The organism is Pseudonocardia lutea, assembly GCF_042658055.1.
Taxonomy (GTDB): Bacteria; Actinomycetota; Actinomycetes; order Mycobacteriales; family Pseudonocardiaceae; genus Pseudonocardia; species Pseudonocardia lutea.
Genome location: NZ_JBHSQK010000019.1, coordinates 186 through 56708 on the forward strand (window position 1 = coordinate 186; position 56523 = coordinate 56708).

52 protein-coding genes and 1 pseudogene (1 of these 53 cut by a window edge) are annotated in these 56523 nt (G+C 73.8%); 29 read left to right on the plus strand and 24 right to left on the minus strand.

What is annotated here, in order from left to right; genetic code table 11:
* Together ACFQH9_RS09905 and ACFQH9_RS09910 are read right to left on the minus strand one after the other, a co-directional pair.
* A pseudogene (locus tag ACFQH9_RS09905) lies at window positions 1-314 on the minus strand (hypothetical protein); the annotation flags it as partial.
* Window positions 315-613: 299 nt separating this feature from the next.
* Window positions 614-1576 carry an acyl-CoA desaturase gene (locus ACFQH9_RS09910; protein ID WP_379565649.1) on the minus strand — a complete coding sequence of 321 codons (963 nt, stop codon included), beginning with the start codon at window positions 1574-1576 and terminating at the stop codon, window positions 614-616.
* A 366-nt stretch (window positions 1577-1942) separates the two neighbouring features.
* Here ACFQH9_RS09910 and ACFQH9_RS09915 point away from each other — a divergent pair, with 366 nt between their 5' ends.
* Window positions 1943-2146, plus strand: coding sequence for a cold-shock protein (locus ACFQH9_RS09915; RefSeq protein ID WP_037051431.1), 204 nt, complete (start codon window positions 1943-1945; stop codon window positions 2144-2146).
* 61 nt (window positions 2147-2207) lie between these two features.
* Here ACFQH9_RS09915 and ACFQH9_RS09920 read toward each other — a convergent pair whose 3' ends face one another.
* Window positions 2208-3119: an NAD-dependent epimerase/dehydratase family protein gene (locus ACFQH9_RS09920; protein WP_379565650.1), complete on the minus strand. Its 912-nt coding sequence runs from the start codon at window positions 3117-3119 to the stop codon at window positions 2208-2210.
* Between the two features lie 294 nt (window positions 3120-3413).
* Between ACFQH9_RS09920 and ACFQH9_RS09925 the strand changes: the two genes are divergently transcribed.
* Window positions 3414-3917, plus strand: a complete 504-nt coding sequence (locus ACFQH9_RS09925; protein ID WP_379565651.1) for a hypothetical protein — start codon at window positions 3414-3416, stop codon at window positions 3915-3917.
* Window positions 3918-4178: 261 nt separating this feature from the next.
* The gene (locus ACFQH9_RS09930; protein ID WP_379565800.1) at window positions 4179-5384 is read left to right on the plus strand and encodes a DUF445 domain-containing protein; all 1206 of its coding nucleotides are present in this window, start codon (window positions 4179-4181) and stop codon (window positions 5382-5384) included.
* Between the two features lie 27 nt (window positions 5385-5411).
* Here the strand turns inward: ACFQH9_RS09930 and crcB (ACFQH9_RS09935) are convergent, their stop codons facing one another.
* Both crcB (ACFQH9_RS09935) and crcB (ACFQH9_RS09940) read right to left on the minus strand, forming a co-directional pair.
* On the minus strand, window positions 5412-5768 hold the full coding sequence (crcB, locus tag ACFQH9_RS09935) for a fluoride efflux transporter CrcB (protein ID WP_379565652.1): 357 nt from the start codon (window positions 5766-5768) through the stop codon (window positions 5412-5414).
* The gene (crcB, locus tag ACFQH9_RS09940; protein WP_379565653.1) at window positions 5765-6223 is read right to left on the minus strand and encodes a fluoride efflux transporter CrcB; all 459 of its coding nucleotides are present in this window, start codon (window positions 6221-6223) and stop codon (window positions 5765-5767) included. Before crcB (ACFQH9_RS09940) ends, crcB (ACFQH9_RS09935) begins: the two co-directional genes overlap by 4 nt.
* A 124-nt stretch (window positions 6224-6347) precedes the next feature.
* Here crcB (ACFQH9_RS09940) and ACFQH9_RS09945 point away from each other — a divergent pair, with 124 nt between their 5' ends.
* The 7 genes from ACFQH9_RS09945 to ACFQH9_RS09975 all read left to right on the plus strand — a co-directional run bounded on the left by ACFQH9_RS09945 (window position 6348) and on the right by ACFQH9_RS09975 (window position 14108).
* Window positions 6348-6776: a helix-turn-helix domain-containing protein gene (locus ACFQH9_RS09945; RefSeq protein WP_379565654.1), complete on the plus strand. Its 429-nt coding sequence runs from the start codon at window positions 6348-6350 to the stop codon at window positions 6774-6776.
* Between the two features lie 11 nt (window positions 6777-6787).
* Complete coding sequence (locus ACFQH9_RS09950; protein WP_379565655.1) at window positions 6788-7618, plus strand: hypothetical protein; 831 nt, start codon at window positions 6788-6790, stop codon at window positions 7616-7618.
* Window positions 7619-7736: 118 nt separating this feature from the next.
* Entirely contained in the window at window positions 7737-8099 is a 363-nt protein-coding gene (locus ACFQH9_RS09955) for a DUF2516 family protein (protein WP_379565656.1), read from the plus strand.
* 2 nt (window positions 8100-8101) lie between these two features.
* The gene (locus ACFQH9_RS09960; protein ID WP_379565801.1) at window positions 8102-8650 is read left to right on the plus strand and encodes a YbaK/EbsC family protein; all 549 of its coding nucleotides are present in this window, start codon (window positions 8102-8104) and stop codon (window positions 8648-8650) included.
* Window positions 8651-8739: 89 nt separating this feature from the next.
* Window positions 8740-11073, plus strand: a complete 2334-nt coding sequence (gene lon / locus ACFQH9_RS09965) for an endopeptidase La (protein ID WP_379565657.1) — start codon at window positions 8740-8742, stop codon at window positions 11071-11073.
* Between the two features lie 121 nt (window positions 11074-11194).
* A complete protein-coding gene (locus tag ACFQH9_RS09970) occupies window positions 11195-12583 on the plus strand; it encodes an FAD-binding oxidoreductase (RefSeq protein WP_379565658.1) in 1389 nt (462 codons plus the stop codon).
* A 127-nt stretch (window positions 12584-12710) separates the two neighbouring features.
* Complete coding sequence (locus ACFQH9_RS09975) at window positions 12711-14108, plus strand: FAD-binding oxidoreductase (protein ID WP_379565659.1); 1398 nt, start codon at window positions 12711-12713, stop codon at window positions 14106-14108.
* Window positions 14109-14162: 54 nt separating this feature from the next.
* Here the strand turns inward: ACFQH9_RS09975 and purU are convergent, their stop codons facing one another.
* From purU to ACFQH9_RS10000, 5 genes are all read right to left on the minus strand, one after another.
* Window positions 14163-15056, minus strand: a complete 894-nt coding sequence (gene purU, locus ACFQH9_RS09980) for a formyltetrahydrofolate deformylase (protein ID WP_379565660.1) — start codon at window positions 15054-15056, stop codon at window positions 14163-14165.
* A 99-nt stretch (window positions 15057-15155) separates the two neighbouring features.
* A complete protein-coding gene (locus ACFQH9_RS09985) occupies window positions 15156-15989 on the minus strand; it encodes an alpha/beta fold hydrolase (RefSeq protein WP_379565661.1) in 834 nt (277 codons plus the stop codon).
* 68 nt (window positions 15990-16057) lie between these two features.
* Window positions 16058-16801 (minus strand): GNAT family N-acetyltransferase, encoded by a 744-nt coding sequence (locus ACFQH9_RS09990; protein ID WP_379565662.1) that lies wholly within the window; start codon window positions 16799-16801, stop codon window positions 16058-16060.
* Entirely contained in the window at window positions 16798-17703 is a 906-nt protein-coding gene (locus ACFQH9_RS09995; RefSeq protein ID WP_379565663.1) for a GNAT family N-acetyltransferase, read from the minus strand. The genes ACFQH9_RS09990 and ACFQH9_RS09995 overlap by 4 nt, the downstream gene beginning before the upstream one ends.
* A 52-nt stretch (window positions 17704-17755) precedes the next feature.
* Window positions 17756-18247, minus strand: coding sequence for a DUF2505 domain-containing protein (locus ACFQH9_RS10000; protein ID WP_379565664.1), 492 nt, complete (start codon window positions 18245-18247; stop codon window positions 17756-17758).
* Window positions 18248-18283: 36 nt separating this feature from the next.
* On the opposite strand from ACFQH9_RS10000, the gene ACFQH9_RS10005 reads away from it, so the two are divergent.
* The 3 genes from ACFQH9_RS10005 to ACFQH9_RS10015 all read left to right on the plus strand — a co-directional run bounded on the left by ACFQH9_RS10005 (window position 18284) and on the right by ACFQH9_RS10015 (window position 20972).
* Window positions 18284-19330 (plus strand): UDP-N-acetylmuramate dehydrogenase, encoded by a 1047-nt coding sequence (locus tag ACFQH9_RS10005; RefSeq protein ID WP_379565665.1) that lies wholly within the window; start codon window positions 18284-18286, stop codon window positions 19328-19330.
* A gap of 167 nt (window positions 19331-19497) precedes the next feature.
* On the plus strand, window positions 19498-20661 hold the full coding sequence (locus ACFQH9_RS10010) for a L,D-transpeptidase (protein ID WP_379565666.1): 1164 nt from the start codon (window positions 19498-19500) through the stop codon (window positions 20659-20661).
* A gap of 80 nt (window positions 20662-20741) precedes the next feature.
* Window positions 20742-20972: a hypothetical protein gene (locus ACFQH9_RS10015; protein ID WP_379565667.1), complete on the plus strand. Its 231-nt coding sequence runs from the start codon at window positions 20742-20744 to the stop codon at window positions 20970-20972.
* Window positions 20973-20987: 15 nt separating this feature from the next.
* On the opposite strand, the gene ACFQH9_RS10020 is transcribed toward ACFQH9_RS10015, so the two are convergent.
* Window positions 20988-21725 (minus strand): SDR family NAD(P)-dependent oxidoreductase, encoded by a 738-nt coding sequence (locus tag ACFQH9_RS10020; RefSeq protein ID WP_379565668.1) that lies wholly within the window; start codon window positions 21723-21725, stop codon window positions 20988-20990.
* Between the two features lie 28 nt (window positions 21726-21753).
* Entirely contained in the window at window positions 21754-22008 is a 255-nt protein-coding gene (locus ACFQH9_RS10025) for a DUF2530 domain-containing protein (RefSeq protein ID WP_379565669.1), read from the minus strand.
* A 171-nt stretch (window positions 22009-22179) separates the two neighbouring features.
* Between ACFQH9_RS10025 and ACFQH9_RS10030 the strand changes: the two genes are divergently transcribed.
* From ACFQH9_RS10030 to ACFQH9_RS10040, 3 genes are all read left to right on the plus strand, one after another.
* A complete protein-coding gene (locus tag ACFQH9_RS10030) occupies window positions 22180-22878 on the plus strand; it encodes an MBL fold metallo-hydrolase (protein ID WP_379565670.1) in 699 nt (232 codons plus the stop codon).
* 198 nt (window positions 22879-23076) lie between these two features.
* Entirely contained in the window at window positions 23077-24453 is a 1377-nt protein-coding gene (locus tag ACFQH9_RS10035; RefSeq protein ID WP_379565802.1) for an NCS2 family permease, read from the plus strand.
* A 99-nt stretch (window positions 24454-24552) separates the two neighbouring features.
* Entirely contained in the window at window positions 24553-25791 is a 1239-nt protein-coding gene (locus ACFQH9_RS10040) for an MFS transporter (RefSeq protein ID WP_379565671.1), read from the plus strand.
* A 218-nt stretch (window positions 25792-26009) separates the two neighbouring features.
* On the opposite strand, the gene ACFQH9_RS10045 is transcribed toward ACFQH9_RS10040, so the two are convergent.
* From ACFQH9_RS10045 to ACFQH9_RS10070, 6 genes are all read right to left on the minus strand, one after another.
* Complete coding sequence (locus ACFQH9_RS10045) at window positions 26010-27041, minus strand: DMT family transporter (protein WP_379565672.1); 1032 nt, start codon at window positions 27039-27041, stop codon at window positions 26010-26012.
* A 189-nt stretch (window positions 27042-27230) separates the two neighbouring features.
* A complete protein-coding gene (locus ACFQH9_RS10050; protein ID WP_379565673.1) occupies window positions 27231-28142 on the minus strand; it encodes a glycoside hydrolase family 16 protein in 912 nt (303 codons plus the stop codon).
* Between the two features lie 18 nt (window positions 28143-28160).
* Entirely contained in the window at window positions 28161-29033 is an 873-nt protein-coding gene (locus tag ACFQH9_RS10055) for a VldE C-terminal domain-containing protein (RefSeq protein ID WP_379565674.1), read from the minus strand.
* Between the two features lie 4 nt (window positions 29034-29037).
* Entirely contained in the window at window positions 29038-29898 is an 861-nt protein-coding gene (locus ACFQH9_RS10060) for a hypothetical protein (RefSeq protein WP_379565675.1), read from the minus strand.
* Window positions 29895-30899 (minus strand): hypothetical protein, encoded by a 1005-nt coding sequence (locus ACFQH9_RS10065; RefSeq protein WP_379565676.1) that lies wholly within the window; start codon window positions 30897-30899, stop codon window positions 29895-29897. Before ACFQH9_RS10065 ends, ACFQH9_RS10060 begins: the two co-directional genes overlap by 4 nt.
* A gap of 298 nt (window positions 30900-31197) precedes the next feature.
* Window positions 31198-32706, minus strand: coding sequence for a glutamate-cysteine ligase family protein (locus ACFQH9_RS10070; RefSeq protein ID WP_379565677.1), 1509 nt, complete (start codon window positions 32704-32706; stop codon window positions 31198-31200).
* Between the two features lie 135 nt (window positions 32707-32841).
* Here ACFQH9_RS10070 and ACFQH9_RS10075 point away from each other — a divergent pair, with 135 nt between their 5' ends.
* Together ACFQH9_RS10075 and ACFQH9_RS10080 are read left to right on the plus strand one after the other, a co-directional pair.
* A complete protein-coding gene (locus tag ACFQH9_RS10075) occupies window positions 32842-33654 on the plus strand; it encodes a TrmH family RNA methyltransferase (protein ID WP_379565678.1) in 813 nt (270 codons plus the stop codon).
* Between the two features lie 4 nt (window positions 33655-33658).
* Complete coding sequence (locus tag ACFQH9_RS10080) at window positions 33659-34219, plus strand: DUF2537 domain-containing protein (protein WP_379565679.1); 561 nt, start codon at window positions 33659-33661, stop codon at window positions 34217-34219.
* A gap of 644 nt (window positions 34220-34863) precedes the next feature.
* Here ACFQH9_RS10080 and sepH read toward each other — a convergent pair.
* Both sepH and serC read right to left on the minus strand, forming a co-directional pair.
* Complete coding sequence (sepH, locus tag ACFQH9_RS10085) at window positions 34864-36678, minus strand: septation protein SepH (RefSeq protein ID WP_379565680.1); 1815 nt, start codon at window positions 36676-36678, stop codon at window positions 34864-34866.
* Between the two features lie 463 nt (window positions 36679-37141).
* Window positions 37142-38275 (minus strand): phosphoserine transaminase, encoded by a 1134-nt coding sequence (serC, locus tag ACFQH9_RS10090; RefSeq protein ID WP_379565681.1) that lies wholly within the window; start codon window positions 38273-38275, stop codon window positions 37142-37144.
* A 211-nt stretch (window positions 38276-38486) separates the two neighbouring features.
* Here serC and ACFQH9_RS10095 point away from each other — a divergent pair, with 211 nt between their 5' ends.
* On the plus strand, window positions 38487-39086 hold the full coding sequence (locus ACFQH9_RS10095; RefSeq protein ID WP_379565682.1) for an LLM class flavin-dependent oxidoreductase: 600 nt from the start codon (window positions 38487-38489) through the stop codon (window positions 39084-39086).
* 2 nt (window positions 39087-39088) lie between these two features.
* On the opposite strand, the gene ACFQH9_RS10100 is transcribed toward ACFQH9_RS10095, so the two are convergent.
* On the minus strand, window positions 39089-40045 hold the full coding sequence (locus ACFQH9_RS10100) for a GlxA family transcriptional regulator (protein ID WP_379565683.1): 957 nt from the start codon (window positions 40043-40045) through the stop codon (window positions 39089-39091).
* A 71-nt stretch (window positions 40046-40116) separates the two neighbouring features.
* On the opposite strand from ACFQH9_RS10100, the gene ACFQH9_RS10105 reads away from it, so the two are divergent.
* Complete coding sequence (locus tag ACFQH9_RS10105) at window positions 40117-41400, plus strand: MFS transporter (RefSeq protein WP_379565684.1); 1284 nt, start codon at window positions 40117-40119, stop codon at window positions 41398-41400.
* Between the two features lie 69 nt (window positions 41401-41469).
* On the opposite strand, the gene ACFQH9_RS10110 is transcribed toward ACFQH9_RS10105, so the two are convergent.
* On the minus strand, window positions 41470-42591 hold the full coding sequence (locus tag ACFQH9_RS10110; RefSeq protein WP_379565685.1) for a citrate synthase 2: 1122 nt from the start codon (window positions 42589-42591) through the stop codon (window positions 41470-41472).
* A gap of 227 nt (window positions 42592-42818) precedes the next feature.
* On the opposite strand from ACFQH9_RS10110, the gene pdxH reads away from it, so the two are divergent.
* The 5 genes from pdxH (at window position 42819) to ACFQH9_RS10135 (ending at window position 49003) form a co-directional block, all read left to right on the plus strand.
* Complete coding sequence (gene pdxH, locus ACFQH9_RS10115; RefSeq protein ID WP_379565686.1) at window positions 42819-43472, plus strand: pyridoxamine 5'-phosphate oxidase; 654 nt, start codon at window positions 42819-42821, stop codon at window positions 43470-43472.
* A gap of 422 nt (window positions 43473-43894) precedes the next feature.
* Entirely contained in the window at window positions 43895-45184 is a 1290-nt protein-coding gene (locus ACFQH9_RS10120; protein ID WP_379565803.1) for an MFS transporter, read from the plus strand.
* Between the two features lie 195 nt (window positions 45185-45379).
* Complete coding sequence (locus tag ACFQH9_RS10125; RefSeq protein ID WP_379565687.1) at window positions 45380-46687, plus strand: citrate synthase; 1308 nt, start codon at window positions 45380-45382, stop codon at window positions 46685-46687.
* A 121-nt stretch (window positions 46688-46808) separates the two neighbouring features.
* Window positions 46809-48197, plus strand: coding sequence for a cryptochrome/photolyase family protein (locus tag ACFQH9_RS10130; RefSeq protein ID WP_379565689.1), 1389 nt, complete (start codon window positions 46809-46811; stop codon window positions 48195-48197).
* An 89-nt stretch (window positions 48198-48286) separates the two neighbouring features.
* On the plus strand, window positions 48287-49003 hold the full coding sequence (locus tag ACFQH9_RS10135; protein ID WP_379565690.1) for a sunset domain-containing protein: 717 nt from the start codon (window positions 48287-48289) through the stop codon (window positions 49001-49003).
* Window positions 49004-49070: 67 nt separating this feature from the next.
* Here ACFQH9_RS10135 and ACFQH9_RS10140 read toward each other — a convergent pair whose 3' ends face one another.
* Complete coding sequence (locus ACFQH9_RS10140) at window positions 49071-50360, minus strand: MFS transporter (RefSeq protein ID WP_379565691.1); 1290 nt, start codon at window positions 50358-50360, stop codon at window positions 49071-49073.
* Between the two features lie 78 nt (window positions 50361-50438).
* On the opposite strand from ACFQH9_RS10140, the gene ACFQH9_RS10145 reads away from it, so the two are divergent.
* Both ACFQH9_RS10145 and ACFQH9_RS10150 read left to right on the plus strand, forming a co-directional pair.
* Complete coding sequence (locus ACFQH9_RS10145; RefSeq protein WP_379565692.1) at window positions 50439-50822, plus strand: winged helix-turn-helix transcriptional regulator; 384 nt, start codon at window positions 50439-50441, stop codon at window positions 50820-50822.
* Window positions 50823-50898: 76 nt separating this feature from the next.
* Entirely contained in the window at window positions 50899-51777 is an 879-nt protein-coding gene (locus ACFQH9_RS10150) for an SCO6745 family protein (RefSeq protein WP_379565693.1), read from the plus strand.
* 117 nt (window positions 51778-51894) lie between these two features.
* On the opposite strand, the gene ACFQH9_RS10155 is transcribed toward ACFQH9_RS10150, so the two are convergent.
* Complete coding sequence (locus tag ACFQH9_RS10155; protein ID WP_379565694.1) at window positions 51895-53781, minus strand: sigma-54-dependent Fis family transcriptional regulator; 1887 nt, start codon at window positions 53779-53781, stop codon at window positions 51895-51897.
* A gap of 339 nt (window positions 53782-54120) precedes the next feature.
* Here ACFQH9_RS10155 and ACFQH9_RS10160 point away from each other — a divergent pair, with 339 nt between their 5' ends.
* Both ACFQH9_RS10160 and ACFQH9_RS10165 read left to right on the plus strand, forming a co-directional pair.
* Window positions 54121-55758 (plus strand): ferritin family protein, encoded by a 1638-nt coding sequence (locus ACFQH9_RS10160; protein WP_379565804.1) that lies wholly within the window; start codon window positions 54121-54123, stop codon window positions 55756-55758.
* Between the two features lie 200 nt (window positions 55759-55958).
* Window positions 55959-56523: the 5' portion of an NADH:ubiquinone reductase (Na(+)-transporting) subunit F gene (locus tag ACFQH9_RS10165; protein ID WP_379565695.1), read on the plus strand. It continues 491 nt past the right edge of the window; 565 of the gene's 1056 nt are visible here — the first part of the coding sequence; its start codon is at window positions 55959-55961; the stop codon falls past the right edge of the window.

A 56523-nucleotide genomic window follows, 5' to 3' on the forward strand; every position in this document is an offset into this window, starting at 1 on the left:
GCCGCCGCCACCGGTGCGGCTGCCGCGGCAGCGCCGGACGGGACCGGCACCGGGACGGGCACGAGGGCTGCGGGATCGGGCGGGACCACCCCGGCGAGGAGGCCGGGGAGCAGCTCCTGCAGACCCTGCAGGACGTGGTTGAGCAGGCCGCCCACCGGCGTCTCCGGTACGGCCGGCACCACGGGCACGGCCGGTATCGCGACGGGGGGTACCTGGTCGGCGACGGGCGCGGCCGCCGCCGTCCCTGCTCCGAGGACGGCGACGCTCCCGCCGGTCGCCACCGCGACGAGCGAGAGCGCGATCTTCTTCCGCACGGCAAGCCTCCTGATGATCACCCGGCGGGACGGGCGAATCATGCGAAGGAGGTGCTCGTGCTGGCCAGAGCCCCGGATCGGCGGGCCGCACCACCTCGAACGCACTCCGTGACGAGACGGGGGCCGGACCACCGGTTCGGGCGACCTCGACCAGGGGGTCCCCTCCGCGGCGCCCCTCTGCCGGGGGACGTCGGCGCCCGTCGGGCACGAGCCGACGTCACCCGGCGGCGTACGACTGCGATCACCCTCACCCGGTCGTGCGCGAGGTCACCGAACGTGGAGCGCCGGCCCAGGTTTCGTTACACGGCGTGCTCGACCTCCGTGCCGCGCGACAGCCGGTCGAGACGCCGGGTGGTCGGCCAGCGCACCGAGTGCGCCCACCCGAGCACCTCGAAGATCCGGATGAGCCGGGCCGAGATGTCGACCTGGCCGGGCTTGGCACCGTGCCGGGCGCAGGTCGGGTCCGCGTGGTGGAGGTTGTGCCACGACTCGCCGAAGGACAGCAGGGCCAGCCACCAGACGTTGGCCGACCGGTCACGCGCGGCGAACCGGCGGTCGCCCCAGATGTGGCACACGGAGTTGATCGACCAGGTGACGTGGTGCAGCAGCGCGACCCGCACGAGGCCGGCCCACAACAGCGCGGTCAGTGCTCCGCCGACCGACCAGGTCAGCAGGCCGCCGACCAGCCCCGGCAGCAGCAGGCTGGTGAGGGCGAACCAGAGGAAGTTGTCGCCGATCCGGCGGAGCGCCGGGTCGGCGAGCAGGTCGGGGGCGAACCGGCGGGCGTTGGTCTTGTCCCGGTCGAGCAGCCAGCCCATGTGCGAGTGCCAGAAACCCTTGGCGAGCGCACGGGGCCCGGTGCCGTAGAGCCACGGCGAGTGCGGGTCGCCCTCCTTGTCCGAGTAGGCGTGGTGCCGGCGGTGGTCCGCGACCCACGACACGACGCTGCCCTGCAGTGCGAGCGACCCCGCGGCGGCGAGCGCGATCCGCAGCCCGCGGCGCGCCTTGAACGAGCCGTGGGTGAAGTGCCGGTGGTAGCCGACGGTCACCCCCAGCCCGCTGACCATGTAGAAGACGACGAAGAGGACGACGTCGACCCAGCCCAGTCCCCACCCCCAGGCGACGGGGACGGCGGCCGCGACGGCCAGCAGCGGGACGATCATGAACGCGATGACCAGCACGTGTTCGAGGGTCGAGCGGCGGCCTTCGGTGGCCGGCTCGACGCCGCGACTCTGCGGGCGGTCGGGGGCGAGGCTGGGCATGCGGGCGCCTTCACACGTCGAGGGGTCGGTCGGGGGAGGACCGGCTCCGGCCCCGGGTTCGCGCCGGCGGCTCGTCGCGACTCGCGGCCGTAAGTCACGGTAGCGCAACGAACCGGACAAGGCTGGATTGCAGTGGTGTCACACGCACGGGCGCGGGATCTGCGTTCGCCGTCACGTCCGGCGTGGTAGCGTTCGACCCGGTTGCAGTCGTGTCTTCCTCGATCGTTGAGACAGCGTGCGTGGAACGTGTGACAGCGAGTTCCGCACGTGTGGTCGGGGACCCCTCCTCCCACCCGGCGGGCTCCGCGCAACCTCCGGCCGTCGCCATGTCGGCCGGATCCGTTCAGTGTGTGGGAGAAAAAAGCTATGCCGCAGGGCACCGTCAAGTGGTTCAACGCCGAGAAGGGCTTCGGCTTCATCGCCACCGACGACAACGGGCCGGACGTCTTCGTCCACTACTCGGCCATCCAGAGCAACGGCTTCCGGACCCTCGAGGAGAACCAGCGCGTCTCCTTCGAGGCCAGCCAGGGTGCCAAGGGCCCGCAGGCCGACTCGGTGACCCCGCTCTGAGCGGCATCTGAGTCTTTCGCTGCCGGCGATCCCCGACGGGGGTCGCCGGCAGCGGCGTTCTCTACAGGGTTCTCAGCCAGGAGCACGTCACTTCGAGGCCCTCGTCGATCCCGCGCGGGGCGAAGCCGAGCGCGCGGGCGCCGGCGTCGTCGACGTGGACCGGGGGGAACCGCCCGTACACCTCGGAACGCCGGGCGAAGGTCGACGCGTCGGGCCCGAGCTCCGCGCCGGGCGGCAGCGTCCGGACCCGGTGGGGCGTGCCGAGCAGCTCGGCGGCCCGGTTCAGCACCCGGCCGAACGGTGCCACCTCCCCGCACAGCACGTAGCGGCGCCCCGGCTCGCCGCGGTCCAGGGCGAGCCGTACGCCCTCGGCGCAGTCCTCCGCCAGTACCCAGCCGATCGGGGCGTCGACGACCTCGGTGATCTCGCCGCGGGTCAGGAACCGCAGCAGCCCGTTGTAGCTCTGCGGGCCGGCCGGGCTGGGCCCGTAGATGCTGACCGGCACCGCGACCGACGCGTCGATCCCCTCCGCGCCGAGCACGAGGGCGTCGGCCTCCGCCTTGGCCCGCGAGTACGGATCGGTGAGGACGGGCGGCCCGGACGGCCGCTCGCCGACCAGTCCGGACGCGTCCATCACCGCCGCGCTGCTGCTCACGTGGACGAGTCGGCGGACCCCGGCCCGGCGCATCGCCTCCAGCACCGCCCGCGTGCCGTCGACGTTCGCGGCACGGATCTCCTCCGGGGCGCCGCCGACCAGCCCGGCGAGGTGCAGGACCGCGTCGACGTCCTTCAGCGCCGCGTCGAGCGAGCCCGGGTCGTCGAGCCTCCCGACGGCGGTCGGGACGCCCTCGGGCAGCAGGGCGGCGGCCCGGGCCGGATCACGCACCAGCGCGCGGACCGGGCGGCCTCGGCCGGCGAGCAGGGCGACGAGCGCACTTCCGAGGAATCCGGTGGCGCCGGTGACGAGCAGCATGGGTCCATCATCGCGGTACGGCCGTTCGCCGCGGGGTCGTGCGCCGATCGGTCGCAACCTCGAACGGAGTAGCCGCCGGTCCCGGGCCGCCGACCGGTCGGCCGCCGCCCACCGGCGGGTGAAGGACCGGTGGTCGGTGACGAGGGCCACTCACCTCTACGTCACGTGCGGTCACCGCGAGCGGCCGGCTAACACGAACCCGGTGCCCGTCGATGGTGTTGCATGTGATGTGAGCGACGCCCGACGGGCGCGCCGGGTCACGGGTGATCGGTACGGAAAGAGGAGTTGAGCCGGATGTCGTGGTGGGACAGCTACCGGGCCGTCTACGGCGCGGAGCTGCGGGCGGCCGCCGTCGAGTACGTCGAGCACGGTTGGCCGCTGGTGCCGGGCCCCGGCTCCGAGGTCCTGCTCGACACGGGCACGGTGCTCGACGTGATCGAGGTCCCCGCGGAGATCGGCCGGCAGGTGTGCGCCACGCTGCGTGACCGGGGGATGGTCGTCCCGGTCGCCGCGACCCCGCACGACACGTGGTGGTTCCCGATGACCCCGAACCACGAGCTGCCCGCGGAGCTGTCGCTGCACACGGACGTCGTGCTCCACACGGACGGCATCGGGGTGCTCGCCCCGCCGACCGAACGGCCCGACGGCTGGGTCCAGTGGCGGGTGCGTCCCTCCTTCACCGGCTACGAGGTGCCCGACGCCGTCGTGATCGTCGAGGCCGTCCAGGCCGCCGTCCGGCAGCGCTCGGCCCCCGTGCGACAGGTGGAGCCGGCCGTGAGGGCCGGCCGCGCCGGCTGACCCGCACCCCATGGACCCGGCCGGGTCCGGCGGACGACCGTCGGGCCCGGCCGTCGCCATTTCCCACGGCGCCGACGGCTCGGGGGGCCGATTCTCAGGTTGGGCCGACGCACGGTTCCGGCGACGGGCACTATGAACTCCGTGAGTTCCGACCGTGCCCTCGCCGCCCCGCCGTCGCGGCCCGCCGGCGGCAGCAACATCCCGGCCGGGCTGGGTCTCGGCCCCGAGGCCGAGGCGCAGAAGCGCCGCGACCTGCGCCGGATGAAGCTCGTCGCGACCGGGTTCCTGCTCGGCGCGACGGTCGTCTTCTTCGTCATGCGGTACCTGGAGCTGCACGGCCAGGCGTGGGCCGGCTACGTCCGCGCCGCCGCCGAGGCGGGCATGGTCGGTGCCCTGGCGGACTGGTTCGCGGTCACGGCGCTGTTCAAGCGGCCGCTGGGGCTGCCGATCCCGCACACCGCGATCATCCCGCGCAAGAAGGACACGATCGGCGACAGCCTCGGTGACTTCGTCGGCGAGAACTTCCTGGCCGAGTCCGTGGTGCGGGACAAGCTCGGCCGGATCGAGGTGACGCACCGCGTCGGCAGCTGGGTCGCCCAGCCGCAGAACGCCGAGCGTGTCACCGCCGAGCTGGCCACCGCGGCCCGCGGCGTGGTCACCGTGCTGCGCGACGACGTCGTCCAGGACCTGATCGAGCAGGTCCTGGTCCGCAAGCTGCTGGACAAGGAGGTCGGGCCGCCGCTCGGCAAGATCCTCGAGGGGATCCTCGACGACGGCGCCCACCGCCACCTCGTCGACCTGGTGTGCGACCGCGCCTACGACTGGGTCACGGACAACCAGGAGATGGTGCTGCGGGTCGTGCACGACCGCGCCCCGATGTGGACGCCGCGGTTCGTCGACGACATGGTGGCCGACAAGCTGTTCAACGAGGTGCAGGGCTACGCCTGGGCGGTGAAGACCGACCCGGAGCACCCGCTGCGGCACGCGATCGACCGCTTCCTCGCCGAGTTCGCGCGGGACCTGCAGGACGACCCGAAGACGATCGCGCGCGCGGAGCAGGTCAAGCAGCAGATCGTCGACCACCCGGACGTGCAGAAGTTCATCGGGCAGGCCTGGGGCGTGGTCAAGGGCATGATCCTCGACGCGGCCGAGGACCCGTCGAGCGAGCTGCGGGCGCGGGTGCGGGACGGGCTGATGTCGCTCGGCGCCCGACTGGCCGACGACGCCGAGCTGCGGGCCCGCATCGACGGCTGGATGACCGACGCCGCGGGCTACGTCGTGCGGCACTACCGCCGCGAGATCACCACCCTGATCACGGACACCGTGGCGCGGTGGGACGCCGAGGAGACCTCGCGCAAGATCGAGCTGCAGGTCGGCCGGGACCTCCAGTTCATCCGGATCAACGGCACGGTCGTCGGCGCGCTCGCCGGCCTGGTGATCTACACCGTCTCCCAGCTCGTCTTCTAGGCCTCGCGGGTGGCGGGCTCTCGCCACTCACAGCACGGTGCCGACGGCCAGGCCGAGCCCGGCCGCGCCGAGCCCGGCCAGGACCGAGCCGACGGCGTTGAAGGTGGCCAGGAGCGGGCTGCCCTGTCTCGCCAGCTGCACCGTCTCGTAGCCGAACGTGGAGTAGGTGGTCAGCGCCCCGCAGAACCCGGTGCCGACCAGCGCGGTCACCGCGGGGGAGGTGGCCGCCCCGGCCACCACGCCGAGGACGAAGGAGCCGACGACGTTCACCGTGTACGTGCCCCACGGGAACCCGCTCGCCTGGCGGGACTGCACGAGCCGGTCCGTCAGGTAGCGCGCGGGCGCCCCGACGGCCGCGCCGACCACGACCAGCAGCGGGATCACCGGGCGAACCTCCGGGTCGCCGCGGCCCCCAGCCAGGTCGCCGCGACGGCTGCGACGAGCGTCCCGGCCAGGTAGGTGAAGGCGAGGCCGAGGTGGCCGCCCAGCAGCAGGTGCTGGGCGTCGACCGAGAAGGTCGAGAAGGTGGTGAAGCCGCCGAGGATCCCGGTCGCGAGGAACGGCCGCAGCAGGGGGTGTGCCTGTCGCAGCTCGGTGATCGCCACCAGCAGCACGCCGATGGCGGCGCAGCCGACGACGTTGACGAGGAAGGTCCCCAGCGGGAACGCGCCGGGCGTGGTCGGGAGACCCAGCCCCACGGCCCACCGGGCGAGCGCACCGACCGCGCCGCCGAGCGCGACCGCCGCCGTCGCCCGGCCCTGCCCGCGGAACGGCTTTGGCGCAGGGCGCCGGGGCACCTCGACGACGTCCTCGCCCGTGGGCGGGAGCTCCTCGGTCACCGCCCCACTCTAGTTCGTGGAGCCATCCACATCGTGACAAAGGTCACGCCACCAGCGCAAGCACTGCGCTTGCAGGAGCTAGCGGACGTCCGTACCGTCGATCGTGTCCGGGGGAGGTGAGCGCATGGCGGACGACAAGCCGCTGATCGACCAGGCCGTCGGCCAGGTGGGTCACGTCGTCGAGAAGACCGTGGACGACATCGGCTCCTACATCCGCTCGCAGCGCGAGGCGGCCCAGGTCTCGCTGCGGCAGCTCGCCCGGACGGCCGGCGTCAGCAACCCGTACCTCAGCCAGATCGAGCGCGGGCTCCGCAAGCCGTCGGCCGAGATCCTGCAGCAGATCGCGAAGGGGCTGCGGATCTCCGCCGAGGCGCTCTACGTCAAGGCGGGGATCCTCGAGGAGCGGCCCGCCAGCGTCGTCGTCGACGCGGTCCTCTCGGACGCCTCCCTCACGGAGCGCCAGAAGCAGGTTCTGCTCGACATCTACCAGTCCTTCCGGCGGGAGAACGACCTACCGGTCGATCCCGGCGTGCCGACCGAACAGAGGAAGTGATCATCATGGCCGTGTCGCTGCCGACCGCCGCGGACGTCCGCAAGGTCCGCGAGCAGGCTGCCAAGTCCGCCGCCGAGCAGGCGGGGACCGTCAAGACCCCGCTGCTGGCCGTGCTGGGTGCCGGCGAGTACGCCTACTCGAGCATCCGCGGCGCCTACGCGAACGCGCGGACGGTCGCCACCGCCCAGGCCGAGGCGGCGCAGAAGCTCGCCTCCGAGCTGCCCGCCGAGATCCAGGGCCTGCGCGGCAGGCTGACCACCGAGGAGCTGCGCAAGGTCGCCGAGGCGTGGCGCGCCCGGGCGGAGAAGGCCTACGCCGACCTCGCCCGCCACGGTGCGGGCACCTGGACCGAGATCCGCGAGCAGCCGCAGGTCAAGCAGGCCTTCGGTCAGGTCGAGGAGCTCACCGGCAAGCTCGACGCCCGGGTCGACGCCTTCGTCGACGACGCGCACGACGTCGCGGAGAAGGCCCTCGCCACGCTGACCCGCCAGACCCGCTCGGCCGGCGAGAAGGTCGCCGTCCGCACCCAGAAGGCCGCCGACGAGGTCGCCGAGACCATCACCGAGGTCTCCGAGGACGCGTCGAAGGTCGTCGCCGAGGCGGGCAAGGAGGCCGCGAAGGCCGTCGACGAGGCCGGGGACGAGGCCGCTGCCACCACGCGCAGCACCAGCCGCCGCGCCGCGAGCCGGACCGCCCCGGTGACCGAGCCGGCCCCGAGGACGGAGACCGCGCCGCGGAGCGAGACCCCGGCGGCGAAGGCCGCGACCCCGGCGAAGACCTCGCCGAAGGCCGCCACCCGCAAGCCGGCCACCCGGCGCACGGGCACCCCGTCCGACAGCTGACGCGTCGCACGTCCCGACGGGCCCGGAGCACCCGCTCCGGGGCCGTCGGTCTCTGCAGGGACACCGCTCACGGTGTGCGGGTATGTCCTGATCCCGCCGCCGCACGTAGTCTGGTCCGGTGAACGTGTTCACCATGCTCGACCGCCTGGTGCTGTGCGTGATCGGCATCGTGGTCGCGGCGTGCTCGGGTTACGCCTTCGTGCACGCCGTCCGCCAGCGTGCCGACGCCTTCCAGGCGGCCAGCAAGCTGACCAAGAACGCCTGGCTGGGCATCACCGGCGCAGCGGCGCTGTTCCTGCTGGTCATCCCGATCTTCGGGGTGATCTCCTCGCCCAGCCTGCTCGGTGTCGTCGCCTCGTTCCAGGGCCTGCGCAGCGAGCTGACGCTGTTCTGGCTGGCCGGCACCGTCGCGATGCTGGTCTACCTGGTCGACGTCAAGCCGGCCGTCGTCGCCGCCTCCCGGGGTGGCAACAACTGGTGAGCGTGCCCTCGAGCGTGCTCGGCACGCTGACCCCGCTCCCCGCCGCCGACCACCCCGAACTGCTCGCCGAACCCGTCGCCAAGGCGCTGTCCCGGCTGCCCGACCCGAGCAGCGTGCTGGTCGCGGAGATCGATCCCGACCTGGCCGACACCGCCGCCTTCTGCGAGGCCTACGCCTCGCCGCCCGAGTCCTCCGCGAACTGCGTGGTGGTCTCGGGCAGGCGCTCCGGCGAGGTCCGCTACGCCGCCTGCCTGGTCCTCGCGACCACCCGGGCGGACGTCAACGGCGTGGTCAAACGGCGGCTCGACGTCCGCAAGGCCTCCTTCGCGCCGATGGCCGAGGCCGTGGAGCTCACGAGCATGGAGTACGGCGGCATCACCCCGCTCGGCCTGCCCGAGGGCTGGCCGCTGCTGATCGCGCCCGAGGTCGCAGCCGCCGAGGCCGTCGTCGTGGGCAGCGGCATCCGGGGCTCCAAGCTCGCCGTCCCCGGTGCCGTGCTCGCCGCCCTGCCCGGGGCCGCGGTCGTGGAGGACCTGGCCCGTCCGGCCTGAGCCGACTGCGCTCAAGGTTCCTGCGTTCACTCACAGCGGACATACTTGAACGCTGGAATGAGGCTTGCGGTGTAAGCGTTGACCCGGGCATGACACAGACGCTGAAGCTGCCGGTGCTTCCGCTGACCGACTCGGTGGTGCTGCCCGGCATGGTGGTGCCCGTCCGGCTCGACGCTCCGGAGGTTCAGGCCGCGGTCGACGCCGCGGAGGGCAGCGCAGATGGCCGCTCCGCTGACGCTGCGCGGCGGCAGGTCCTCGTCGTCCCCCGTCTCGACGGGAAGTACGCCGCGATCGGTGTGGTCGCGGTCCTGGAACAGATCGGCAGGCTCCCGAACGGGGAGCGTGCCGCCGTGGTCCGCGGTGAGTCGCGGGCCCGCATCGGCTCGGGCGTGACCGGCCCGGGCTCGGCCCTGTGGGTCGAGGCCGAGACGGTCGAGGAGGGCCCGGTCACCGGGCGCACCCACGAGCTGGCCAAGGAGTACAAGGCCCTGGTCGTCGGGATCCTGCAGCAGCGCAACGCGTGGCAGGTCATCGACTCCGTCCAGCAGACGACCGACCCCGGGCAGCTGGCCGACCTGGCCGGCTGGGCGAGCTGGCTCGACAACTCCCACAAGCTGGAGCTGCTCGCCGAGACCGACGTGACCCGCCGGCTGGAGAAGCTCCTCGAGTGGACGAAGGAGCACGTCGCCGAGCAGGAGGTCACCGAGAAGATCTCGCAGGACGTCCGGGAGGGCATGGAGAAGCAGCAGCGCGAGTTCCTGCTGCGCCAGCAGCTCGCCGCGATCCGCAAGGAGCTCGGTGAGGGCGACCCCGAGGGCGAGGACGACTACCGCGCCCGCGTGGAGGCGGCCGACCTGCCGGAGCACGTCCGCAAGGCCGCGCTGACCGAGGTCGGCAAGCTGGAGCGGGCGTCGGACCAGAGCCCGGAGTCCGGCTGGATCCGCACTTGGCTCGACACCATCCTCGACATGCCGTGGAACGAGACCACCGTCGACACCGACGACCTGGTCGAGGCCCGGCGGATCCTCGACGCCGACCACGCCGGTCTGGACGACGTCAAGGAGCGGCTGGTCGAGTTCCTCGCCGTCCGCTCGCGGCGCAACCGCAAGGGGCTGGACACCATCGGCGGCCGCGGCTCGGGTGCGGTGCTGGCGCTCGTCGGCCCGCCCGGCGTCGGCAAGACCTCGCTGGGTGAGTCCGTCGCCCGCGGGCTGGGCCGCAAGTTCGTCCGCGTCGCCCTCGGCGGCGTGCGCGACGAGGCCGAGATCCGCGGACACCGGCGCACCTACGTCGGCGCACTGCCCGGCCGCATCGTCCGCGCGATCCGCGAGGCCGGCACGATGAACCCCGTCGTGCTGCTCGACGAGATCGACAAGGTCGGCAGCGACTTCCGCGGCGACCCGTCCGCGGCCCTGCTCGAGGTGCTCGACCCGGCGCAGAACCACACGTTCCGCGACCACTACCTCGAGGTCGACCTGGACCTGTCCAACGTGCTGTTCCTCGCCACCGCGAACGTCGGCGAGGCCATCCCGGGCCCGCTGGCGGACCGGATGGAGGTCGTCACGCTCGACGGCTACACCGAGCAGGAGAAGATCGCGATCGCGCGCGACCACCTGCTGCCGCGGCAGGTCGAGAAGGCCGGCCTGGAGCCGACGGACGTCGAGTTCACCGAGGTCGCGCTGGGCATGATCGCGGCCGAGTACACGCGCGAGGCGGGCGTGCGGCAGCTGGAGCGGGGCCTGGCGAAGGTCCTGCGCAAGGTCGCCGTCGGGCTCGACTCCGGTGAGGAGGCGCCGATCCACGTCGACGCCGACACCCTGGTCAGGTACCTCGGGCGGCCGAAGTTCACTCCGGAGTCCGCGGAACGCACGTCCGTGCCGGGCGTGGCGACCGGCCTGGCGGTGACCGGCGTGGGCGGCGACGTCCTGTTCATCGAGGCGACCTCGATGGAGGGCGACCCGGGCCTGACCCTGACCGGTCAGCTCGGCGACGTCATGAAGGAGTCGGTGTCGATCGCCCTGTCCTACCTGCGCTCGCGCGGGCTGGCCGGTGACCTGGCGTCGAAGAAGCTGCACGTGCACGTCCCGGCGGGTGCGGTCCCGAAGGACGGCCCGTCGGCCGGCGTCACGATGACGACGGCGCTGGCGTCGCTCGCCTCCGGGCGCCCGGTGAAGTCGTCGGTCGGCATGACCGGCGAGGTCACGCTGCAGGGCAAGGTGCTCCCGATCGGCGGGGTCAAGCAGAAGCTGCTGGCCGCGCACCGGGCGGGCCTGACCGACGTGATCATCCCGAAGCGCAACGAGCCCGACCTCGACGACCTGCCGGAGTCGGTCCGCGGTGAGCTCCGGGTGCACCCGGTCGCCGACGTGAGCGAGGTCCTCGAGATCGCGCTCGAGCCGGCGGAGCAGCACGCCGCCGCCTGACCGGAGCACACCCCGGACGGCGCCCCTCCCACGAGGAGGGGCGCCGTTCGGCGTTCTCGGAGTATCAGTGACCGGTGTCACATGCTCTTGTCTCGGTGGGGTGCGAGATCGAGGAGGGCGAATGACGAGCACGGCACGGTACGACGTCGAGGCGCTGCAGACCCGGACGAGCGGGTCGGTTCTCCTGCCGGGGGACGACGGCTACGACGAGGCCCGGTCCACCTATGTCGGCGGGATCGACCGCCGGCCGGCGCTGGTCGTGCGCTGCACCGGGCCGGACGACGTCGCGGCGGCGTTGTCGTACGCGTGCGAGCACGGTCTGGAGGTGACGGTCCGTGGCGGTGCCCACGGGCACTGGGAGCCCGCGATCCCGGGCGAGGAGCTGCTCGTCGATCTCTCACCCCTGGCGCAGGTCCGTGTGGACCCCGCGGCGCGTCTGGCGCGGGTCGGCGGCGGCGCGACCCTGGCCGCGATGGATGCAGCCTGCCAGGAGCACGGCCTCGCGACGGTGGGCGGCACCGTGAGCCACACCGGGGTCGGCGGCCTGACGCTGGGCGGTGGATTCGGCTATCTGACCGCCCGTCACGGGCTGGCGATCGACAATCTGGTCTCGGCCCAGGTCGTCCTGCCGGACGGCCGCACCGTCCGGGCGAGCGACGAGTCCGAACCCGATCTCTTCTGGGCACTGCGTGGGGGCGGCGGCAACTTCGGCGTCGTCACGGAGTTCGAGTTCCGCCTGCACCCGGTCGGCCTCCTGCACCTCGGCATGCTGTTCTACGAGCAGGGGCGGGCCGTGGAGGCGATGCGTGCGGCCCGTGATCTGCTGCCCACCCGGTCCCGGGACGCGGGTGGTGGGATCGTCCTCACGAGCGGGCCGCCCGACGACGCCGTCCCGGAGGAGCTGCGCGGGCAGCCGGTCGTCGCCGTGCTCGTCGTCGGGTACGGCTCCGCGGAGGAGCACGAGGCCGTGCTCGCCCCGCTGCGTGCGGCGCTGACGCCTGCGTTCGAACAGGTCACGCCCATCCCGTACACGGCCCTGCAGCAGATGCTCGACCCGTCGGCACCGTGGGGGATCGCCACGCACACGCGCGGCCTCTACCTCGACGCGCTGCCCGACGACGCGATCGAGGTCCTCGTCGCGTGCCACGCGGAGCGGACGTCCCCGATGAGCCAGACCCTCGTCTTCTCCCTCGGCCCGGGCTTCCGCGAGGTCGCGGAGGACGCGACGGCCTTCGGCGGGCGTCGGTCGACGCGGTGGGTGGTGGCGATCGAGGCGCTCTGTCCCGACCCCATCCCGCTGGCGCCCGAGCGCGAGTGGACCCGCCGGTCGTGGGACCTGCTGCGCCCCTTCGCCACGAGCGGCGCAGGCTACGTCAACCTGGACGTCGGCCAGGACGAGGCGCGGCTCCGCGACACCTACGGCGCGAAGTACGAGCGGCTGGCCCGGATCAAGGCGCAGTACGACCCGGGCAACCTCCTCCACGTCAACGCCAACATCAAACCCGCCTGACCCTGCCGGAACGGCGTCCCCCCGCGAGGAGGGGCGCCGATCGGCGTTCTCGGGGGCCGTAGAAGTACGTACAGCCCTGCGGGTGGCCGGGGTCACACACTCGACCGTCGGTACCGAGGAGGGCGTGATGACGAGTACGGCCAGGTTCGACGTGGATGCCCTGCGAGCGCGGATCGGGGGCGCTGTCCTGGTGCCCGGCGAGGCCGGGTACGACGACGCCCGAACGGTCTGGAACGGGACGATCGACCGGCGGCCGGCGGTGATCGCGCGCTGCCGGACCACGGCAGACGTCGCGGCGGCGGTCGACTTCGGGCGAGAGAAGGGCCTGGAGATCGCGGTCCGCGGTGGGGCGCACGGGATCAGCGGGAACGCCGTCTGCGATGACGGGCTGATGATCGATCTGTCGCCGATGAGGTCGGTGACGGTCGATCCCGAGCGCCGCCGAGCCGTCGTCGAGCCCGGGGTCAAGCTCGGCGAGCTCGACGCCGCGACGCAGGAGCACGGACTGGCCGTTCCCGTCGGCACCGTCAGCGACACCGGGGTGGCGGGGCTGGCGCTCGGCGGCGGCATGGGCTACCTCACCGGTCTGCACGGGCTGACGGCCGACAACCTGGTCCGGGCACAGGTCGTGCTCGCCGACAGCAGCACCGTGGAGGCCTCGGTCGACGAGCACCCCGATCTGTTCTGGGCCCTGCGCGGGGGTGGCGGCAACTTCGGCGTGGTCACCTCGTTCGAGTTCCGGCTGCACCCGGTGGGCCCCGAGGTCCAGTTCGCCCTGCTCTTCTGGCACCACGATGCCGGCATCGCCCCGGTGCGCGCCTGCCGGGACGTCGTCGTACGGCTCCCGGACCAGGCCGGGTGCTTCCTGGTGATCGGGATGAACGCGCCGTCGGCCCCGTTCGTCCCCGAGGAGCACCACTCCGCACCCGGCAACGCGCTGATCCTCGTGAGCTTCGGGACGGCGGAGGAGCACGCGCAGATCCTGGCTCCTCTGCACCGTGACGTCCCGCCGCTGTTCGAGCTCGTGACACCCATGCCCTACACGGGTGTCCAGCAGGCGCTCGACGACGGCTTCCCCCCGGGTGTCCGTGCCTACGAGAAGTCCCTGTACCTCGACGAGCTGAGCGACGACGCGCTCGACGTCCTCGCGGATCGGGGCACGGGCAGGACGTCGCCGATGAGCCTCTCCTTCCTCTTCCCGCTCATCGGGGCGTACACCCGCGTCGGCGAGGGGGACACCGCCTTCGGTGGGCCGCGCAGGGTCCAGTACGTCGCCAACATCGTGGGGATGAGTCACGATCCCGCCGAGCTCGCAACCGAGCGGAGCTGGGTGCGGGACACGTGGGAGGCCCTGCGGCCGCTCGCCGGGATGTCCGGCGCCTACGTGAACTACATGGCCGAGGCCGAGCAGGACCGGATTCGTGCGAGCTACGGGGCGACGAAGTACGAGCGGCTGACCGAGATCAAGGGCCGTTACGACCCGGCCAACCTCTTCCACCGGAACATCAACATCAAGCCCGCCTGACCCGCTCTCGTGAGTGGCGACGGTCGCTGGAGCGACTGTCGCCACTCGAGGAGATCAGCGGAAGACGACGGTCTTGTTGCCGTGCACCAGGACCCGGTCCTCGAGGTGCCAGCGGAAGCCCCGGGCGAGGACCAGGCGCTCGGCGTCCCGGCCCCGGCGGACCATGTCGGCGACCGTGTCGCCGTGGTCGACCCGGATGACGTCCTGCTCGATGATCGGACCGGCGTCGAGGTCGGCCGTGGCGTAGTGGCAGGTGGCGCCGATCAGCTTCACACCCCGGGCGTGCGCCTGGTGGTAAGGGCGCGCGCCGGCGAAGGAGGGCAGGAAGCTGTGGTGGATGTTGATCGCCCGGCCGGCCCACTCCTCGCACAGGTGCGCGGGCAGGATCTGCATGAACCGGGCGAGCACGATCGCGTCGGGCTCGTGGGCGTCGACGAGCTGGCGGACCTTCTCGAACGACTCCACCTTCCCCTGCTCCCGCTTCGGGTCGCGGGGCCCGGGGAAGGGCACGTGGTGGAACGGGATGCCGTGCGCCTTGACCAGCGGCGCGAGCTCCTCGTGGTTGCCGACGACGGCGTCGATCGTCACCGGCAGCTCGCCGGCGGCCACGCGGCCGAGCAGGTCGTGCAGGCAGTGCGGCTCGCGGGTCACGAGCAGCACGGCGTGCTTCGGCACGCCGCTGTCCGTGACCCGCCACGTGGCCTCGGGCCCGAACTCCTCGGCGATCTCCGCGAACCGGGCGCGGAGCTCGTCGACGTCGAAGGGCACGGAGGAGGCCCGCACGGCCTGCCGGGTGAAGAACCAGCCCTCCTCGGCGTCCGCGTGGTAGGCGGCCTCGACGATCCAGGCGCCCGTCTCGGCGAGGAAACCGGCGATCCGCGCGACGATGCCCGTGCGGTCGGGGCAGCTGAAGGTGATGACGTAGCGGCGGTCGGCTTCCGGTTGCACGACCACAAGCGTGCCATCGCCGCTCCCACGATCGTCCCGCGGCACCCCGCGGGTCGACGGGACCTGGCCCGGACGGGTGCGGCGGGCCCGCGCCCCACCTCACGTCGCCGTGCCGGTGACCAGTTCCGCGTCCCGGCGCACCGCGACGGTGTCGACGAACCGGGCGACGACCTCGTGCACGACCTCGCGGTCGTGCTCGTTGAGCACGTCGTGCAGGTCGCCGGGGAAGGTGTGCAGCGTCGCGTCCGGCAGCCGCGCGGCCACCTCGTGCGAGTCCTCCACCGGGACGACGGGATCGGCCTCGCCGTGCACCAGGAGCACCGGGGCGGCGGGCCGGCCGTCGGCGAGGGCCGAGGCGATCTCGGGCCAGGTCGCCGCGAGGGCGAGGAGGGTCTCCCGGCGGAAGCCGCCCTTCCACGTCAGCGGGTCGTGCAGCAGGGCGTGCACGTAGTCCGGGTGCGTGCTGAGGAACTCCGTGGGTTCGCCCTCGGCGGTCTCGGCGGCCCCGGTCGCGAGCTCCCCGTCCACCCACTCCAGCGGGCGCAGCGGCCCGGCCGAGAGCACGAGGGCGTCGGCGGCCCGCGGGTCGCGCAGCCCGAGCAGCATCGTGGTCACCGCCCCGCCGGAGTGGCCGACGACGACCACGGGCGCGCCCGGATGCCGGGCGCGCGCGAGCCCGACGAGGGCGCGCGCGTCGTCGACCCAGTCGTCCCAGGACGGGATGACCGCCCGCTCGCCGTCGCTGCGCCCGTGCCCGACGGCGTCGAGCGCGTGGACCGCGTGCCCGTCGGCGACGAGCCGGCGGGCCAGCGGGTCGTAGAGCCCGAGGTGCTCGCCGTAGCCGTGCAGCAGGACGACGGCACAGCGCGCCTCGCCCTCCGGGAGCCAGCTGTCGTGGAAGATCCGGCCGTTGCGGCCGTCGAGGTGAGCCATGAGGTGAGGGTGCGAGGGGGACCTGTCAGTCGGGTGTCACGTCCCTGGCACGTCCTGGCGGGCGCCCGTCACGCCGGCACGAACTCGAGGATCCGGCCGAGGTCCCGGAAGCCGATCCGCGCGTAGAGGTGCTCGGCCATCGGCGTGGCCTGCAGGCTCGCGGTGCGGCGGCCGCGGTCGCGCGCGTCGTGCAGGAGCAGGGCGGTCACCGCGGATCCCAGACCGCGCCGGCGCGCGTGCGCGCGGGTGCCGACGTTGTAGATCCCGCAGTCCTCGCCGTGGTGGTAGGCCATCGCGGCGGCGGCGTTCCCGGCGTCGAGCCGCGCGACGACGACGTGGAACGCGGCGTGGTCCGCCCCGGCGAGCAGGTCGGTCGGCACCTCGATCACGCGCAGGTACTCGGTCCAGTCCGGGAGGGCGAGGTCGAGCTGCGGACGGGGGACCCGCAGGTCGTCGAGGGACATGCCCATCGCCCGCGTGGTCTCGTCGAGGGCGTACCCGCGGCGCTCGAGGTCGGCCCGCAGCGCCCGGTCGTCCTCGTGCACCCAGGCCGCGAACCGGGTGATCCCGGCGGTCGCGTAGGCCTCCTCCATCGCGTCGAGCGCGGCGGTGCGCTCAGCCGGGAGGAGGTCCCGGCCGAGCACCGCGTTGTTGTAGACCCCGCGCTCGGGCCCGTGCGGGAAGACCGCGGCGGCGACCCCCTCGAACCGGTGCACGGCGGCGCCCGGGGCCCCGCGGGCGTACTCCTCCCAGGTCGCGAGCAGGGTGGCCGTGCCCCGGGCGTACAGGTCGACGTCGGGTGGTGCCGTCACGAGCCCTCCTCGGTGGTGGGGCGGTCCAGCCACACCCGGTCCCGGAGGGGGATCCCGGCGGACCCGGAGCCGGCGGGGTAGCCGGCGGCCGGGGTGAACACGTCGCGTTCGACCGCGCGCAGGCGGAAGCCCTGGCGCTGGTAGAAGGCCAGGTTGTCCACGTCCGCCGCGGCCGTCGCCACCCGGATCGTCGCCGTGCCCTCGGCCGCGAGCGCGGCGATCGCCTCGCGGACCAGGCGGCCGCCGATCCCGCGCCCCCGGCGGTCCTCGCGGACCGCCATGTTCTTCAGCTCGGCCTCCCCGGGCAGCTCCGTCCCCACCAGCTGGAGATGGCCGACGATCTCCCCGTCCGCACGGGCGACGAGGACCCGCCCACGCCCCAGGTACGAGTCCAGCTCGGCGGCCGAGTCCTCGGCCAGCGCGAACAGCGGGCGCAGCGCCTCCCGCTCGCCGGCGTACCAGTCGACGACGACGGGCAGGTCGAGATCGGTGCCGGGGTGCGGCACGAGCACGACCCGCCAGCCGTCGGGATCCGCGACGGTCACGGCCTCGTGCGCGGTCCAGTGCGGGTTCTCGGGCACGACCGGTCGGTGGCCCCGCTCGGCCAGCCCGGCCGCGACCCGGCCCACGGCGGCGCGGTCACCGAGGTAGAGCACGAGCAGGTTGTCCCGGGTCGGCGCCGGGCAGGGGCTGCCCTCGTCGTGCTGGGTGAACTCGAGATGACGCCCCGGGCCGGGCAGCCCCAGCAGCACCCCGCGATAGCCCGCGTGCCCGGCGAACCGCCCGAGCTCCGGCAGCCCGAGCCCGTCCCGGTAGAAGCCCACGACCTCGTCGAGCCGGTCGGTCGGACGGGCGACGCGCACCTGCCGGATCGGCGGCACGAGGGCGGGGGAGCTGGTCACGCGGGCAGCGTCCGCCGCGCCCGTCACCGGCGCAATCGAGTTCCGTGCCGCGTCAGACCCGGGAGAGCGTGTACTCGGTCTCCATCTCCAGCAGGTGGTGGATCTGCTGGGCGACCGACTCCTCGATCTTCCCGCCGATGATCGGCACCTTGACCGTGACGTCGACGTTCACCACGAGCTCGGAGCCCTCGCCGCGCGGGCCGAGCCGCATGGTGCCCTGCGCCCCGGCGGGCATCCCCGGCAGCTCGACGCCGACGGTGCCGTCGTAGCCGTCCCCGGTGCGGGTCCAGGACTCGTCCCGCTCGATGGTGATGCCGCGCGAGCCGACGAAGGACTTGACCACGCCGGGCAGGTCCTTCTCGTCGATGCCGTGCCGGATCCGGTACTTGCAGCCGTTCTCGTCGCCGGTGTACTCGAGGATGGCGGCGCCCGGGCCGCCCATCGTCCTCAGCCGGTCCGTGAGGACCTGGCGGTCGACCATGGTGGCGTACACCCGGTCGACGGGATGCGGGCTGGTGGCGCGGAACTCCGTCGGGCGGGACACGGCCGGAGGCTACCCCGCCCGCTACCGTGGCGCCCTGTGCAGACCACCCCCGTCCGGGCCGGCACGCCGCTCGCCCCCCTCACCACGCTGCGGCTCGGCGGCCCCGCCGCGCGGCTGATCGAGGCGCCCGACGCCGGCACCGCCGTCGACGCCGTCCACGCGGCCGACGGGTCCGGCGAGCCGCTGCTGCTGCTCGGCGGCGGCTCCAACGTCGTCGTCGCCGACGAGGGGTTCGCGGGCACCGTCGTGCGGCTGACCGGCGGTGGCATCGCGTTCGCGCGCCGCCCGGACGGCTCGGTGCTGCTCACCGTGGAGGCGGGGGAGAACTGGGACGCGGTCGTCGCCGCGACGGTCGCCGAGGGCCTCGGCGGGCTGGAGTGCCTGTCCGGCATCCCCGGCCTGACCGGTGCCACCCCGGTGCAGAACGTCGGGGCGTACGGCGTGGAGGTCTCCGCCCTGCTGGTCGACGTCGACCTCTACGACCGGCGCACGGGTGCCGTCCGCACCCACGTCCCGGCCGCCGACCTGGGCCTGGGCTACCGCACCAGCGTCCTCAAGAACACCGGGGCCGCGATCGTGCTGCGGGTGCGGTTCGCGCTGCCCGGCGGCGGGGCCAGCATGCCGATCGCCTACGCCGAGCTCGCCCGCACCCTCGGCGTCGACCCCGGCTCCACGGTGCCGGCCGCGGTCGCGCGCGAGGCGGTCCTCGAGCTGCGCCGCGGCAAGGGCATGGTGCTCGACGCCGCCGACCACGACACCTGGAGCGCCGGCTCGTTCTTCACCAACCCCATCGTCGACGACGCGGCGGTCCCGGACCCGGCGATGCCGCGCTGGCCGGCGGGGGAGGGCCGCAGCAAGCTGCCGGCGGCCTGGCTCATCCAGCACGCCGGGTTCACCCGCGGCCACGAGGGGCCCGGGGGCCGGGTCGCGCTGTCCACCCGGCACGTCCTCGCCCTCACCAACCGCGGCGGGGGCAGCACCGCGGACCTCCTGGCGCTGGCCCGTGAGGTCCGCGCGGGGGTGCGCGACCGGTTCGGGGTCGACCTGCACCCGGAGCCCGTCCTCGTGGGCTGCGCCCTGTGACCCTTCGTGACGTTTGACCGGCGCGGGGCGTGTGGAACCCCGCCCGCATCGGCGGTCGTCGCTGTCGGTGGTGACGCGTAACCTCGTCGACCGGACGCGTGCCACGGGCAACGTCCGCCGCCCCTCCGCGTCCTGATGTGGGGGCGAGTTCCGTACGGGGGAGGACGATGAGGCGGATCCTGCTGGTCCTGGCCGTGATCGTGGTCGGGACGGTCGGCGTGGTCACGGCGGCGACGGCCGCCGGGCGTGGCGGTGACGCCACGCCGGCGCTGCTCGCGCGGGCGGCGACGCTGGCCTACCAGCCGGCCGCGCAGGCCACCGGGGTCCCCGTCACGTCACCCGTCACGGTGAGCGTGACGAACGGCACCCTGGAGCAGGTCGCGCTGACCAACCCCCAGGGGAAGCAGGTCGCGGGCGCGCTGAACGAGGACCGCAGGGTCTGGACGAGCACCGAGCCCCTGGGCTACGACACCGAGTACACCTGGTCCGGCACGGCCAAGGGCGAGGACGGGGTCGGCGTGCCGCTGGCCGGCGGTTTCCACACGATCGTCCCGAAGCAGCAGGTCCGGGGCGTGCTCAACATCGGCGACGGCCGGACCGTCGGCATCGCCGCCCCGATCGAGATCCAGTTCAACGGCCATGTCGAGGACCGTGCGGCCGTCGAGCGGGCGCTGAGCGTGCAGACCTCGGTGCCGGTCGAGGGCGCCTGGGGCTGGCTGCCCGACGAGGCCGGCGGCTCGCGCGTGCACTGGCGGCCCAAGGAGTACTGGCCGGCCGGCACGAAGGTCTCGGTGTCGGCCAAGCTCTACGGCGTCGACTACGGCGGCGGGCAGTTCGGCGCCGCGGACGTGACCAGCGACTTCCAGATCGGCCGCGCCCAGGTCGTCAAGGCGGACGCCCGGTCGCACCGCATGATCGTGGTCCGGGACGGCACGCAGGTCGCGAACTACCCCGCGAGCTACGGCCTGGCCGACGACCCGGACCGCAACACCCGCTCCGGCATCCACGTGGTGACCGAGAAGTTCACCGACAAGCGGATGGTCAGCCAGCAGTACGGCTACGACGTCGTGGAGAAGTGGGCCGTGCGGATGAGCAACAACGGCGAGTTCATCCACGCCAACCCGGCCTCGGCGAACGCCCAGGGCTCCTCGAACGTGACCCACGGCTGCGTCAACCTGTCGCTGGAGAACGCCAAGGCCTACTACGACACGGCGCTCTACGGCGACCCGGTCGAGGTCACGGGCACCCCCGTCCAGCTCTCGGCCCGGGACGGCGACGTCTGGGACTGGACCCTGTCCTGGGACGAGTGGCAGCGGCTCACCGCCCTCTGAACCACCCGCCGGACCGCCCGAGGGACCGCCCGTCGATCGGCCCGCGGTTGGCGCCCGGCCGCCTCGGGTAGGCACGGTCCATGACCGATCCCTCAGTGAACGACACCGGGCACGCCACCGCCGCGGAGCGGGCCGAGACCCGCGCCGAGCCGCTGCCCGAGGAGGCGCGGGTCACCGGGCCGGACGAGGACCGGTACGCCGAGGCCGAGGGCATCCTGCTGGACTCCGAGGAGCGCATCGCCGAGGCCGAGGCGGGGCGCGCCCCCGGCGACGCCGCCTACGAGAACCGGCGCTCGGAGGACACCGTCTGAGCCGGGCCCGGGCCGTCAGCCCTCGCGGTGGGCCCGGCTGGCGCTGGCCTGGGCCCGCGGCATCAGCGTGATCTGGTCCAGGTTCACGTGGCTCGGCCGGGTCGCCGCGAACGCGATCACGTCCGCCACGTCCTCGGCGGTGAGCGGCTGCAGGCCGCGGTAGACGTTGTCCGCCTTCTCACGGTCGCCCTCGAAGCGGACCAGCGAGAACTCGGTCTCCACCATCCCGGGGCAGATCTCGGTCAGCCTGATCGGCTCGCCGAGCAGCTCCCCACGCAGGGTGCGGTGCAGCATCGCCTGCGCGTGCTTGGCGCCGGTGTAGCCCGCGCCGTTGTCGTACGGGGCGAGCGCCGCGATCGAGGTGACCGTGATGATGTGCCCGTCCCCGGAGGCGCGCAGCTTCGGCAGCAGGCCCTGGGTCATCCGCAGGGTGCCGATCACGTTGGCCTCGAACATCCAGCGCCAGTCGTCCTCGTCGGCCTCGGCGACCGGCTCGAGGCCCTTCGCTCCGCCGGCGTTGTTCACCAGCAGCCGGCAGGCCGGGACGGCCTCGACGAAGGCGGCGGCCGACTCCTTGTCCGTGACGTCGAGCCGCAGCGCCGTGCCGTCGATCTCCTTGGCGACGGCCTCCAGCCGGTCGACGCGGCGGGCGCCGAGCACGACGTGGAAGCCGGCCTCGGCGAGGGCGCGGGCGGTGGCGGCTCCGATGCCGGAGCTGGCCCCGGTGACGACGGCGGTGGGACGGTCGGTCATGCCGCGAGCCTAGTTCGCCGGGCCGGCCTCAGTCGTCGAGGCCGCGCTGGGCCAGCCGGGAGCCGCGCCGCGCCGCCGCCCGCTGCCAGCGGAAGATGCCGAACCCGATCCCGCCGAGCACCGCGCCGGTCACGCAGGTGGTGAACCAGATGTCCAACGGCCGCCCGGCCACGACGTGGGCGACGAGCAGGCCCACGGCGCCGAGCAGCCACAGCAGCGTGCCGATGCCCGCGACCAGCGCGACGTCGCTGGTGCTGCGGGGCAGGGGCGGCGGATCGACCACGCGCCGAGCCTAGCCCGCCCCCGCGCTCGCCCCCGGCGAACGGCTGGCCCCCGCCTCGCCCTGGGCGAACACGGCCGGCCGCCGCCGCGCCCTGGGCGAACACGGCCGGCCGCCGCCTCGCCCTGGGCGAACACGGCTCCGGGGCGGGGCGGGCACTGCCAGGCTCGCGGCATGGACGTCGTCGACCTGCGGCCGGACCTGCGGATGCTCGTGGGCAACCCCGGCCAGGCCTACCTGCACCGGCGCGGCGAGGAGGTGCTGCTCGTCGACACCGGACCGCTCGGCAGCGCTCCGGCGATCGCCGGCGCGCTCCGGGACTGGGGGCTGGGGCCGGAGGCGGTCACGGACGTCGTCCTCACGCACTGGCACGCCGACCACGCCGGCTCCGCGGCCGAGGTCGCCACCTGGCCGAACGCGCGGATCCTCGTGCACGCCGCCGACGCCCCGGTGGTCCGCGGCGAGCGGCCCGGGCCGCCGCCGCTGCTCACCCCGGCCGAGGAGGTGCTGCACCGGCAGGTCGCGGCCGGCCTCCCCGACGCGCCACCGGCCCGGGTGGACCGCGAGCTCGCCGACGGCGAGGTGCTCGCCTCGGGCGCGCGGGTGCTGCCCACGCCGGGCCACACCGCCGGCAGCCTCGCGCTCGTGCTCGACGACGCGGGCGTCGTCTTCACCGGCGACGTCGCGGCCGAGTACGAGGGCGGGGTGATCCTGGGGCCGTTCAACACGGACCGCGAGCTCGCGCGGCGCTCCTTCCGCCGGTTCGCCGAGGTCGACGTCGCGCTGGCGTGTGTCGGGCACGGCCGCCCGGTCCCCGGAGCGGCCCTGCGGGCGGCCGCGCGGGCGGCGGAGGTGCCGGACCCACTCGGGTGATCACGACCGGGTCACAATCGGGCCGAGTGCCCGGCGGCAGCGTCCTCAAACCCGGCCTTTCCGCAGCTCGAGGGGCCCGGCCGGATCCGGTCCGCACTGCCCACAGGGTGAGCGGCGCGCGGACCGGACGCTTACGGTGTGCCCGTGCTCGAGCGCCTGTTCAAGCTCACGGAACGCAAGACGACGGTGTCCCGCGAGATGCGCGGCGGCCTCGTCACGTTCGTGACGATGTCCTACATCATCGTGCTCAACCCGCTGATCCTCGGCAGCGTGGCGCCCGGTGACCCGAGTGCGAAGGCCGACGCGCTGGGCAACATCCTGCCGATCGGGCAGGTCGCCGCCGTGACGGCGCTCGTCGCGGGCGTGATGACGATCCTCTTCGGGCTCGTTGCGAACCTGCCCTTCGCCATCGCCACCGGGCTCGGCATCAACACGCTGCTCGCGGTCACGATCGCACCGCTCATGACCTGGCCCGAGGCGATGGGCCTGGTCGTGCTCGACGGCCTCGTGATCGTCGTCCTCGCCGTGACGGGCTTCCGGACCGCGGTGTTCAACGCCGTGCCCGCCGCGCTGAAGTCCGCCATCGCCGTCGGGATCGGCGCCTTCATCGCGCTGATCGGGCTCGTCGACGCCGGCTTCGTCCGCCGCCTGCCCGACGCCGCGAACACGACGGTACCGGTCGGCCTCGGCATCAACGGCTCGATCGCCTCCTGGCCGACCTTCGTCTTCGTGCTCGGGCTGCTGATCACGGGCGTCCTGGTGGTGCGCGGGGTCCGGGCGGGGCTGCTGATCGGCGTGGTGGTGACGACGATCATCGCGATCATCGTGGAGGCGATCGCGCACGTCGGGTCGTCGGCCACCAACCCCAAGGGCTGGTCGCTGTCCGTTCCGGCCCTGCCGAAGAGCATCGTCGGATGGCCCGACCTGTCGTTGGTGGGGAACTTCTCCTTCGGCGCCTTCGGCCGGCTCGACGCGCTCACCGTCATCCTGCTCGTGTTCACGCTGGTCCTGGCCAACTTCTTCGACGCCATGGGCACGATGACCGGGCTCGGCCAGCAGGCCGGGCTGACCGACAAGCAGGGGCAGCTGCCGAACATCGGCCGGGCCCTGGTGGTCGAGGGCGCCGGCGCGGTGGCCGGCGGCGTCGGCTCGTCGTCGTCGAACACGGTCTTCGTGGAGTCCGCCTCCGGTATCGCCGAGGGCGCGCGCACCGGGCTGGCCAACGTGCTCACCGGCGTGCTGTTCCTGGCGGCGATGTTCTTCACCCCGCTCTACGCGATCGTGCCGGTCGAGGCGGCCGCGCCGGCGCTGGTGGTCGTCGGGGCGCTGATGTTCCGGCAGGTCTCGGGCATCGACCTGACCGAGCTGCGGACCGCGCTGCCGGCCTTCCTGACGGTCGTGATCATGCCCTTCACGTACTCGATCGCCAACGGCATCGGGGCCGGCTTCATCAGCTACGTCGTGCTGTCGGCGGCCACGGGCAAGGCGCGCCAGGTGCACCCGCTGATGTGGGTCGTCGCGGTGGCGTTCGTCGGCTACTTCGCGGTCGGCCCGCTGCGTGCCCTCTTCGGGTAGTTGTAGTAAACTAACTACATCGTGAGTGCTGTCGCGGAAACCCCGGTCCCTGCTGGCTCCGATTCAGGTCCGGATTCCGCGCACTCACCGCCGGGAGGCATGTTCGCCTCGCTGCGCGTGCCCAACTACCGGTACTTCATCTCCGGTCAGATCGTGTCCAACGTGGGCACCTGGATGCAGCGCATCGCGCAGGACTGGCTGGTCCTCGACCTGACCCACGGCAGCGCGACCGCCCTGGGGATCGCGGCGGCCCTGCAGTTCGCGCCCACGCTCGTGCTCTCGCTCTGGGGCGGGGTGCTGGCCGACCGCGTCGACAAGCGGCTCGTGCTGGTCGCGGTGCAGCTCGCGATGGGGCTGTGCGCGGTGGTGCTCGGCACGGTCGTGCTCACCGGCGTGGTCGCGCTGTGGCAGGTCTACCTGCTGTGCCTGCTGCTCGGCTGCTTCTCCGCGCTCGACGCCCCGATGCGGCAGGCCTTCGTGTCCGAGATGGTCGGCCCCGGCCAGGTGGTGAACGCGGTCGCGCTCAACTCGCTGTGCTTCAACCTCGCCCGGATCGTCGGGCCCGCGGTGGCCGGCGTCCTCATCGTCGCGGTCGGCACCGGCTGGGTCTTCCTGATCAACGCCGCGAGCTTCGCCGCGGTGATCACCGGCCTGCTGCTGATGCGGCCGGAGAAGCTGTACCGCACCGAGCGGGTTCCGCGGGCCCCGCACCAGCTCCGCGACGGGCTCGCCTACGTGCGGAGCCGGCCGGACCTCGTGGCCGTGATGGTGCTGGTCTTCCTGGTCTCGACCTTCGGCATCAACTTCTTCATGACGCTGGCGCTGCTGGCCCGCAACGTCTTCGGCCGGGACGCCGAGGGCTACGGGCTGCTCACCACGCTGCTGGCCGTCGGGTCGGTGCTCGGCACGACGGCGGCCGCCCGCCGCACCCGCAAGCCGCGGCTGCGCCTGGTCGCCGGCGCCGGGGTGGTGTTCGGTGCCCTGCTCGTGGTCGCCGGGCTGATGCCGACGTACCTCGCGGCCGGGCTCGCGCTCGTCCCGGTCGGGTTCGCGGCGCTGATCTTCACGACGGCCGCGAACTCGTCCGTGCAGCTCTCGGTCGACCCGACCATGCGGGGCCGGGTCATGGGGCTCTACATGCTGCTCCTGCTCGGCGGGACGCCGCTGGGCGGGCCGCTGCTGGGACTGCTGGCCGAGCACTTCGGCGGGCGCGCGCCGCTGGTCGTCGGCGGGATCGTGACGGTGCTGTCCGTGCTGGTCGTCGGGCTGGTCCTGGCCCGGCGGCAGGGGATCCCGGAACTCCTCCGGAGCAAGGGCTTGACGGCGTTAGCTAGGTAAGGCTAACTTCATTCTCGTCGCTTCGTGGTGGGAGCGGCGCGTCAGTTCGGGAAGGGCCAGGCCCTCCGGCTCCGGCCGGGGGGCCTGGTTCGTTCTCGGGGTCCCTGCCCTGCGCGGGAGTCCCTGCCTACGGCAGGGTTCGATCCTGGAGGTGGTTCGATCCTGGAGGCGGTTCGATCCCGGCGGCGGGGTCGGGTCCAGCGGCGGCGGGACCATGCCTAGCGGCGGCGGGTCAGGCCGACGCCGAGCAGGCAGAGCGCACCGCCCACCAGGGCCAGGGCGGGCGGCGCCTCGGCGAGCAGGAGCGCCGAGAGCCCGACCGTGATCGGCGGGACGAGATAGGTGGTCACGCCGAGGCGGCCGGCGTCCATCCGGGCCAGGGCGTAGGCCCAGGTGCTGAAGGCCAGCGCGGTCGGGACGAGCCCGAGGTAGGCGAGCCCGGCCGTCGCGCTCCACTCCGCCGCGGCCAGGTCACGCGCCAGCGAGCCCGCGAACGGGAGGCAGGCGAGGGTCCCGATCCCGCAGGCCAGGAAGGTCACCTGCAGGGCGGGAAGCCGGCGCAGCACGGGTTTCTGGGCCAGCACCCCGACGGCGTAGGTGACGGCGGCGACCACGCACAGCGCGATGCCGAGCAGGTCCGCGCCGTCGCCGCCGGCCGTCGACGCGCCGATCACCACGGCGCCGGCGAACGCCACCCCGGCCCCGATCAGCAGCCAGCGCGGGAAGCCCTCGTGCAGCAGCACACCCGCGAACAGGGCGATGAGGATCGGGCCGATGTTGACCAGCATCGCCGTCGTGCCGGCGTCGACGCGTTGTTCCGCGGCGTTGAGGGCGACGTTGTAGACGGCGAACCAGGCCAGGCCGCACAGCAGGAGCAGGGCCCACTCGCGGGCCGTCGGGCGGACCCAGCGGCCACGGGTGAGGAGCAGGGCACCGAGCGCCAGGGTGCCGACGGCGAGGCGGCCGAGGGCGAGCGCGCCCGGCTCGTAGGCGCGGCCGACGAACCGGATCCCGACGAAGGCGCTCGCCCAGGCCAGGACGGTCACCGAGACCGCGGCCAGGGCGCCCCAGCGGGGTCCCGCGGGGGCCGTCGTCGGTGCGGCGGCGGTGGCCGCCGGCTCGGTGGCGGGGGGATCCGTCGCCGCGGAGCCGGTCTCGGTCTCGCCGGTCGCGCTCGGGTCGATCGCGCTCGGGTCGGTCACCGGCAGGTCGGGGTCGGTCGCCGGGGGGTTCCGGGCGGGTTCGTGCACGGCTCAACGCTATGCCCCCGTTTCGGCCGATCTCGCGCGGATTTCCGCCCAGGGGTTGTGACAGCAGTAAAGGGTAGGCTAACTTCAGTCACGTCGCTTCGTGGTGGGAGCGGCGCGTCAGTTCGGGAAACGAGTGGGCCCCGGCCGGATCGGCCGGGGCCCACTCGCGTGCGCGGGGGTGCTCCGGTCTCACAGGTCGTACTGGCGGACCCAGTCGATCTCCATCCGGGACTCGCGGACCGCGCCGCCGTGCGGGAACCAGTCCAGCTGGACCGTGAGGTGCATCGGCCCCGGCGGCAGCGTCTTCCGGTCCTCGGTGCGCCACCACTCCTCGCCGTCGACGAACGTCGCGATGTGGTCCGGCGTCCACTCCACGGCCCAGTTGTGCCACTGCGTGGCGTCGATCTCCACGCTGCCGTGCAGCTGCGAGTTGTCCGAGCCGTAGTGCAGGAACATGTCGGTGTTCTGCCGGTCGGGGTCGGACATCTCCATGAAGTCGACCTCGCCGCCGGAGGGCCAGTCCTCGGCGTCGGGCCACAGGAGCAGCAGGGCGTGGTAGCTGCGGTCGCTCTCCGGGGCCCGGACGCGGCCCTCCCAGCGGCCGTACTCCTGCCCGGGGTTCCAGGCCATGCCGCCGGTCGTGCCGTCCGGCGAGCCGGTGACGACGAGGATCCCGTCCTCGATCGAGAAGGCGTCGGGGGAGCGGCGGCCCTTCCCGCCGTGCCCGGTGCCGTCGTAGAGCCCCCAGCCCTCCAGCCCGTCGGTGAAGTCGTCCTCCCGGTTCGGGGTGCCCCAGCCGAGGGCCGCCGCGGCGGTGCGGCCCTCGCCGGCGCGGGCTCCGGCGCCTCGCGATCGGCGGGTGCCGGTTACGGCGTCCTGGGCTCCGGTGCCCCGGCCGTGACCGAGGGCTGCGGGGCGGCGCGGCGGGGCCGGGATCCGGCGGACCCGCTCGCCCCCGCTGTCCGCGCGTTCGGCCGCGGTCCGGACCACCGGTACGTCGGCCGGCGAGGCCGCGGTCCCCGGTCCGACGAAGCCGAGCAGGGCGGCGACGCCGGTGGCCAGCAGGCGTGCGAGGCGGGCGGTCAGGTCGGGGGGTGGCACGGCGTCACTCCTCCTCGCTCACTGGGCGAAGCTGACGTGGACGTGGTCGAAGTGGCCGCCGGTGACGTCGCTCGTGTCGTACACGCTGCTCGTGTAGGGCCGGCCCCAGCCGCCGTCGTCGGGGACCGACGGGTCCCAGTAGCGGCCCTGCCAGATCAGGTACGCGACGGCGAGCGGCCCGGCGTGCGCGCGCAGGTAGTTCGCGACCGCCCAGCCGGCGGCGAGCTCGTCGCCGCCGGGGAAGGCGCCCGCCGTGCCGGGGAAGAAGTCGCAGGCGCGGCCCTGTGGGTGGTCGCTTCGCGGGTTCCAGGCGTGGGCGTCCCAGCAGCCGGCCGAGCGGATCGTCGGGCCGCCGCCGAGGGGGCCGAACGCGGCGGTCACCGCGGCGACGCCGTGCCGGGTCGCGCCGGTGACGCAGCCGTCGCCGCCGGTCGGGTCGGGTGGGGTGCAGGCGGTCCCGCCGCCGGTCCACGCCCTGGGTGCCGCGGCGGGTACGGCGCGCTCGCGGGCCCCGGTCACGGCCTTCCGCAGGGCGTCGGGGCAGGCGGCGGCGCAGCTGCCGGCCGGGGCGGGTTGCCGGATCAGGGTCGCGACGCCCGTGCGGAGGGCGGAACAGGTGCGCCGCAGCCCGGTCACGGGGGCGGGCTCGTCCGCCGAACGGGCCGCCACCCGCCAGACCCCGCCGCCGCGGACGGGCGCGAGCTCCGGGCACTGCTGGGCGGCCATCCGCTCCAGGAACGGGGCGCGGGTGGGGGCGGGGATCACCCGGATGCCGTCGACGGGGGTCGGGTCGGCCGTGTCGCCCGCCGTCAGGTGGAGGGCCGGTGCCGTCGGGCTCGCGCTCAGGAGTCCGGCCACCGCGAGCGCAGCGGCGAGCAGGAGGCGGAGCACGGGCTCACTCCCGCCGCTCGGGGTTCGTCGCCGCAACCGGGCCGACCTCGAGGATCCGGATCCCGCGGACGGGGCGGAGGTCGGGATGGAGGGACTCGGTGGGAACCGGTGGGGCCGGCTCGGGTGGAGCCGCGGTGATCGTGCCGCTCGGAGCGGGGGCGCGGTCGACGTCGACCGGCCGCTGAGGGACAACCTGTGCGGGTCGGGGTACGGACGCGAGCGGACCGTCGGCGCCGACCGGGACGAAGGAGCGGTACGAGGTGAACGCGGGCACGTCGACGCGCCGCTGCTCCCGGTGGGGCGCGATCGGGGCGGGTCGGGCTCGGGTCACCACCGGCTGCGAGGGGAGCGGGCTCAGGGGCGGCAGCGGCGCGTGCCCGAGCGGTGCCGGGACCGGCCGACCCGCCGGGGCCGGGCGGCCGAGCCGTCCCGAGTCGGCGACGGCCCGCGCCAGGCGCGCGACGGCGTCGAGGTAGGGCCGAAGGGCACGCGGGAGCCGCTCCCGGGGCGTCCCGAGCAGCCCCGCCGCCTCGCGGTACGGGTCGACGATCCCGCGCCAGCGTCCGACGTGCGGCAGCGGCACCACCGCCGACCAGCCCGGGCCGAGCTCGTCGAGACGCTCGGGATGCCGCCGTTCGGCTCCGTCGAGGGTCACGGCGAGCACCGCCGGCACGGCGGTGGGATCGAAGAGGTCCGCGATGCGCAGCGCCCGGTCCAGCGACTCGGCGCTGCTGCGGCAGACCACGATGTCGGCGTCGGCGCCCGCGCCGGTCCCGCCGTCGCGGCCGTGCAGGGCGAGGGCGAGCGTGGTCGTGCCGACGCCGCCGGACACGCCGGCGACGGAGGGCGGGCGGAAGCCGGTCATGGCACCTCCAGGGGAGCGTCGTCGTCGAGAGCGGTGTCGAGTGCCGCGTCGGGGGCGGTGGCCTCGTGCGCCGCGGCAGTGGATTCCTCGGCGCCGTCGAGCTCCTCCTCGGCGTCGACGACCAGCCGGTCGCCCTCCACCCGGACGGCCACGCCGAGGCGCACCCACCGGCCCGGGAGCCCGCGCCAGCCGCGGGCGGCCGGAGCCGGTGCGGCCGCCGGGACGGCCGGTCCCTCGTCCGGGTCGTCGGCCGGACCCGGCCGGCCGCCGGGGACCCGGCGGTACGGGGTGACGCGGACCCGGACGTCGACGAGCACCCGGCCCTCGCCGTCGGGCCGGACCAGCCCGGACAGCGCGAAGTCGGCGCGCTGCCGCCCGTGCCCGGACCAGCCGAGCCGGACCGGCCTGCGGTCGGCGAGGTAGTCGCCGAGCACACCGGCGCGACGATCGGGGTCGTCCTCGTCCCAGGAGAGGTAGTCGGCGGCGAAGGCGGCGGCCAGCGCGGCCGCCTCCGCCGGGTGCGGGACGGGGGCGTCCTCGGCTGTGGTCGGGGTCGGGCCCGGGTTCCGGGCCGGGTCGGGGGCCGGGTCGGGGGCCGGGTCCGGGTTGCGGGCGGGGGTCGGGCCCGGGTTCCGGGCCGGGAGGGGGGTCGGGGTCTGGTCCGGCCGCGCGGCCGTCGTCGGAAAGGCGTCCCCTGCGACCGACCAGGCGGCGGCGACGGCCGGGGAACCGGCGTCGGGCCAGCCGAGGAGCCCACGCGCCGGGACGGAGTCCGCCGTGATCGGCGGGAAGCCGTACGGGTCGGTGGGGGTGTCGGCGTCCGTGTCGCGGTGGGTGTCGGCGGGGGCGTCGCCGAGGGTCCCGGGGCGCTCCCAGTCGCGCCGGGGCGGGGCGAGCAGGTCCTCCGCGCGCCGGGAGGGCCGGGCGTGGCTGGTCGCGCTGCCGGGGACGATCTCCCGCGCCGCCCCGGCCGGGCGGCCGAACATCCGGAAGGCGGCCACGTCACCGCCTCCCGGGCATGCGGAATGGGGACATCGCTCCCTCTCGTGGGCAGGCGCTCCCGCCCGCGGAGGGCCGCGGGTGCAGCGAGCGGTGAACCGGCGGTGCCCGGATCGCGGGCGGCCGGTGGGACGAGAGGAACCCTAGGAACCCGCGGTGGCGCGGTGGGGCGGAACGGCGCGGGTGTTCACGATCGCGAACACCCGGTGGTCACCGCCGACGGCTCCGGCACCGCGGGTCGGGAGCTCCGGCACCGCGGGTCGGGAGCTCCGGCACCGCGGGTCGGGAGGTCGCGGGTGTTCAGGCGGGGAGGGCCCAGGTGTGGACCGGCTCGTTGGCCTCCGAGGCCTCGAGGTACCGCTCCAGCATCCCGGTCAGCGCGCCCTGCCGGCTCGAGCCGCGGGCCTCGAGGGCCGCGACCGTGTCGAGCTGCCAGGTCGCGCCCGTCCGGCCCGTCACGCACCGCCGCTCGATCACCGTCAGGTAGCGGTCCCGGACGGCCGAGCTCACACCCCACCGCGACAGGCCCTCGTGGGCGAGCGGGAGCAGCTTGCGCAGGGCCAGCTCGTCCGGCTTGATCCATCCCGTGCCCGGCCAGTAGAGCGGCGCCTCCATGCCGTGCCGCGCGGCCGTCGTGAAGTTCTCCTCGGCCGCCTCGAACGACATCGACTGCCACAGCGGCTGGTCGGACTCCACGAGCACGCGCAGCAACCCGTAGAAGAACAGCGCGTTGGCCACCATGTCGACGGCGGTCGGCCCGGCCGGCAGCACCCGGTTCTCCAGCCGGATGTGCGGCTGGCCGTCGGCGACGTCGTACACCGGGCGGTTCCACCGCCAGATCGTGCCGTTGTGGAGCTTGAGCTCGTCGAGGTCCGGTACCCCGCCGCTGCGCAGCGTCGTCATCGGGTCGGAGTCGCCCGGGAACGGGACGATCCCCGGGAAGTACCGCGCGTTCTCCGCGAACAGGTCGAGCACGGAGGAGATCCAGCGCTCCCCGAACCACACCCGCGGTCGGACGCCCTGGTTGCGCAGCTCGACCGTCCGCACGTCGCAGGCCTGCGTGAACAGCGGGATCCGGGTCTCGGCCCACAGCCGCGAGCCCAGCAGGAACGGCGAGTTCGCCCCCAGCCCCAGCTGTACGCCCGCGAGGCACTGCGCCGCGTTCCAGTACGCCGGGAACGAGCTCGGCGAGACCTGCAGGTGCAGCTGCATCGACGTGCAGGCCGCCTCGGGGATGATCGTCTCGAAGTCCGCGGTGAACCGCTCCGGCGCGACGGCGTGCAGCCCGCCCGGGTCCCCGCCGGAGATGTCCACGTGGATCGGCTCGCCCCGCGCGGCCAGCATCTGGTCGTTGAGCACGGCGTAGCGGTCGTCGGCCGAGATCGACTCCGCGACGAGGTGGGAGCGCTCCAGCGTCGGCAGGATCCCGATCATCGCCAGCTGCGACTTGCAGTCCCGCGCCTTGGCGCGGGCGACGGCCAGCTCGTCGAGCAACTCGTGCTCGAGGTGGCGCCACTGGTCGCCGGGGAGCGGGCGCGGTGGGAGGTTCAGCTCGATGTTCCACCGGCCGAGCTCGGTCTGGAACTCGTTGCCGCCGATGGCCTCGAGGACGTCCTTGCCGGTCATGGAGGGGCTCAGCGCCCCGTCGACCAGGTTCAGCTCGACCTCGATACCGGTCATCGGGTCGTCCTCGGCGAACGGGTGCTCCCGCAGCATCTTCGTCAACGCCTCGAGGCAACGCTGCACCTTGGCTCGATACCGCTGGCGTTCCCGCCGACTGAACCGGGTCCGGTCGACGTCCTGGCCCATGCTCTCCCGATGCCTCCTAGCTGCCGGTCCGCCCGCGGCGGCTCTCCACCGTGACACATCCCCTTATGTGGCGGTACCGGCTGACCGGGCGACCCCGTGCGACGAACGGCAGACCACCTGGGACGATCGGTCGCCGTGGCCATCATCACCGCGATCGGCGACCCCACCGACCCCCGGCTCGACGACTACCGCGACCTCACCACCGCCGACCGCAGGCCCGACCGCCCCGGGGGGCGGGGGCTCGTGATCGCGGAGGGTGTGGTCGTCGTCCGACGTCTGATCGAGTCCCCCTATCCCGTCCGGTCCCTGCTCGGGGTACCCCGTCGGCTCGAGGAGCTCACCACCGATCTCGCCCATCTGGACGTCCCCGCCTACGCCACGGACGCCGACACCATGGCCAGCGCCGTCGGCTTCCACCTGAACCGCGGAGTGCTCGCCGCTGCCGACCGCGCCGAGCCGGTCGACGCCCGGGAGCTGGCGCGGACCGCCCGGGTCCTCGCCGTGTGCGAGGGCGTGAACGACCACGAGAACCTCGGTTCCCTGTTCCGCAACGCCGCGGCCCTCGGCGTCGACGGAATCCTGCTCGGGCCCCGCTGCGCCGATCCGCTGTACCGGCGGTCGGTCCGGGTGTCGATGGGGCACGTGCTCCGGGTGCCGTTCGCGCCCCTGCCCGGCCCCTGGCCACAGTCGCTGGACCTGCTGCGGGAGGCCGGTCTGCAGGTCGCGGCGCTGACGCCGGCGCCGGAGGCGGTCCCGATCTCGGAGGCGAAGCTGGCGGGGGAGCGGGTGGCGTTGCTGCTGGGCGCGGAGGGGCCCGGTCTGACGCCGGAGGCGCTGGCCGCGGCCGACGTCCGGGTGCGGATCCCGATGGCGACGGGCGTCGACTCTCTCAATGTCGCAACGGCTGCCGCGGTGGCCTTCCACGCGGTGAGCGCGTCCGTACCCTGATCACGTGCACCTTGCTGCGGGGGGTCAGGTGGTGCTCGGTGAGAGGAGGCCGGGCGACGCCGTGCTGCCTCCGGACCTCGCCGCGGACCTCCGGCAGTGGGGCGCGGTGGCGGCCAGCATCCGCGGGATCGAGGTGCGGGCGGAGCAGCAGGACATCGTCAGCCGGCGGGGGCGCCAGCTCGCCGGCCGGGTGTCCGACGTCCTGGGCAGGCCGGTCGAGTACGTCGACCCGCTGACCGGGGGCGTCGACCTGGTGCGCGGGCGCACCACCGAGCCGATCCCGCTTGTGCCCCCGCACCCCGAGGAACCGACGCCCTGGGCGACCGGGCTCGTGGTCGCCGCGTTCTTCGCGGTGCTCGCGGCGATCGGCGACATCACGCTCAGCCGGGCCTTCGGCGAGGCGTTCGGGCTGCTCTGGATCCCGGCGAACGTGCTGGTCGTGGGCGGTCTCGCGCCCTCGCTGTGGTTGGTCCGGCGGGTGCCGTTCTGGCGCTGGATGGGGCTCGGCGCCGCGGTGGGGCTCGGGGTGGCGTGGGTGGTGCTGCTGCTCGGACAGTTCCTCTGATCGGAGTGCCCGGGCGCGCGCGAGGCGTCGGCCGCACTCGCATCGGGTGCCGCGCCCGACCCTGCGGCCGGCGCACTCGGTCCCGTGGCCCGGGCACCCGCTCCTGTGGCCCGCACACCCACTCGTGTCGTTGCACCTCCGCTCAGGCGCACGCGCACACCGTCGATGGCGCCGCACAACTCGTGGACAGGCTGTGGGAGGGGGTGATCGGGTGTGCGGGCTCCGTCGAGTCGGCCTGCCTCGACGGTTCCGGTACGCCGGCATGGGGTGTCGGCGTCGGCAGTCCCCTCGAACCGGCCCGCCCCGGGCCCGCGACGACTCGCGTTCGCCGTGACACCTCGCTCGGCGGCGCCCCGCCGGCACGCCCTCGCAGTGCGCGTGATTCTGCGTGCAGCAGCGGACACGCCCCTTGATCACTGCTTGTGACGGCTACGCGCAGATCTGACGGGTCAACGGTCTCGAACAGCGATCTTGGTGCCCGAACACCCGAGTCCCGGCACCGCAACGTCCGACTCGCGGTGCCAGAACTCGCGACTCGCGGTGCCGGGGCTCGTGACTCGCGGTGCCGGGCTTGTGACTCGTGGTGCTGGGGCTTGTGACTCGTGGTGCTGGGGCTCGCGACTCGCCGGAGCGGGTTCCCGTGTTCAGCGGCCGCGGACGCCGAGCAGCACCTCGTCCCACGACGGCATGATCGGCTTGCCCTTCTTCGTGCGCTTGGCAGGAGCGGGCTGGTCGCCCTCCCCGCGGCCCGCGGGCCGCGCCTCGGCGGCCGGGGCTGCAGCGTTCTTCTCCTTCGCGGCGCTCGAGTCGGACGGCTCGGCGGACGCCTCGCTCGCGACGGGAGCTCGGTCGCGCTGCTCCTCCTCGACGGGCCCCGCGACAGCGTCCTTCGCCGGGTCCGGTGAGCTCTCCTCCGCCGTCGCGCCCTTCGCCGTCGCGCCCTCCGCCGTCGCGCCCTCCGCCGTCGCGCTCGTCGCCGTCGTGCTCTTCGCTGCGGGGTCCTCCGCCGTCGCGCTCTTCGCGTCCTTCGCCGCCGCGTCGGTCTTGGCCAGGTCGGTCTTGGCCGGGTCGGTCTTGGCCGGGTCGGTCTTGGCCGGGTCGGTCTTCCCCGGGTCCGCCTCCACCGCGTCCGTCTTCTTCGGAGCCGCGCCGCCGCTCGCCTTCTCCTGCGCCGTCCCGCGGCTCGCGGCGGCGTCCGGCCGTGCGGCCGTCGCGGTCGACGGCTGCGCGATCTCGGCGCCCGTGGGCTCGTCCCGCACGGCCTTTCCGACGGGCTCGGAACCGGCTGCACGCTCTGCGACGTCCGGTACCGCGTCACGCGCCGGCTCCGCCGAAGCGTCGTCGCGAGCGACGTTCCCGCGGTCGCCGCTGTCCCGCCCGGCCGAATCCGCCCCGGCAGGTCCCGACGCGGCAGATCCCGACGCGGCAGATCCCGACGCGGCAGATCCCGACGCGGTCGACTCCGACCGGGCAGGTCCCGACCCGGCCGATCCCCACCCCGCAGGCCCCGACCCGGCCGACCCCGACACCGCCGGCCCCGACCCCGCCGGCCCCGACCCCGCCGGCCCCGACCCCGCCGGCCCGGGGTCGGCGACGCCCGGACGCCCGGCCTCCGCCGCCCGGGTGTCCGTGGTGAGCGTGTCCGTGCTCCGGGTCGCGGGGTGCGCCGGCGGTCCGGCCAGGTCCGACCGCGCGTCCGTGCGCGTCGCGCGCACCGGCTCCCGCCGGCCCGTCGGCAGGGGGCCGCGGCGCTGCTCCGGGGCGATGCGGCGGGGATCGCCGTTGACCGCGGCGGGCACGACCTCCTCCGCCGCGGCCTCGTCCGCGAAGTCGTCCGGCCGTGCCATGTCGATGACCGGGCCGACGGGACGCAGGGGCTGCTGCGGCCGGCCCTCCACGAGGTCGCGGGCGTGGTCGTCGAGGGCGATCACGGTCCCGCCGTGCGCGCCCGGCTGGAAGATCCAGTGCGCCCGGATGTCCGAGCGCCCGGACCGCCACCCGAGGGCGACGACCCACTTCCCGTCGTCGCCCTTCCAGCTGTCCCACTCCGCGCCGGTGTGGTCCTGCCCGCGCAGCCCGAACGTGTGGGCGACCGTCTCGGCGAGCGTCCGCACGTCCGGCCCGTCGTCCCGGACGGGGTGCGCGGCGCGCGCCAGCTCGGCCGTCCGGGCGCGTTCGAGGAGGACCGGATAGGCGAAGCGCTCGATCTTCTGGACGGGCACCCCGGCGGCCGAGGCGACCTGTTCCACGGACGCCCCGGCCCGGATCCGGGCTTGGATCTCGCGTGGTCGCAACTGGCTCTCCAACTCGATCGCGATCTGTCCGAGCCGGGTCAGGTCCCCTCGCGCGGCTGCCCGGAGCTGTTCGTCGGCGGGCACGGTGAACCGTTCGCGGCGCGCCGAGTCCTCGAGGACCACCGAACCGTCCTCGGTGATCCCGACGACCCGCAACGCCCGCATATCGCCGGCCCCCTCGCTCGCTCTGACCCCGTCCGGGTGACGGTAGTTGCCGAATCGTGTCCGACGAGTGAGGCGCGCCGGTGCGCCCTTCCGGCCCTCGACGTGGCCTTCTGGTCCGCACCGGCGCCCCTTCCGCCAGTGGACACTCCGTACCGTCGCACGTCGTGCCGAGATCGGTAAACCTGAGGCGCATGTTACTGCTGTGACTACGTTCCGTCACTCCAGCGCGTGCGGAACGGCCGGGTCGCGCGAGGCGCCCCGGCCGTTCGGGGAGGGCGGGACTACTCGGACCGGATGTTCGGCCCCGCGGGCTCCGCTCGGAGACGTTCGCTCAGGCCGCTCGGCCCGGATATCGCTCCGTCAAGTGCGCTCGGCGCCGACGTCCGCTGCGCGAGCTCCGCTCGGCGCCGACGTCCGCTCCGCGAGCTCCGCTCAGCGCCGACGTCCGCTCCGCGAGCTCCGCTCAGCCGATCCGCTCGACGACCCAGTCGATGCAGCTCGTCAGCGCGGCGACGTCCGCGGGCTCGACCGCCGGGAACATCCCGATCCGCAGTTGGTTTCGGCCCAGCTTCCGGTACGGCTCGGTGTCGACGATCCCGTTCGCCCGCAGGATCTTGGCGACGGCCGCGGCGTCGACCGAGTCGGCGAAGTCGACCGTGCCGACGACCTGCGACCGGTGCGCGGGGTCGGTCACGAACGGCGTGGTGTACTCCGACTTCTCGGCCCACGAGTACAGCCGGCTCGAGGAGTCCTTGGTGCGCGCGACGCAGGCGTCGAGCCCGCCGAGGCCGAGCATCCACTCGATCTGGTCGGCCAGCATGATCAGCGTGGCGACGGCCGGGGTGTTGTAGGTCTGGTCCTTGACCGAGTTGTCGACGGCGGTGGCCAGCGACAGGAACGGCGGGATCCAGCGGTCGCCCGCGGCGAGCTCAGCGACCCGCTCGAGCGCGGCCGGCGAGAGCAGCGCGATCCACAGCCCGCCGTCGGAGGCGAAGCCCTTCTGCGGCGCGAAGTAGTAGGCGTCGGCCTGCGTGATGTCGACGGGCAGGCCGCCGGCACCCGAGGTCGCGTCGATCACCACGAGCTGGCCGTCGAGGAAGGCCTCGGGCCGCACGACCGGCACCGCGACGCCGGTCGAGGTCTCGTTGTGGGCCCAGGCCAGGACGTCGCACGACGGGTCGGCGGTGGGCTCGGGCGCGCTGCCCGGCTCCGCGGACACGATCACCGGGTCGGCGAGGAACGGCGCGCCCTTGGTGGTGTCGGCGAACTTCGACGAGAACTCGCCGTAGGTCAGGTGCAGCGACCGCTCCCGGATCAGCCCGAACGCCGCGGCGTCCCAGAAGGCCGTGGAGCCGCCGTCGCCGAGGACGACCTCGTAGCCCTCGGGCAGCGAGAACAGCTCGCGCAGGCCGGCGCGCACGCGCCCGACCAGCGACTTCACCGGCTTCTGCCGGTGCGAGGTGCCCATCACGTCCGCGGCGTCCGCGAGCGCCCGGAGCTGCTCGGGGCGGACCTTGGACGGTCCGCAGCCGAACCGCCCGTCGCCCGGGAGGAGCTCGGCGGGGATCTGCAGGTCGGTGCTGGTCGACGCGGTCACGTACCCCAGTGTCGCAAGGCGCGGAGCGCACCGGCAGGGCGGGTTGGGCCAGCGCGGAGTGGGGCCGGGCCGCCAGGAGGGTGAGGGCGGGTCACCGGGCCGGCCGAACGGCAGGGCCGTCCAGGCGACCTGGCCCACGGTCCGCGTCGAACCTGCAACGTCCCGTCATGATCGATCGAGATACCGGTTCGGAACGGGACGGAGGACCGAGATGGAGATCGACTGCGCGCTCCCGGCCGGGAGGGCGACGCCGGAGCACGTCGCGCTGGCCGAGGGGCTCGGCTACGCCCGCGCGTGGTGCCACGAGGCGCCGCGCAGCTACCCGGACACCGGGATGGCCCTCGCCGTCGCGGCCGGGCGGACCTCGCGGATCCGCATCGGCCTGGCGGTCGGCGGGCACTGGCGACGGGCGGCGGCCGACGCCGGCGCGGTCGCCGACCTGGCCGCGCGGGCCCGGGGCCGGACCGAGCTCGTCGTCGGACTACCGGGTGGCACGGGGCGGGATCCCGAGGCGCACGCCACCGCGGTCCGCGAGCTGCTCCAGCAGGAGCACGGCATGGGCGGTGTCCCGGCGTGGGTGGGCCGCCCGGGGGCGACGGAGTACGTCCCGCTGACCTTCGGCGTGCGGTCGCCGCGCGGGGCCGCGCTGCGCACGGTCGTCGAGGTGACCCCGGGCGTGGACCTGCACCGGATCGTCGCCGGGCTGCGGCCGGCCGGGCTGCTGCTGCGCCCCTCGGGGACGGACATCGGCCGGGAGCTCGCCGAGTTCGCTGAGGCCGTGCGGGCGCTCGAGCTCGCCGGGGTCGCCTGAGCTCAGACGCCGGCCGGGGCCCGGTACATCCGCCGGTAGGCCAGCGGGGACATGCCGATGGCGGCGTGCAGGTGCTGGCGCAGCGACACCGTGGTGCCGAAGCCGCAGCGCTCGGCGATCCGCTCGACCGGCAGGTCCGTGGTCTCGAGGAGCCGCCGCGCCCGGTGCACCCGCTGCGTGGTCAGCCACCGCCCGGGGCTCTCGCCGGTCTCGGCGCGGAAGCGCCGGGTGAAGGTGCGCACGCTCATCGCGGCCCGCCCGGCCAGCTCGTCGAGCCCGAGGGGTGCGTCGAGGTGGTCGAGCGCCCAGGCCCGCGCCGCCGCGGTGCCCGCGCCGGACACCTCCGGCACCGGCGCCTCGACGAACTGCGACTGCCCGCCCTCCCGCCACGGCGCGACGACGGCCCGGCGCGCCACCGTCGCCGCCACCTCGGCCCCGTGGTCCCGGCGCAGGACGTGCAGGCACAGGTCGATCCCCGCGGCGTTGCCCGCCGAGGTGAGGACGTCGCCGTCGTCCACGAACAGCACGTCCGGGTCGAGCGCGACCTGCGGGTAGAGCCGCCCGAAGCGGTTCGTCCAGCGCCAGTGCGTGGTCGCGGGCCGGCCGTCGAGCAGGCCGGCGGCGGCGAGCACGAAGGCGCCGGTGCAGATCGACATCACCCGGCCCGCGCCGCGCAGCACCTCCGCGATCCGCGCGTCGACCGTGCCGTCGGTCATCCAGGTGCCCTCGAGGTGCCCCGGGACGACGAGGGTGTCGGCCTCGGAGAGAATCTCCGGCCCGTGCTCGGGCAGCACCGAGTAGCCCGCCGAGGTGCGGACCGGGCCGCCGTCGAGGGTGGTGACCCGGACGTCGTAGAGCGGCTCGCCGCCGGAGCCGGCCGCGCCGCCCAGCAGCTTGTGCGGCACCCCCAGCTCGAACGCGATGGCGGTCGGCATGGCCAGGACGACGACCCGGTGCATGGCCGGATTCTTTCACAGGGTGTCCGTTCGGCCACTTCCGTCGGCGCCACGCATCGGCGACGCTGCATCGCGTGAGCGAACTCAGCACTCCCGTCCGCCGCCGGCGCGTGCACCCCGCGTGGTGGGCCGCGGCGGCGACCTTCCTGGCGATCATCGGCGCGGCCGGCTTCCGGTCGACGCCCGGTGTGATGGTCGAGCCGCTGCACGCCGAGTTCGGCTGGTCCATCGGGGAGATCTCGGTGGCGCTGTCGGTGAACCTCGCGCTGTTCGGGCTCACCGCCCCCTTCGCGGCCGCGCTCATGGAGCGTTTCGGGGTTCGGCAGGTGGTGTCGGTCGCGCTGGCGATGGTGGCCGTGGGCGCGGGCCTCACCGTGTTCATGACGGCCTCGTGGCAGCTCGTGCTGTGCTGGGGCGTGATCGTCGGGCTCGGCACCGGCTCCATGGCGATGGCCCTGGTGGCGACGGTCGTCGGGCGCTGGTTCGTGGCCCGCCGCGGCCTGGTCACGGGCGTCCTCACCGCGGCCAACGCGACCGGCCAGCTGATCTTCCTGCCGGTGGTCGCGCACCTCGTCGAGAGCTCCGGTTGGCGCACGGCCTCGCTCACGGTCGCGGCCGCGGCGCTGGTCGTGGTCCCGGTCGTGCTGCTGCTGCTGCGCAACCGCCCGTCCGACGTCGGCGAGCTGCCGTACGGCGGCACCGAGGCCGACGTCGTCGCGCCGATCCGGTCCGGCGCCGCCCGACTGGCCCTCGGCACGCTGGCCCGGGTTGTCCGGATGAAGACGTTCTGGCTGCTCGTGGCCGGGTTCTTCGTCTGCGGCGCCACCACGAACGGCCTGATCCAGACACATTTCGTGCCCGCGGCCCACGACCACGGCATGCCGGCGACGACGGCCGCGAGCCTGCTGGCCCTGGTCGGCATCTTCGACGTGGCCGGGACCGTGCTGTCGGGCTGGCTCACCGACCGCTTCGACCCGCGGATCCTGCTCGGCGCCTACTACCTGCTGCGCGGGGTGTCGCTGGCGCTGCTCGTGCCGCTGTTCGGCGCGGATCTCGACGCGAGCATCTTCGCGTTCGTGATCTTCTACGGCCTGGACTGGGTCGCGACCGTGCCGCCGACGATGGCGTTGTGCCGCGAGTGGTTCGGGCCGACGGCGCCGATCGTCTTCGGCTGGGTGTTCGCCAGCCATCAGCTCGGCGCCGCGGCGGCCGCGCTGGCCGCCGGCCTCGTCCGGGACGCGCTGGGCAGCTACGACGCCGCGTGGTACGGCGGCGCGGTGCTCTGCGTGCTGGCCACCGTCGCCAGCCTCGCGATCCGCCGGCTCCGCGCCCCGGTCCCCGTCCCCGCGCCCGCCTGACGCCCGGCCCCGGAGGCACGAACGGCACTCTCGCTCACCACGAGTGGGCGAGAGTGCCGTTCGGGCAGTTCAGTGGACGAGCAGGTCCCAGCCCTCGACGTCCTGGGGCTTGCGGGGGCCGGGGCCGATGTACTGGGCCGACGGGCGGACCAGCTTGTTCTCCCGCTTCTGCTCCAGGATGTGCGCCGACCAGCCGGCGGTGCGGGCGCTGGTGAACATCGCCGGCATCATGTGCGGCGGGACCTGGGCGAAGTCCAGGATCACCGCGGCCCAGAACTCGACGTTGGTCTCGATGGGGTGGTCGGGGCGGCGCTCGCGCAGGATCCGCAGCGCGGCCTGCTCCAGCGCGGCGGCCACCTCGTAGCGCGGCGCGTTCAGCTCCTGGCAGGTGCGCCGCAGCACGCGGGCCCGCGGGTCCTCGGCCCGGTAGACCCGGTGCCCGAAGCCCATGAGCTTCTCCTTGCGGTCCAGGATGCCCTTGACCAGGGCCTCGGGGTCCCCGGTCCGCTCCACCTCGGCGATCATCGGCAGCACCCGGGCCGGGGCGCCGCCGTGCAGCGGGCCGGACATGGCACCGATCGCGCCGGACAGCGCGGCCGCGACGTCGGCGCCGGTGGAGGCGATGACGCGGGCGGTGAAGGTCGAGGCGTTCATGCCGTGCTCGGCGGCGGAGACCCAGTAGGCGTCGATCGCCTTGACGTGCGCGGGGTCGGGGTCGCCCTTCCAGCGGACCATGAACCGCTCGGTGATCGTCGTGGCCTGGTCCACCCGGGACTGCGGCACGGCCGGGATGCCGATGCCGCGCGCGGACTGGGCGACGTAGGACAGCGCCATCACCGAGGCGCGGGCGAGCTGCTCGCGGGCCTCCTCGACCGAGGTGTCGAGCAGCGGCTGGTAGCCCCAGTGCGGGGCGAGCATGGCCAGCGCGGCCTGCACGTCGACGCGGACGTCGCCGGTGTGCACGGGGATCGGGAAGGGCTCGGCGGGCGGCAGGCCCGGCCCGAACCGGCCGTCGACCAGCAGCGCCCAGACGTTGCCGAAGGTGACCTGGCCGACCAGGTCCTCGATGTCGACGCCCCGGTACCGCAGCGCGCCGCCGTCCTTGTCGGGTTCGGCGATCTCGGTCCGGAAGGCGACGTGCCCTTCGAGGCCGGACTTGAAGCCGGGCGGGGGCGGGGGTACTTCGGACACCGGGGTCTCCTCACGTGTCGGTGCGCACCGGCGGCCGTCGCCGGGTGGCGCCGTCGGCCGGTGTCCCTGCTGCGCGCGCGGGTCGCGCACGTGTTCGCCGTCACCCTGCCGCCGACCAGCGCCGGAGCACAACGGACCGCCCGGGTGTGATCGGTCACCGGACCCGAACGGAGGGTGTCGCCCCGGCGGGGCGCCCACATACCGTCGGGCTCCACGAGGAGGTGCGCATGACCGAACTGACGCTCGCCGCCATGCGGGTCGACTACGGCGCCGGAGGGTTCGACGTCGACCAGCTCGCCCCGACCTGGCACGAGCAGCTGGCGCGCTGGCTGGCCGAGGCCGGCGCGGCCGGGGTCCCCGAGCCCAACGCGATGGTGCTGGCCACGGCGGACCCGGACGGCCGCCCGTCCTCGCGCACGGTGCTGTGCAAGGGGCTCGACGAGCGCGGGGTGGTCTTCTACACGAACTTCACCTCCGCGAAGAGCCGCGACCTGCGCCAGTCGCACGAGGCGTCCGCGACCTTCCCCTGGTACGGGCTGCACCGGCAGGTGCACGTCCGGGGCCTGGTCCAGCAGGCCAGCTACGCCGAGGCCGACGCCTACTGGGCCACCCGCCCCCGCGGCTCGCAGCTGGGGGCGTGGGCGTCGGCCCAGTCCGCGGTGGTCGCCGACCGGGGCGTGCTCGACGACGCGCTGGCCGCCGTCGAGCGCCGGTTCGCCGACACCGAGGCCATCCCGCGGCCGCCGCACTGGGGCGGGTGGCGGATCGTGCCGGACGAGGTCGAGTTCTGGCAGGGCCGCACCAACCGGATGCACGACCGGCTCCGCTTCGTCGGCGACCGCGACACCCGCACCTGGAAGGTCGTGCGGCTCGCGCCGTAGCGTTCCCGGGTGAGGGAGCGGCGCTCTCGCTCACCGGACCGAACGAGAGTGCCGTCCGCTCCTCCGCAGGCGTCCGGTTCGCGTACGTCTGTCCGGTTCCCTCGTCCGCCGTGCCCGCTGCGCCGTCGGACGGGCGTGGTACCTGTGGAGACGTGAGTCGCCCCCGTCCGGGATCGGGCCCGGACCAGCCCACGGATCCGCTGCGCGCCGAGCCCCACCGGCCGGCGCCGGAGCCGCCCACCCGTCCCGCCCGGGATCCTCGGGCGGACCCGTTCACCGTCCCGGCGCCCGGGCCGGCCGACGCGAGCACCGAGCGCCTGACCGCGGGCCCGGAGGCGCCGACCCGACCCGTCCGGGACCCGGGTCACGGCGAGGGCGGCACCCGCCGCGTCCCCGTCGACCCCGACGCGACGACGGCGCAGCTGCCGGAGGGGCGCACCTTGCGGACCCGGCTCGCGGGCCTGGCGCGGTCCACCTTCGCGGACACCACACCGCTGCGGACGCCTTCCTACCGGCGGCTGTGGACGGCCGGGATCGTCACCACGATCGGCGCGCAGATGTCGGTCGTCGCCGTGCCGACCCAGATCTACGCGATGACCGGCTCGTCGGCCTACGTCGGCCTGACCGGCGCGTTCGGGCTGGTCCCGCTGGTGATCTTCGGGCTGTGGGGCGGCGCGATCGCCGACGCCGTCGACCGCCGGCGGATGCTGCTGCTGACCGGCACCGGCATCGCGATCACCTCGCTCGCGCTGTGGGTGGTCGCGGCGAGCGGGGTCGGCAACGTCTGGGTCGTGCTGGTCCTGTTCGCGCTGCAGTCCTCGATGCTCGCGATGAACCAACCGGCGCGGGCCGCCGTCATCCCGCGCCTGATCCCGGCGGCCCAGCTCCCCGCGGCGAACGCCCTGAACATGACGGTGGTGCAGCTCGGCGCGATCGTCGGGCCGCTGCTGGCCGGCGTGCTGATCCCGGTCGTCGGGCTGGGCACGCTCTACCTGCTCGACGCGATCTTCCTGCTCGCCACGATCTGGGCCACCTTCCGGCTGCCCGCGGTGCCGCCGCAGACCGGCGGGGAGCGGCCGAAGGCCGGCCTTCGGCAGATCGCCGACGGCTTCCGCTACGCCGCCCTGCACAAGATCCTTCTGGTCTCGTTCCTGGTCGACGTGATCGCCATGGGCTTCGGGATGCCGCGCGTGGTGTTCCCGGAGATCAGCCAGACCGTGTTCGGCGACCCGCCCGGCGGCGGCTTCGCGCTGGGCCTGCTGTTCGCCGCCATCCCCATCGGGATGGTCGCGGGCGGGCTGCTCTCCGGCTGGCTGCAGCGGGTGTCCCGGCAGGGCGTCGCGGTCACCGTCGCGATCTGCGTGTGGGGCCTCGGCGTCGCGGCCTTCGGGCTCACCTCGTCGCTCTGGATCGCCGTGATCGCGCTGGCCGTGGCGGGCGCGGGCGACCTGGTCAGCTCGGTGTACCGCAGCTCGATGCTGCAGTCCGTCGCCACGGACGAGATGCGCGGCCGGATGCAGGGGGTGTTCGCGGTCGTCGTGGCCGGCGGGCCCCGGCTGGCGGACCTCTGGCACGGCCCGGCCGCCGCGGCCGTCGGGCCCGGGACGGCCGCGTGGATCGGTGGGATCGCGGTCGTGGTCGTGACCGTCGCGGTGGTGTTCCGGTTCCGCGAGTTCTGGGACTATCGCGTTCCCCTCGACGCCCACCGGTGACCGCCGGTACACGCCAGGGGATGCCGTTCGGCCCGCCAGGGACGACCATGGACCCGGAGGCCGTAAGAAGCGTCTCGCGGAGTGATCCTTACCGCCCCGGGACGTGATGCGGATCCGTCGAACGGCACGGATGCGCGGCGGCGCACTAGCGTGGCGCCCAACGCAGAACACACGAGTGTGAGAGGGAACCTCCACATGGCTGACGAGTCCGCCGGAACAGACACCGCTGTCCTCACGTACCCGGGCGGCGAGCACGAGATGGCGATCAAGGCGCCGACGGAGGGTGCTTCGGCAGTCGACGTCAGCAAGCTCCTCGCGAAGACCGGGATGACGACCTTCGACCCCGGCTTCACCAGCACGGCCGCCTGCGCCTCCGCCATCACCTACATCGACGGCGACGCCGGCATCCTCCGGTACCGCGGGTACCCGATCGACCAGCTCGCCGAGCGGTCGACCTTCCTCGAGGTGAGCTACCTGCTCATCTACGGCGAGCTGCCCACGCAGGCCCAGCTCGACCAGTTCACCACGGACATCAGCCGCCACACCCTGCTGCACGAGGACCTGAAGGGCTTCTTCGACGGCTTCCCGCGGGACGCGCACCCGATGCCGGTGCTGTCCTCGGCGGTGTCGGCGCTGTCCACCTTCTACCAGGACTCCCTGGACCCGTTCGACGAGAAGGCCGTCGAGCTCTCCACCGTCCGGCTCATGGCCAAGGTGTTCACCATCGCGGCCTACGCCTACAAGAAGTCCGTCGGCCAGCCGTTCCTCTACCCGGACAACTCGCTGGGTCTGGTGGAGAACTTCCTGCGGATGACCTTCGGCTTCCCGGCCGAGCCGTACGAGGTCGACCCGGTCATGGCCAAGGCCGTCGACACGCTGCTGATCCTGCACGCCGACCACGAGCAGAACTGTTCGACGTCGACGGTGCGGCTCGTCGGCTCGTCGCAGGCGAACCTCTTCGCGTCGATCTCCGCCGGCGTGAACGCGCTGTTCGGCCCGCTGCACGGCGGGGCCAACCAGGCCGTCCTGGAGATGCTGACCCGCATCCAGGAGGTGGAGGACGGCAACGTCGACGCCTTCGTCGAGCGCGTCAAGAACAAGGAGAAGGGCGCGAAGCTGATGGGCTTCGGGCACCGGGTCTACAAGAACTACGACCCGCGCGCGAAGATCGTCAAGCAGAACGCCGACGAGGTGCTCAAGGCGCTCGGCGTCACGGACCCGCTGCTCGACATCGCGATGAAGCTCGAGGAGAAGGCCCTCGCGGACGACTACTTCGTCGAGCGCAAGCTCTACCCGAACGTCGACTTCTACACCGGCGTGATCTACCGGGCCATGGGCTTCCCGACGAAGATGTTCACCGTCCTGTTCGCGCTCGGCCGGCTCCCCGGCTGGATCGCGCACTGGCGGGAGATGATGGCCGACCCGCAGAACAAGATCGGCCGCCCGCGCCAGCTCTACACCGGCGCCGGCGAGCGGGACTACGTGGAGATGTCCTCCCGCTGACCCGACGTCCGACACACGAACGGCACTCTCGCTCGCCAGGGAGGAGCGAGGGTGCCGTTCGTGCATTCGGCGGCCGGGCGTTCGGCGCGCGGTTCACCCGGTGCGCCGCTAGCGTCGGTGCATGCCCGAGCGCTCCGTCGTCTGGTTCCGGCGTGACCTGCGGGTCGGCGACCAGCCCACCTTCCTGGCCGCGGCGGACTCGGCGGCCGAGGCGCTCGCGTTGTTCGTGCTCGACCCGGCCCTGATCCGGCCGAGCGGGGCGGCCCGGCTCGCCTTCCTCCACGGCTGCCTGCGCGCGCTCGACGGCGCCCTCGGCGGGAGGCTGCTGGTGGTGCACGGCGATCCGGCCGACCTCGTACCGCGGGTCGCCGAGGCCGTCGGCGCCGCGACGGGCTCCGTCGCGGCCGACTTCGGGCCCTACGGGCACCGCCGGGACGAGGCCGTGGAGAAGGCGTTGGCCGACGCCGGCCGCGAGCTCGTGCGCACCGGCTCGCCCTACGCCGTCGCGCCCGGGCGGGTCCGCAAGGCCGACGGCGAGCCCTTCCGCGTCTTCACCCCGTTCCGCCGGGCCTGGTCCGACCACGGGTGGCGCAGGCCGGCCGACACCTCCGCCTCGACGCTCTCCTGGCTGGACCCGGCGGAGAAGAAGGGCGGGCCGCCGGCAGTGGCGATCCCCGACGACGTCACCGTCGAGGCCGAGCTCCCCGAGCCCGGGGAGGAGGCGGCCCTGCGGACCTGGGCCGACTTCCTCGACGCGGCCGTCGACCACTACGGCGAGGACCGCAACCGCCCGGACCGGCCCGCGACCTCGCGCATGTCGGTGTACCTGAAGTACGGCTGCGCCCACCCCCGGACCCTGCTCGCCGACCTGGCCCGCAAGCGCTCCGCGAGCGCCGACACCTACCGCAGCGAGCTCGCCTGGCGGGAGTTCTACGCCGACATCCTGTTCCAGCGGCCCGGCTCGGCCCGGAGGAACTACGACCGCGCGTTCGACGCCCTCCCGCTCGCCACCGGCAGGCGCGCCGAGGCGCTGTTCGAGGCGTGGAAGACGGGCCGCACCGGCTTCCCGATCGTCGACGCCGGGATGCGCCAGCTGCGCGCCGAGGCCTGGATGCACAACCGGCTGCGGATGGTGGTGGCGTCGTTCCTGGTCAAGGACCTGCACCTGCCGTGGTGGTGGGGTGCGCGGCACTTCATGCAGCTGCTGGTCGACGGCGACCTGGCCTCCAACCAGCACGGGTGGCAGTGGACCGCGGGCAGCGGCACGGACCCCTCGCCGTACTTCCGGGTGTTCAACCCGGTCACGCAGGGGGAGAAGTTCGACCCGAACGGCGACTACGTGCGCAGGTACGTGCCCGAGCTGCGCGGGATCGAGGGCAGGGCGGTGCACCAGCCGTGGGCGCTGCCCGACGGCGTCCCCGAGGGCTATCCGGAGCCGATCGTCGACCACCGGGCCGAGCGCCAGGAGGCCCTCGCCCGCTACGAGAAGGTGAAGCAGGCACGCGGCTGAGCAGCACGATCGGGCGCGACGCCCGGGCGCGTCCGCGTGACGATCAGGCGAACCTTAGGGTGGACGGGCACCGACGAGGGGAGCCCGGGATGGCCGACCGACGGAACTTCAGGCGACGCGGAATCCTGCTGCTCGGGGCAGCGGGCGCGGCCGGCGCCGCGAGCGCGGGCGCGTGGGTGTTCTGGCGGCGATCCGGCACGGGCCGGCCGGTGGGCGACGAGTGGGCCCGGGCCGTCGCGACGCCGTCCGCCTCGGCGATCGGAACTGCGGAGTCCCTGGCGGTCGGGAGCGTGAACGGCTCGCCCGGGGCGACCGGGTCGGGCGTGAACGGCTCGGCCCGCAACGGCCGCGCTCCGCAAGGCCTGCTGACCCGGACCGAGCAGCCGGCCGCCGAGATGCCGCCCGCCGAGAAACCGCCCGCCGAGAAACCGCCCGCCGAGAAACCGCCCGCCGAGAAACCGCCCGCCGAGAAACCGCCCGCCGAGAAGCCGGCCAGCGAGAAGCCGCCCGCCGGAAAGCCGCCCGCCGGGAAGCGCACGCTGGAGGAGGAACCCGAGGCTCGGCAGCCCGCGGCGTCCGAGGAGATCCCCGACGGCCCCTACGGCCCCGGCTCCGCGGCCCCGCTGCCCGACGGCTCCGCCCCGAGTCCCGAGTTCACGATCAAGGGCAACGCGAACTCCCTGCTGTTCCACCCGCCGTCGAGCCCGTACTTCGGCCGCACGAAGGCGGCGGCCTGGTTCCGCACCGCCGAGGACGCCACCCGCGCCGGCTTCACCGAGTGGAAGCCGAAGCCCCGAGCGAGCTGAGCCCCGAAGATCCACGTCCGGGCAGCAGAGCGCTCGACGATCGACCGTCCCCCTGCCCGGACGCGGATCATCGCGACCGACCCGCCCCCAGCACCGCCGCCAGCAACGCCAGGGCGGCCGCACCGAGCCCCGCCGCGACTGCGGTGTCGGTCCACGCCAGCAGCACCGCCAGCCCCACCGCCCCGCCCACGTACTGCGCGGTCGACACGAGCGCTCCGGCCACGCCCTGCTGCGACTCGGGGACCGCGGCGGCGGCCGTCCGGAACACGGCGGGGAAGGCGATGCCGGCGAAGAGGGCCCAGACGAACCCGGGCAGCATCGTCGCGTAGCCGCCGAACCCGAGGGCCAGCACCGCCAGCGAGACGCCCAGCCCCGCCATCCCCACGACGAGCGTGCAACCGGCCCCGATCCGCGCCGCCAGCCGCGGGAACACCCACCCCGCCCCGGCCATGCTGAGCGCGCTGAGCGGCAGGAACGCGGCCCCGGCCTGCAGCACGGTGAAGCCCAGGACGTCCTGCAGCTGGGTGGTGATGAGGAAGTACGCCGTGCCGACGGCGCCCATGAACAGCAGCACGGCGAGGGTGGGTGCGAGCAGCGCGCGCGACACCGGCGGCAGCAGGGGCTCGGGCGCCCGGCGCTCGACCAGCAGGAACGCCCCGAGCAGCACGACGCCGAGGACCACCAGCGCCGACCGGTCGACGATCCCGAGCACGAGCAGCGTCGAGCCGACGGTGGCCAGCGCAGCGCCGAGCAGGTCGAAGGGCCCCCGCACCCGTGGGCCGTCGGCCGGCAGCAACCCACGGGCCAGCACCGCGGCGACCAGCGCGACCGGCACGTTCACCAGCAGCACCGCCTCCCAGCCGAACGCCGAGGTCAGTAGCCCGCCGCCTGCGGCGCCGACCGCCGCGCCGGTGCTCCCGGCCACGCCCCACACCGCGAACGCCCGGTTGCGGTCCGGTCCCTCGGCGAACCCGACCGCGAGCAGGCGCAGCGTGGCCGGGGTGAGCAGCGCGGCCCCGCCGCCCTGCACCGCCCGCGCCGTGACCAGCCAGCCCGGCGCCGTGGCGAGCCCGCCCGCGAGCGAGGCCAGCCCGAACAGCACGAGCCCGGCGACGAACACCCGCCGCGCCCCGAGCCGGTCGGTGGCCCGCCCGCCGAGCAGCAGCAGCCCGCCGAGCGCCACGGTGTAGGCGGAGACGACCCACTGCAGCCCGTCGGCGTCGAACCCCAGGTCGCGGCCGATGCTCGGCAGCGCGACGAACACGATGTCGAAGTCGGTGGCGACGAGGAACTGGGTCACGGCCAGCAGCGCCAGCCGGGCGCCCGTCCCCGCCCGCCGGGCCTCCGGTGCTGTCATGACGGCCTCCCATGGTGCACGATCCGTAACGGAGGTCATGCTTCGTCACGGGTCGCGAGCAGGGAAGAAGGCACTTTCATGTCACGGAGGAACACCGATGTGCCCCATGCGGCGCTGCAGGAGATCTGCCCGCTGAACGAGGTGCTGGACCGGGTGAGCGGGAAGTGGGCGATCGGTGTCCTCACGCTCTGCGGGGCCGAGGGCGTCGTCCGGTTCACCGAGTTCGAGCGCGGCATCCCGGACATCAGCCGCCGGATGCTCACCCTGACCCTGCGCAACCTCGAGCGCGACGGCCTGCTGACCCGGACCGTGCACCCGACCGTCCCGCCCAAGGTCGAGTACCGCCTCACGGAGGCCGCCCGCGAGCTCACCGAGACGCTGGCGCTGCTCACGGACTGGGCGAAGCGCCACCAGGCCTACGTGCACTCCGCGCGCGCCGAGTACGACGCCGCTCATCCGTGACGGACCTTCCCGCAACTGGCCGAACGTCCGTTAAGCTGACTCCGGTCGATCCGCGGGAGGCACAGTGGCAGGCAGCGTGACGGTCCCTCCGGCCCGGCGGTTGGCGAGTGCGCTCGAGCCCGTCGTCGGCCAGGTCTACTTCGCGCCCGAGGCCCACGAGGCGTACGAGAAGCTCGGGTTCGCGGGCAGCCCCCGGTCGCTGCGCGGCGTGGCCGCCCCGGACGGCCCGGCCTACTTCTGCAGCCGGGGATCGCTGCTCGGCCAGGTGCCGGGCGAGGTGGTGGCGTCGGCGTTCGCCGTGTTCAACCCCGAGGCCGTCGTGCCGGCGGTGACCTACGGCTGGACGCTCACGGACGCCGCGACCATCTGCGCGGCGCGCACGGACGCCGCCCGCGCCCAGCTCGTCCGGGTCCTCGGTGAGCGGCCGGAGGGCCTCGACCGGGCCCGCGCGCTGCTGGAGCGCGCCGTCGCCCCGCTGCGCCCGGAGGGGAAGCCGCTGTTCGCGGGGCTGCGGGCGCTCGGCCTGCCGGGCGACCCGGTGGCCGACGTCTGGCGCCTCGGTGACCTGCTGCGGGAGTACCGCGGCGACGCGCACACGGCGGCGTGGACCGCCGCCGGGTTCGACGCGACGGAGATCGGGCTGCTCACCGAGGTGTACTGGGGCCTGCCGCTGCGCAGCTACGTCCGCAGCCGGGCCTGGACCGCGGCGCAGCTCGACGCCGCGGAGGAACGGCTGGTCGCCCGCGGGCTGCTCGCCGACGGCGCGCTCACCGAGCGGGGCCGCGCCGGGCGCGAGGAGGTCGAGGTCGCGACGGACCGGATGTGCGAGCCGATCGTGCAGGCCCTCGGCGAGGACCTCGACACCCTCGTCGCCCTGCTGCGTCCGTGGGGGCGGGCCGTCCGCGAGGCGCAGGGCTACCCCGCCTCCGGCCCGCACGACCTCGCCGGATCCTGACGACCGGATCCTGCGACCGGGCCCGGACCGCCGGGCCCGAGCTCGGACCCGAGCGTCGGACCTGAGCGTCGGACCCGAGCGCCGGGGACCCGAGCGCCGGACCGGACCGCCTGTCCCTCAGACCTCCGAGCCGTCCGGCATCGTGATGCCGTAGCCGCGGATCTTGCGGTAGATCGTGGCCCGCGACATCCCGAGTCGCCGGGCGGCCTCGGCCTTGTTGCCGTCCGTGTCGAGCAGGGCGTCGACGATCGCGTCGCACTCGATCGCCTCGAGCGGCGTGAGCACCCGGCGGGTGATCGCCCGCGTCTCCGGCGGGAGGTCCTCGGGCCGGATCGTCCCGGTGCGCCGGCGCGCGACGACCTTGCGCAGCACCTGGTAGAGCTGGTCGACGTTGCCCGGCCAGCGGTTGCGCATCAGCACCCGCATGGCCTCTGGCGAGCAGTGCAGGTCCGTGCCCCGGGTCAGCCGCGCGAGCAGGTACGGCACCAGCTCCGCGACGTCCTCGATGTGGTGGCGCAGCGGCGGCACCTCGATGCTGCGCGGGAAGCACCCCAGCAGCTCGGTGAGCTCGGGCGAGTCCGGCTCGGAGGTCCGCGAGCGGGTGGCGACGACCCACTGCCGCTCCGGGTCCGTCGACTCCCGGTAGGGCTCCAGCGCGTCGGCCAGGGCCAGCGCGTGCTGCGGGGAGAGTGCGTCGAGGTGCTGCAGGACGAGCGTGCCGCCCCCCGTGTGCAGCTCGTCGGACACCTCGGCGATCCACCGCGGGCCGCAGTGCGCGGCGTCGAGCACCCGCACGTGCCCGGCGGGGGAGTGCAGCTGGTGGGTGGCCCGGGCCAGGGTGGTCCGCCCGGAGCCGGACTCGCCCTCCAGCACCAGCCACTCGTTCATCCGGAAGTGCCGGTCGACGGCCTGGGCGCACTTCGTCCACAGCGCCCCGGACCCGACGGCGGCGGGCAGGGCCGTGGTGATCGACGGCGTGGTCGGGCGGCCGTGCAGCGGCGCCCGGGACACCAGCTGGACCTGCAGGACCCCGCCGGACAGCCCGCCCTCCGCCCAGCTCGGCCGGCACTGCACCCGGGCCGTGGCCCCGCTGGGGAGGTCGACGAGCAGCTGGCGCCGGCGCCCGCTGCGGATCGCGTCCGTGGCCTCGGCGAGCAGCGGCACCTGGTCGGACGGGTCGATCAGCTCGCGGGCCCGGTCGTTCATCATCAGCAGGTCGTCGCTGACGGCGAGGACGGCGCCGCGGCCGCGGCGGCACGCGGACAGGTAGTCGTGCATCAGGGTGAGCTCGCGCCGGCCGGACTGCTCGAGCAGCGTCTCCTCGATGCGCCGGGCGATCGTCGCGGCGGTCGCGGCCATCATCGCGCTGGCCTCGCTGCGCCAGCAGGTCAGGTCCAGCACGCCGAGCAGCTTCCCGTTCACGGGGTGGTGGATCGGCACGCCGGCGCACGCCATGTCCTCGAGGTGCTCGACGTAGTGCTCGTGCCCGAACACCTGCGCGGGCGCGCGGCCCTCCAGGGCCGTGCCGATGCCGTTCGTCCCGACGTACTGCTCGGCGTAGCTGAAGCCGGGGGCGAGCCAGATCCGGTCCAGGTGCCGGCGCAGCGCGCTGTCGCCCGTGCGCCGGTCGATGACCACGCCCTCGTCGTCGCACAGGATCACGCTGACCGGCTCGGTGGCGAACTGGTCCGCGATGTCCTCGATGACGGGCCGGGCGGCGCGCAGCAGCGGGCTGTCCGGCTCGGCGTCGCTCTCGTACGGCAGCTCGAGGTGGTCGCTCGGCACCGAGAACTGCCGGGAGCGCGTCCACGAGGCGAGGATCGGCGCCCGCACGAGCCCGGGATCGGGGTTCTCATCGTGGAGGAACGCCTCGCGGGCGAGGGCCACCCGTTCGGCCGCGGCCCCGACCGCCGACGGTTCGACGGGCAGGGGAGGGCGGCGCCCGGACCCTTCTTCGTCGTCCGGCGCCTCGTGGGGGACGGCGCGTTCGTTCTGGTCGACCAACCGGTTGCCCTTCTCGGAGCAGCTGTGGTCCGCGGTAACGCGGCAGCCGGGATCGGCCCGGACGGTACCGCCCGGACCCCGACCACGCTAGAGGCGTATCGCCGGACCCGAAAGGGGCTGGTCAGCCCCACACCGTCTCATATTGAGACCGCAGTTCAGGGGGGCGGAGGGTGTGATTCCTGGCACGAGGTGAGCTGTGACGGGGAGCACTCCCGGCCCCGGCGCGCGAACCTCGGGCACAGAGCCCGACAGCGTCGCGGGCTCCCGCGCCATCCCGCGGCGTCAGCTCTGTGCGCTCTCACCCCACCACCGTGAGGAGACGACGTGAGTCGGCAGAGCTTGGCTAAGGCTCACCAGAAGATCCAGGAACTCGCCTGGGAGCCGCAGTACCACGAGCCGTACATGAAGTACGGAACCGACTACACCTTCCGGAAGGCCGCGAAGAAGGACCCGCTCAAGCAGGTCCTGCGGTCCTACTTCCCGATGGAGGAGGAGAAGGACCACCGCGTCTACGGCGCTCAGGACGGTGCCATCCGCGGGAACATGTTCCGCCAGGTCCAGGAGCGTTGGCTGGAGTGGCAGAAGCTCTTCCTGTCGATCATCCCGTTGCCGGAGATCTCGGCGGCGCGCTCGATGCCGATGCTGTTCCACGCGGTCCCGAACCCGGAGCTGCACAACGGCCAGGCGATCCAGATGATCGACGAGGTTCGGCACAGCACGATCCAGCAGAACCTCAAGCGCCTGTACATGAACAACTACATCGACCCGGCGGGCTTCAACAACAGCCTGCGGAACTTCCAGAGCGACTACTGCGGCACCATCGGCCGGCAGTTCGCCGAGGGGTTCATCACCGGCGACGCGATCACCGCGGCGAGCATCTACCTGACGATCGTCGCCGAGACGGCCTTCACGAACACGCTGTTCGTGGCCATGCCGGCCGAGGCGGCGGCGAACGGCGACTACCTGCTGCCGACGGTCTTCCACTCCGTGCAGTCCGACGAGTCGCGGCACATCTCCAACGGCTACGCCACGCTGCTGATGGCGCTGTCGGACGAGGACAACCGCCAGCTGCTCGAGCGCGACCTGCGCTACGCCTGGTGGAACAACCACCGCGTCGTCGACGCCGCGATCGGCACCTTCATCGAGTACGGCACGAAGGACCGCCGCAAGGACCGCGAGTCGTACGCGGAGATGTGGCGCCGCTGGATCTACGACGACTACTACCGGTCCTACCTGGTCCCGCTCGAGAAGTACGGCCTGACGATCCCGCACGACCTCGTCGAGGAGTCGTGGAAGCAGATCTGGGAGAAGGGCTACGTCCACGAGGTCGCGCAGTTCTTCGCCACCGGTTGGCTCGCCAACTACTGGCGCATCGACGGCATGACCGACGAGGACTTCGAGTGGTTCGAGTACAAGTACCCGGGCTGGTACGACAAGTACGGCAAGTGGTGGGAGAACTACAACCGCCTGGCCGTCCCGAACGGCCACAACGCGATCGTGGCCGAGGACGTCGACTACGTGTACCCGCACCGCTGCTGGACCTGCATGGTGCCGTGCCTCGTGCGTGAGGACATGGTCATGCAGGAGGTCGACGGGCAGTGGCGGACGTACTGCCACGAGGTCTGCCGCTGGACCGACGCAGAGGCCTTCCGCCCGGTCTACCAGGGCCGCGAGACCCCGAACATGGGCCGCCTCGTGGGCCACCGCGAGTGGGAGACGCTGTACCACGGCTGGAACTGGGCCGACGTGGTGAAGGACATGGGCTTCGTCCGCGACGACGGCAAGACCATGACCGCGCAGCCGCACCTGAACCTCGACCCGAAGAAGATGTGGACGCTCGACCACATGCGGCGCATGCCGCATCTGCAGAGCCCCAACGTCCTGCTGAACGAGATGTCGGACGCCGAGCGTGAGGCGTTCAAGGCGGACTACAACCGCCAGGGCCCGGCCGGCCGGCCGGCTCCCAAGGACGCCTGAGCGCGGGTCAGGCGAGGGGGGAGGACCGGTCCGCCCGGTCCTCCCCCCGCCCCGGGGACACCCGCCCGCTCGGGCGTCCCCGGCAGTACGTCGCACCCGCGGGTCCCGGGCCCGCCCGCGACCATCACCGTCCACAGTGGAGTGATGGTGGGGCCCGGCCCGCGGGTGCTGCCCAACCGAGTCGAGAGGTGGTCCTCCCCTTGGGCGACAAACACACGGTGCGTTTCGAGCCGGTCGGCATCGAGATCGAGGTCGACGAGGACCAGACGATCCTGCGCGCCGCGGCCGAGAACGGCGTCCAGCTCATGCACGGCTGCAAGGAAGGCCAGTGCGCGGCCTGCAAGTCCTTCGTCCTCGAGGGCGAGGACATCGAGCTCGACAGCTATTCGACCTTCGCCCTGCCGGACTACGAGAAGGAGGACGGGCAGACGCTGCTGTGCCGGGCGCACGCCTACGAGGACCTCGTGATCGAACTCCTCAACTACGACGAGGAGATCATCCGCAGCGGCCTCCCGCTGCGCCGGGGCACGGTCGAGGTGGTGTCCAACGAGGCCGTCACGCACGACATGCGGCACCTCGTCGTCAAGCTCGTCGAGCCGGCGGAGATCAAGTTCTTCCCGGGCCAGTACATGGACTTCGTCGTCCCCGGCACCGAGGAGACGCGGTCCTTCTCGATGGCGAACACCCCCAACCGCGAGGGGCTCTTCGAGTTCGTCATCAAGGTCTACCCGGGCGGCCTGTTCTCCGAGCACCTGGCGGAGAAGC

What these genes read in the sequence shown, in the direction of transcription:
- ACFQH9_RS09970 (WP_379565658.1), top strand. Translation starts at nt 11,195, where the DNA reads ATGACGAGCACGGCACGGTACGACGTCGAGGCGCTGCAGACCCGGACG.
- ACFQH9_RS09920 (WP_379565650.1), bottom strand. Translation starts at nt 3,119, where the DNA reads ATGCTGCTCGTCACCGGCGCCACCGGATTCCTCGGAAGTGCGCTCGTC.
- ACFQH9_RS10015 (WP_379565667.1), top strand. Translation starts at nt 20,742, where the DNA reads ATGACCGATCCCTCAGTGAACGACACCGGGCACGCCACCGCCGCGGAG.
- ACFQH9_RS09910 (WP_379565649.1), bottom strand. Translation starts at nt 1,576, where the DNA reads ATGCCCAGCCTCGCCCCCGACCGCCCGCAGAGTCGCGGCGTCGAGCCG.
- ACFQH9_RS10030 (WP_379565670.1), top strand. Translation starts at nt 22,180, where the DNA reads ATGGACGTCGTCGACCTGCGGCCGGACCTGCGGATGCTCGTGGGCAAC.
- ACFQH9_RS10130 (WP_379565689.1), top strand. Translation starts at nt 46,809, where the DNA reads ATGCCCGAGCGCTCCGTCGTCTGGTTCCGGCGTGACCTGCGGGTCGGC.
- ACFQH9_RS10100 (WP_379565683.1), bottom strand. Translation starts at nt 40,045, where the DNA reads ATGCACCGGGTCGTCGTCCTGGCCATGCCGACCGCCATCGCGTTCGAG.
- ACFQH9_RS10145 (WP_379565692.1), top strand. Translation starts at nt 50,439, where the DNA reads ATGTCACGGAGGAACACCGATGTGCCCCATGCGGCGCTGCAGGAGATC.
- ACFQH9_RS10125 (WP_379565687.1), top strand. Translation starts at nt 45,380, where the DNA reads ATGGCTGACGAGTCCGCCGGAACAGACACCGCTGTCCTCACGTACCCG.
- ACFQH9_RS10140 (WP_379565691.1), bottom strand. Translation starts at nt 50,360, where the DNA reads ATGACAGCACCGGAGGCCCGGCGGGCGGGGACGGGCGCCCGGCTGGCG.
- ACFQH9_RS10020 (WP_379565668.1), bottom strand. Translation starts at nt 21,725, where the DNA reads ATGACCGACCGTCCCACCGCCGTCGTCACCGGGGCCAGCTCCGGCATC.
- ACFQH9_RS10070 (WP_379565677.1), bottom strand. Translation starts at nt 32,706, where the DNA reads ATGGGCCAGGACGTCGACCGGACCCGGTTCAGTCGGCGGGAACGCCAG.
- ACFQH9_RS10095 (WP_379565682.1), top strand. Translation starts at nt 38,487, where the DNA reads ATGGAGATCGACTGCGCGCTCCCGGCCGGGAGGGCGACGCCGGAGCAC.
- lon (WP_379565657.1), top strand. Translation starts at nt 8,740, where the DNA reads ATGACACAGACGCTGAAGCTGCCGGTGCTTCCGCTGACCGACTCGGTG.
- ACFQH9_RS09985 (WP_379565661.1), bottom strand. Translation starts at nt 15,989, where the DNA reads ATGGCTCACCTCGACGGCCGCAACGGCCGGATCTTCCACGACAGCTGG.
- ACFQH9_RS09925 (WP_379565651.1), top strand. Translation starts at nt 3,414, where the DNA reads ATGTCGTGGTGGGACAGCTACCGGGCCGTCTACGGCGCGGAGCTGCGG.
- ACFQH9_RS10010 (WP_379565666.1), top strand. Translation starts at nt 19,498, where the DNA reads ATGAGGCGGATCCTGCTGGTCCTGGCCGTGATCGTGGTCGGGACGGTC.
- ACFQH9_RS09945 (WP_379565654.1), top strand. Translation starts at nt 6,348, where the DNA reads ATGGCGGACGACAAGCCGCTGATCGACCAGGCCGTCGGCCAGGTGGGT.
- ACFQH9_RS10135 (WP_379565690.1), top strand. Translation starts at nt 48,287, where the DNA reads ATGGCCGACCGACGGAACTTCAGGCGACGCGGAATCCTGCTGCTCGGG.
- ACFQH9_RS09915 (WP_037051431.1), top strand. Translation starts at nt 1,943, where the DNA reads ATGCCGCAGGGCACCGTCAAGTGGTTCAACGCCGAGAAGGGCTTCGGC.
- pdxH (WP_379565686.1), top strand. Translation starts at nt 42,819, where the DNA reads ATGACCGAACTGACGCTCGCCGCCATGCGGGTCGACTACGGCGCCGGA.
- ACFQH9_RS09975 (WP_379565659.1), top strand. Translation starts at nt 12,711, where the DNA reads ATGACGAGTACGGCCAGGTTCGACGTGGATGCCCTGCGAGCGCGGATC.
- ACFQH9_RS10040 (WP_379565671.1), top strand. Translation starts at nt 24,553, where the DNA reads ATGTTCGCCTCGCTGCGCGTGCCCAACTACCGGTACTTCATCTCCGGT.
- ACFQH9_RS10060 (WP_379565675.1), bottom strand. Translation starts at nt 29,898, where the DNA reads ATGACCGGCTTCCGCCCGCCCTCCGTCGCCGGCGTGTCCGGCGGCGTC.
- ACFQH9_RS10035 (WP_379565802.1), top strand. Translation starts at nt 23,077, where the DNA reads ATGCGCGGCGGCCTCGTCACGTTCGTGACGATGTCCTACATCATCGTG.
- sepH (WP_379565680.1), bottom strand. Translation starts at nt 36,678, where the DNA reads ATGCGGGCGTTGCGGGTCGTCGGGATCACCGAGGACGGTTCGGTGGTC.
- ACFQH9_RS09930 (WP_379565800.1), top strand. Translation starts at nt 4,179, where the DNA reads ATGAAGCTCGTCGCGACCGGGTTCCTGCTCGGCGCGACGGTCGTCTTC.